Source organism: Bhargavaea cecembensis, from assembly GCF_000826125.2.
GTDB classification, from domain to species: Bacteria; Bacillota; Bacilli; order Bacillales_A; family Planococcaceae; genus Bhargavaea; species Bhargavaea cecembensis_B.
Genome location: NZ_LN651372.1, coordinates 486,094 through 542,605 on the forward strand (window position 1 = coordinate 486,094; position 56,512 = coordinate 542,605).

Below are 56,512 nucleotides of genomic sequence, written 5' to 3' on the forward strand. Positions count from 1 at the left end.
TTCGCAAACCCGGCGAGTCCGTGGCTGAGCACCGGGTTGAGATAAGTCATGAGAATAACCGGAATCCGGATGTCCTCGCCGAAACCGCGGACCGTTTCGATGACCTTTCCGAGCGTCGTGCCGGCTTCGAGCGCGCGGATGCCCGCCTGCTGGATGACCGGGCCGTCCGCCGCCGGATCGGAGAACGGGATGCCGAGCTCGACCGCGGTCGCCCCGGCCTCCTGAAGGAACCGGACGTCCTCTTCGAGCCGGCCGAGCCCGCCGTCTCCCGCCATGATGTACGGGACGAAGGCGCATCCGCCGTCTTGTTTGGCCTGTTCGATCGCGTTTGCCAGTCGCTCAACCATCATGGCGGCCGCCTCCTTCCAGTGCTTCCCTGACCGTCACGACGTCTTTGTCGCCTCGTCCCGACAGGCAGATGACGACGATTTCGTCCGGGTCCATCTTCCCGGCGAGCGCGGCCGCAAACGCGACGGCATGCGAGCTCTCGAGCGCCGGCAGAATGCCTTCCTTGCGTGAAAGGAGCTGCAGGGCCGACAGTGCCTCCCCGTCGGTCACCGACCCGTATGCAACCCGGCCGGTGTCGCGAAAGTGGGAGTGCTCGGGTCCCGCGCCCGGGTAGTCGAGTCCGGCCGAGATGGAGTGCGCCTCCAGGATCTGCCCGCCCTCGTCCTGCAGCAAGTACATATAAGCTCCGTGCAGGGCACCCGGACGTCCGCCGGTGAGCGCCGCCGCATGCTTTCCGGTTTCAATGCCGCTCCCCGCCGCCTCGACGCCGTACAGGGCGACTTCGCGGTCGTCGACGAACGGATGGAACATGCCGATCGAGTTGCTGCCGCCGCCGACGCAGGCGACGACCGCATCCGGCAGGCGCCCTTCCGCTTCGAGGATCTGGCGGCGTGTTTCGATGCCGATCACCCGCTGGAAGTCCCGCACGATCTCCGGGAACGGGTGGGGTCCGAGCGCAGATCCGATGATGTAATGGGTGTCGGAGACGTTCGCGACCCAGTGGCGGAGCGCTTCATTGACCGCGTCCTTCAGCGTGCCGGACCCTCCGTCCACCGAAACGACCGAGGCGCCGAGCAGTTCCATGCGGAAGACGTTCAGCTCCTGGCGCCGGATGTCTTCCCGTCCCATGAAGACGATGCAGTCAAGGCCGAGCAGCGCACAGGCCGTCGCGGTCGCAACGCCGTGCTGGCCGGCGCCGGTTTCCGCGATGATTTTCCGCTTGCCCATCCGCTTCGCGAGCAGCGCCTGGCCGAGCGCGTTGTTGATCTTGTGGGCGCCGGTGTGATTCAGGTCTTCGCGCTTCAGGTAGATCTTCGCGCCGCCCGCCGCCTCCGTGAGCCGACCCGCGAAATAAAGCGGCGTCTCGCGTCCGACGTAGTCTTTCAGGATCGATTCGAGTTCTTCAATGAACGCCGGGTCTTCCTTCGCCTCCCGGTAGGCCGTCTCCAGTTCCAGCAGTGCCGGCATGAGCGTCTCGGGGACGAACCGCCCGCCGTATTCGCCGTATCGTCCGTTCCCGTCCGGCGCGCTGTAAGAAGCTGCTGTTTCCGCCTTGTTCACCATCAGGCTCCTCCCCTTTCCTTAACTGTGCGGATGAACGCCCGGATGAGTTCCGGGTCTTTCCGCCTGTCCGTTTCCACGCCGCTCGAGACGTCGAGCGCAAACGGGCGTGTCCGGCGGATCGCTTCCGCCGCGTTTCCGGCATTCAGGCCGCCCGCGATGATCGTCCGCTCCCGCGGGATGCCGGCCCGGCCAAGCAGCGACCAGTCGAACACCCGCCCGCTGCCGCCCCGGAAACCGGTTCCCGGCGCGTCGAACAGCCAGTAGTCGACGTCATAGTCCACCGCCCGCTTCACATCATCCTCCGTGCGGACCGAGAATGCCTTGATCGACGGCAGGCCGATTCGGCGGATCTGATCCGGTGTTTCATCGCCGTGGTACTGGACGAGGTCGAGCGGGACGTTCCGGCAGATCGTCTTCACTTCCTCTTCTGCCGCGTTCACGAAAACCCCGACTTTCTTCACGCCGTCCGGGACGAGCTTCGCCAGTTCCGAAGCCCACGCCGGATCGATCTTCCGCCGGCTCGGGGCGAAGACGAATCCGACCGCATCGGCCCCCGCCGACACGGCCGCCTTCACGTGCTCGGCTTCCATGAGCCCGCAGATCTTCACCCCCGTCATGGTGTCACCCCCGGGCGTCCGGCTGAGCGGAACGCCTGCACCATCGTTTCCGGGTCGCCGCTCCGCATGAGCGCCTCCCCGACGAGGATTCCGTCCGCGCCCGCCCGTTCCGCTCTTGCGGCGTCTTCGGGCGAGGCGATCCCGCTTTCGCTGATGACGAAGCCGCCCTCCCGCTTGCCGGCGCGCGCCGCCAGTTCTTCCGTCCGGGCGAGATCGACCCGGAATGTCTTCAAGTCGCGATTGTTGATGCCGATGAACGGGGCGCCGAGTGCGAGTGCGCGGTCCATTTCCTGTGCGTCGTGGACTTCCAGGAGCACATCGAGGCCTGCGTCCGACGCATACCGGTACAGCTCGGCGAGCCGGCCTTCCGGCAAGGCGGCGGCGATCAGGAGGACGACCGACGCGCCCGCCTGGAGGGCCCGGTCGATCTGCAGTTCATCGATGATGAAGTCCTTGCAGAGGACCGGGATCCGGACCGCCTCCGCGACGGCTGCCAGGTCTTCGAGCGACCCCTTGAAAAATTTCTCTTCCGTCAGGACCGAGATGCAGGCCGCACCCGCACGCTCGTAGGCCGCCGCCTGCACGGCCGGGTCGGCTCCCCCGTTGATGAGCCCTTTTGAAGGCGAAGCCCGCTTCACTTCCGCGATGACGGCCAGGCCGTTCGCTTGTGCAAACATTTCCGCCAGGCGCGGCCGTTCCCGCCGGATCGCCGGGCATGCCGGCACTTCACTTCGCAGGGACTCGAGCCGCCTGCGCTTTTCTTCGAGAATCTCGTCCAGGATCGTCATCGCGCAATTGCCTCCTTTTCCGTCCGGCTGTGGAACGCCGCCACCGCCTCCAGCTTTTCCATCGCCTTGCCCGACAAGATCGTCTCGATCGCGAGCCTGACGCCTTCTCTCGCCGTATCCGCAACGCCTGCCGCAAACAGGCCGATTCCCGCGTTGAATGCGACAGTATCAAAATGAGGGCCTCTTTCCCCGTTGAGGAGTCTCCGGATGATCGCCGCGTTTTCCTCCCCGTCCCCGCCGCGGATGGCCTCGGGCGGTGCGGACGTCAGCCCGACGTCTTCCGCATCGAGCGTGAACGGAATGAGGTCGCCCTGATCGAGGAGCACGAAATCGTTCGGCCCGGCGAGCGACGCCTCATCCATCCCGCCGGCGCCGCAGACGACGATCGCCCGCTTGCGCCCCTGCATGCGGAGGACCGACGCATATGCCATCGTGAAATCGCTCCGGCTGATCCCGGTGAACTGGGTGACGAGCGNGCGCGCCGCCAGTTCTTCCGTCCGGGCGAGATCGACCCGGAATGTCTTCAAGTCGCGATTGTTGATGCCGATGAACGGGGCGCCGAGTGCGAGTGCGCGGTCCATTTCCTGTGCGTCGTGGACTTCCAGGAGCACATCGAGGCCTGCGTCCGACGCATACCGGTACAGCTCGGCGAGCCGGCCTTCCGGCAAGGCGGCGGCGATCAGGAGGACGACCGACGCGCCCGCCTGGAGGGCCCGGTCGATCTGCAGTTCATCGATGATGAAGTCCTTGCAGAGGACCGGGATCCGGACCGCCTCCGCGACGGCTGCCAGGTCTTCGAGCGACCCCTTGAAAAATTTCTCTTCCGTCAGGACCGAGATGCAGGCCGCACCCGCACGCTCGTAGGCCGCCGCCTGCACGGCCGGGTCGGCTCCCCCGTTGATGAGCCCTTTTGAAGGCGAAGCCCGCTTCACTTCCGCGATGACGGCCAGGCCGTTCGCTTGTGCAAACATTTCCGCCAGGCGCGGCCGTTCCCGCCGGATCGCCGGGCATGCCGGCACTTCACTTCGCAGGGACTCGAGCCGCCTGCGCTTTTCTTCGAGAATCTCGTCCAGGATCGTCATCGCGCAATTGCCTCCTTTTCCGTCCGGCTGTGGAACGCCGCCACCGCCTCCAGCTTTTCCATCGCCTTGCCCGACAAGATCGTCTCGATCGCGAGCCTGACGCCTTCTCTCGCCGTATCCGCAACGCCTGCCGCAAACAGGCCGATTCCCGCGTTGAATGCGACAGTATCAAAATGAGGGCCTCTTTCCCCGTTGAGGAGTCTCCGGATGATCGCCGCGTTTTCCTCCCCGTCCCCGCCGCGGATGGCCTCGGGCGGTGCGGACGTCAGCCCGACGTCTTCCGCATCGAGCGTGAACGGAATGAGGTCGCCCTGATCGAGGAGCACGAAATCGTTCGGCCCGGCGAGCGACGCCTCATCCATCCCGCCGGCGCCGCAGACGACGATCGCCCGCTTGCGCCCCTGCATGCGGAGGACCGACGCATATGCCATCGTGAAATCGCTCCGGCTGATCCCGGTGAACTGGGTGACGAGCGGCGCCGGGTTCGTGAGCGGCCCGGTCAGGTTGAAGATCGTCCGCCTGCCGAGCTGCCGGCGGATGCGGCCGATCCGCTTGAGCTTCGGATGGTACCCCGGGGCGAACAGGAACGCGATCCCTTCCCGGCGGAGCTGCTCGGCCGCCTCTTCCGCGTCCTGCCCGAGCCTGATGCCGAGCGCCTCCAGCACGTCCGAACTGCCCGCACGGCTCGAGATCTTCCGGTTGCCGTGCTTGGCGACCGGCACCCCCGCGGCCGCGAGGACGAACGACGAAGCCGTGCTGATGTTGAAGGAGCCGGAACCGTCGCCGCCCGTCCCGCAGTTGTCGGTATAGGGCGCTTCCGGGAAGTCCGGAACGAGCGCAAAGCTCCGGGCCACTTCGGCGAGCGCCGCCACTTCATAGGCCGTTTCTCCCTTGTCGGCAAGCGCGCCGAGAAACTCCGCGATCTCCCCTTCCGGCGTCCGCTCGTCGAACACAAACAGCGCCGCCTCCGTCATTTCCTCGTAGTTCAGATCCAGTCCGTTCCGCACTTTCTTCGTGAATTCTCTCATCTTTGCTCATCTCTCCTCTGCTATGCTCTTCGTCCCGGCAGCCTCTGCCGCCGGAACGTCTTTCCCGGGCGGGTTTGCCCGCTCCGGATCAATTGCGGCTCACTCGAAGTGGAAAGCGGCTCACTCGGGGTGGAAAGCGGCTCACTCGCGTAGAAAAGCGGCTCACTCGCCCCTAAAAGCCACCCATTCACACTTTCTGCCCCGTCACCTTCGGCCGGACATGAATCCTCCGGCCTGTTTCATCGCCCGGAACCGCTCCGCTTCTTCCAGGAATGCGGCGAGGAGTCGTTCTCCCTGCCCGGTGCCGACTGATTCCGGGTGGAACTGGAGTCCGTACACCGGATGCGATTCGTGCCGGACGGCCATGACGGCACCGTCTTCCATCGAAAAGGCATCCGCCCGGAGCGTGTCGGGCAGCCCTTCCCGGCCGAGCACCGCCGAGTGGCAGCACATCGCGCGGAACGGCTGCGGAATGTAGGCGAACAGCCCGCCGCGGTCATGCCGGACGGCGGATGCCTTTCCGTGGCGGATCGACCGGGTCCTCACAGCACCGTACGCCTCCCCGATGATCAGCTGGCCGAGCGAGATGCCGAGGATCGGGATATCCTTCCCGAACTCACGGACGATCCCGACCGATGCCGGCCAGTCATCCGGCGAGCCGGCGCCGGATGACAGGATGATCGCGGACGGGCCAAAGCGCTCGACCGAGGCCAAATCCGCCGTCCGGCCGTCCAGAATGCCAACTTCCTCCCCGAGCACGGCCAGCGCGCCTGCCAGGTTATGGGTGAATGAATCGTCGTGATCGATCAGCAGGATCATTTGACCACCTCCAGAAGTGAACGCGCCTTGTTCGCCGTTTCCAGGTACTCGGCTTCCGGCTGTGAATCAAACACGATGCCGGCACCCGCCCGGACGGATGCGACGCCGTCCCGGATGAAGAATGTCCGGATGGCGAGTGCCATGTCCATGTTGCCGTTGAAACCGATGAAACCGACCGAGCCGCCGTACAGGCCGCGGGGAGAGGGCTCAAGTTCGTCGATGAGCGCCATCGCCCGGCGCTTCGGCGCACCGGTGACCGTGCCCGCCGGCAGGCATGCCCGGATGGCGTCGAATGGATCGAAGCCTTTCCTCAGTATCCCTTCCACTTCGGAGACGAGGTGCATGACGTGCTCATACCGCACGATCTCCTGGTAGGCCGTGACGCTGACGGTTCCCGGTTCGGCCGCCGCTGCAATGTCGTTCCGGCCGAGATCGACGAGCATGTCGTGCTCGGCCAGCTCTTTCGGATCCCGGCGAAGGTCCGCTTCCAGCGCCCGGTCCTCGTCCGGGTCCGAGCCGCGCGGCCGGGTTCCGGCAATCGGATTCATTGAAAGCATGCCGTCCTTCACCTTCACGAGGCTTTCGGGGGATGTCCCGACGACGACCGTCTCCCCAAGATCGATAAAGTACATATACGGCGACGGGTTGCGCTTGCGCAGGCGCCGGTAGAGCGAGAACGGGTCGCCTTCGAATGCCGCCCGGAGTTCCCGCGACAGGACCGCCTGGTAAAGGGAGCCCCCGGCAATATGCCGCTTCACCTGCCGGACTGCCTGCTCGAATGCCGGCCGGTCCGTTTCGGATGCGAACTCTCCGAGCGAGAAGCCGCCGTCCTGCTGCTCTTCGCCTTCCAGGATCTCTTTTTCCAGCTGTCGTGCCTCCTGTTCCGCCCCATCGCCGAGATCCGTCTGCACGATGGACACCGTGCCGAGCAGATGATCGAACACGACCAGCCCGGCATACACATTCAGCAGCACGTCAGGCCCCGTCTTTTCATGCCGGCTGTCCAGGCCCGCCGCCCCGTAGCCGATCGCGCCGACCGCGCCGCCCGTGAACGGGAACTCCGCCGTCGCCGAGATTCTCGGCAGCAGCCGCTTCAGCAGCATGACCGGATCACCCTCGTGCCGGTAGGTTTTCCCGCTCCGGCAGTCGAGCTCTTCCAGCACGCCATCTTCGGCCCGGAACACCTTCGCCGGATTCTGCCCGATATATGAATACCGGCCGGATCCGTCACGGGCTCCGGAACTCTCCAGCAGGAACTTCCGCTTCCCCTTCAGGCGCCTGAACACCGACACCGGCGTCAGTCCGTCCCCTTCCAGCTTTCTCACCGTTACTCTCTGCTCCGCTGTTCTCAACTCTGCTCAACTCCTCTTTGAAATGACTGCCGATGTCCGGAAAATGAAAAATCCCCCGCAACAGGCACAGAAGTCCTGTTGCGGAGGACGGAATCAATTCCGCGTTGCCACCTCCGGTTGGGGTCATCGCCCCCGCTCGGCCATGTCCGGGAATCCGGGCATGCTCCCTTAACGCGGGAGGGACGTCCGCTGCGATTTAGAATCGCGGCGGCTCTCACAGGTCCATTCACATGCGGGGCGGGCCGGCTTCCACCAGCCGCCGGCTCTCTGGGTCCGCCCGGCGCATGCTACTCTTCCTGCTCTGCAATTTCTCGGCTATGCTCAACTCTTCTCAGCTTTTGATCCAAGGGCGATGCCGCTCCCGGCACCTCCTGCCCCTCACGGACGAAAAGTTGTTTCTCATCTTACAGTGTTTAGAAAATTAGGTCAACCTTTTTCAGAGAAAAACATAGAAGGCTTTTTCGGCCGCCCTGTCCATCCCCGTCCTTCAGTCTATTCAGCCGCCCGCCGCTGTTATTCCTGTCCGGCGATGGCTTCGGCGATTTCGTCCTGGATCGGCGTGACGGAGCCGGCCAGGTAATTGTTGAAGAGGATGGAGAAGATGTATTCCTCTCCGTCCGCTCCGGTCACATAGCCGGACAGGGTCGAGACGCCGGTGAGCGAGCCGGTCTTGGCACGGACGTTCCCGGCCGCCGGACCTTCCTGCATCCGGTTGCGCAGCGTGCCGCCGGTCATGCGGTCGGAATCTCCCGCAACCGGCAGGGAATCAAGGAACACCGGGAACCACGGCCCGGCCTGGACGGCGTACAGCAGATCGGACAGCTGCTTTGCGGTCACGAGGTTTTTATGGGACATGCCCGATCCGTCGCGGAAGCGCATCCCCGCCGTGTCCAGCCCGTATCCGGCCAGGACGTCCGACATGACGTTCAGCCCCGCGTCCCAGGACCCTTCGCCCGCCGACTGCTTGCCGATTTCCTTCACGAGCACTTCGGCGTGGCCGTTGTTGCTCAGCTTCATGAACGGGATGAACAGGTCACGGAGCGGCATTGACTGCTTGGAGGCGAGAGTCGCAGCGCCGTCCGGCACGATGCCCTTCTTCATCCCGCCTGCAATGGAAATGCCCTCGGCCTCGAGCGCCTTCCTGAACAGATCCAGCGCATAGAGGGACGGGTCCCAGACGGCAGTCCAGGAGCGGGAGGCCGTCGCGCCGGCCGGGATGGTGCCGGTGATGACGATCGTATCCGTCCCGTGGGCCCGCTCGATCGAGACGCTCTTCCTGCCGTCTTTTGCCACGGTTTTGGCCCGATTGTCGATCTTTACCGCATCGGTCGCCGGGTCGAGTGTCACCTTTGCCGGGTCGCCGGCGGTTTTGCCCGGATTCACGTTCACGATCACCGTGCCGGCATCGAAGTCGGTGTTCGGCGAGGCGGTGAGCGCAGAAACGGGAGCCCCCGTGTAATTCGACTCGTCGGACCAGTTCAGGTCTTCGGACAGCCGGATGTCGTCAAACCAGCTGGCATCGGCGATGAGGTCGCCCTTGATCTTCTTTACGCCTTTCGCCTTCACATCCTTGGCGAACCGCTCGAAGTCCTCCTTGAGAAGTGTCGGGTCCCCTTTGCCGCGCAGGTAGACGTCTCCGTGAAGAATGCCCCCGTTGTTCAGCCGCCCGTCATGGGAGACGTCGGTCGTGAACCGGTGGTCGGGTCCGAGAACCTCGAGTGCCGCGACGCCCGTCAGGATCTTCATGTTCGAGGCCGGATGGAGCAGCAGATCGTCGGTATGCGCGTAAACCGTTTCTCCGTCCGATGCCTTCGATACGTTCACCCCGATGGTCGCGCCTGCGAGACGGGGGTCGTTCAGGATTTCGTTCAGCGAATTGCCGAGCGCGGCATGCTCTTCTGTGGCGACGGCGGTATGCGGGCTTTCAACTGCAGCCGCAGGAACGAGCAGCAGGGCGGAGAGGGCAATGGCGGTGAACCATTTTTTCGGGGATGCCGGCATGGGTGTTCCTCCTTTGGTTTTTCATTCGTTTTGACCAGTTTAACAATGGAAGTCTGAATGTTCCATCATATGAAGGGCGCATTTTAGACTTGCCGATCCGGGAGGAAAGTCCCGGCCCGGTTGCCTGGCGACTAACGGTGGACAAAGAGGGTATATATGAAGCACAGTAGATAGAGATGGATTGGAGGCGAGGGAATTGGTGGTCAAGGAAAACCGGGAAGAATTGACGATCGCCCTCAACCGGACACTGAAAGAGGGTGACCGGGAAGGGTTTGTGAAGTTACTGAAGGATCTGCGTCCGTATGACCAGGCGATCCAGTACATGAAGATTCCGCGCAAGCTGCACCCAATCTTTGTGGATTGCATGGATTTGTCAATGCTGACGGAGATGCTTCCGTACTTGAAGGCGAAAAATCAGGTCGAGCTCATCCAGTCGCTCGATCCGGACAAGGCGATCCCGATTCTCGACATGATGCAAAATGATGATCTGGCCGCCATGCTGACGGATCTGAAGCCGGAGGAGATCGACCGGCTCACGAACATGATGGTCCGCGAAGAAGCGGAGAACGTCCGGAAGATCCTTGATTACCCGGCGGATTCTGCAGGCCGCTCGATGACGAACCGGTTCGTTTGGGTGCATGAGAACTACTCGGTGGCCAAGACAACCGAGAAGCTCCGGTATTATAGTGGTTATGCGACTTCCATGAACTATATATACGTCATCAATAATGACAAGCAGCTGATCGGCGTCGTCTCCTACCGGCAGCTGCTGCTCGCCGACCCGGATGCCAAGATCACGGACATCATGTCCCGGCGGGTTATTTCCGTGGACGCCTTCACCGATCAGGAAGACGTGGCCAAGCAGTTCGCCCGCTATGATTTCGTGTCGGTTCCCGTGACGGACGAGGACGGCGTGCTTGTCGGGATCATCACTTTCGATGATGTCATCGATATCATTGTCCGGGAAGCCGACGAGGACATTGAGATGCTCATGGCGAGCGGCAAGCAGATCGATTTTCACACGAAGCCGCTCACCGCCGCCTACAAGCGGCTTCCTTGGCTGATTTTGCTGCTCTTCATCGGACTTGTCTCAGGCAGCATCATCAGCGGCTTCGAAGCGACACTCGAACAGGTCGTGGCGCTTGCCTTCTTCATGCCGCTCATCGCCGGGATGACGGGGAACACCGGAACACAGTCGCTCGCGGTTGTCGTCCGCGGCCTCGCCTCCGACGACATCGACTTGAAGCAGTCGCTGAAACTGATCGTCCGGGAACTGATCGTCGGCGTCATCATCGGGATCACATGCGGTGCGCTCATCGCCGTGATTGCATTCATCTGGCAGGGCAGCTTCATGCTCGGCATCGTCGTCGGCTCCTCGCTCGTCCTGACGCTGATCATCGGGACGTTCGCCGGGACAATCATCCCGCTCATCCTGAGCCGGTTCAAGTTCGACCCGGCCGTTGCATCAGGTCCGCTCATCACGACGGTGAACGACATTCTTTCCTTGTTGATATATTTTGGGATCGCAACGGCTTTCCTGTCGAAGCTGACTTGATGCCATCCGGTGATCAAAAACAAAGCAGCCGGCCTCCGAGTGAGGTGCGGCTGCTTTATTTTTCATCGGCCTTTTGGTTTTCAACAATCTTTTCCAGCAAGGCCATGAGCCGGTCGTTGGTATCAGATGAGTGGTTCTGATCCAGCCGTCCGTTCAGCTCGTCTATCTGTTTTTGGATCTGCTGAAACCTTTTCTGCAACTGTTCGTCGGCAATCCGGTCTTCTTCGATCGCGATCGCTGCTCCGACAACTTCCAGCGTGCCCCCGATCACTTCCAGAATTGCGCCGACCAAGCCGATGGCTGCACCCCGGCTTATACCGCTGCCCCCTCCGTTCTCCTGACTCCTGTTATTCTGACCAAACCGAAATTGGCCAGTCTCCCGCATGGCTTCACTTCCCTGACACATGATCTTTCTGATCAGTATATGCCGGCATGCATGTAACGGGATCCAAGAGTCAGCGCTCGTATTGCACCTGCCAGTCCTCATCAGTCCGGATCAGTTCCGTGCCGCGCCAGCCGTCGGCGAGGAGCGCCTGCTGGCCGGCAATGTCTGCCATGGGGATGAGCTGCGACCGGGTCCGCGACTGTTCCGGTGCCGCGAGATCCTTCACGAATACATAACGGAGCTTGCCGCCGTATTTGTCTTTCAGCGCCGCCACCTCAAGTCCCTGGGAAAACTTATCTTTCAGGCTCGGGATGTTGCCGGGCATGACGGTCGCGCACACGTAGCGGAACCGGTTCCGGTCCACGCGGTCCATGAGGACGCCCGCCATCATCTTCTGAAGGCCGTTTCCGCGAAAGCGCGGCGAGACGGCGGAGATTTCCTGATAGATGACTTTCGGGATGTCTTCCTCCGGCACGCCCACATCCCGGCCGAGGCCCTCATGGTCATTGTCCGGGATGAGCATCGCCCGCCAGGCGATCATCTCCTCCCCGTCAAAAACGCCGATCATGTCCCCGTTCCCTTCGAGGATGAACAGGAATTCCTCCTCGCTGAGCGGCTGAAGACGGGCCGGATCCTCGAGTGCATCGATCACTTCCTCCTGCAGGTAAAGGATCTCCGGCAGACTCGTCCTGCCGAGCGGGCGCATCGTGACGCGGAGGCCGTTCGGCAATTTTCCTTCGAATAGTATTTCAGTCATCGCAATCCCTTCTTTCTTTTTCCCATCGTACTTTATAGAAACGGTTCTGAAAAGTACCCTTAGGACAACCAGACTGGTTCTCAGCGGCAGGCGGTGTCATCGATGATCAGAACTTCCGACTGAGCAACGATGAGGTTTATACCCGATGTTTCCGATGCTAAAGTTGAATGACAACAGACGGATGGAGTGAACTACAGTTGGACGATATGGTTGATAAGGAGACGCAGATCAGGGTGCTGCTTTATGGGGATGCACTGCGTTTTGCTTGTGAAACGCTGGGTGTGGACAACATGACAAAGCATCGGTATTCCGATGTTTTTACAGTTACCGCAGATGAAGTATGTAAATATACGCTGATTCACGGCATTCCGCGAAGCGAACGCACAGGCAAGCATTCCCTAGCTGAAGGATTTCATTATTATGATGAAGCCGGCAAGTGGGTTACCTTTTTTAGGGAGAGAGGCCACGTCTACAGCGAGAAAAACTTTGATGATGACGAACTTGGCAAAAGGTATATCGTTCGAACCTTGCTTCAATTGGCCGGCACCGGATTGTATTGAACGATTCCACAAATATTAACCCCGGACCTGTTTGGACGGTCCGGGGTTTTTGCTGTTCAGTTCAGTCAAGGCGTTTTGCCTGGACGATCAGCCGCTGGGCATCAGAGTGTCTGGGCCAGCAGGTGACAAGCGACATGAGCGCAAGCCCGTCCTGCCGGTCCAGCACACTCACTTCGTGGGGATCCACGATGAGGCTTCGGAAGACTTCATACGTGTAGGTGCCGGATGCCGTCTCGTAGGTGATCCGGTCACCGGGTTCGAGTTCGTCGATCCGGCTGAAATATTCTCCGAACACATGGGTCTGATGACCGGCGATGGCGAGGCTGCCGCCGTCCGTCGCCGGGTCGTCCAGACCAGAAATCGTACCGAGCGAGAGATCCAGATTTTCCGGAGTCGCCCCGTCCAAGACGGCGCGCCGGAGATCGATTTCGGGTATCTCGAGAATGCCTTTCACCCCGTCCTTCAGATGAGCCGATTCCCCGTCGGGAACCGGACTCGCCTCCTCCGGGCCATGCGCTTCCGCACGGATTGACTCAAACGAATCAATCAGGCGATCCTGCGCCTTCCGGTTCTCAAGGTGGCCTTCCCCGAGCCAGAACAGGAGGAGGATGCCGGCCAGGATGAACAGGCTTCCGAGCCGTTTGATCGATTTTCTCATCTCATCACCTTCTCAGCTCAGACAAATTTCCTCATCCCGATGCCTCCGCCGATCAGCGTGAGGGCGATCAGGAGCAACATCATGCTGTTCAGGAATCCGCCGGTTTTTGGCAGCGAAGCGCCGGTGATCATCCCGCTCATAGCAGGCGTTGGAGTCTTGCCGGATGCACCTGTATCGGACATACCGTTTCCAAAGCCTGATCCATTGCCGTTCGAACCGGTCATGTTGTTGCCCGGAACAAACCCGGTCGCTTCGTCCGTGCTATCGTTGTCGAACTCTTCACCTTCCACCGCGTCATTCCAGCCGTCATCCGGGTTGCCCGCGTTACCGTTCGGGCCTGTACCCTCTTCCGGATCTGTGCCTTCATCCGGATTTATGCCTTCGTCTGGGTTCGTGCCTTCATCCGGATTTTCACCTTCGCCCGGATCTGTGCCTTCGCCTGGGTTTGTGCCTTCACCCGAGTTTTCGCCTTCATCTGGGTTCGTGCCTTCATCCGGGTTTGCGCCTTCGCCTGGGTTTGTGCCTTCACCTGGGTTCGTGCCTTCGCCTGGGTTTTCGCCTTCGCCCGGATTTGTGCCTTCGCCCGGGTTTGTGCCTTCACCTGGGTCTGTGCCTTCGCCTGGGTTTGTGCCTTCATCCGGATTTTCGCCTTCACCTGGATTTGTGCCTTCGTCCGGGTCTGTGCCTTCACCCGGATTCGTGCCTTCGCCCGGGTTTTCGCCTTCACCCGGATTCGTGCCTTCGCCCGGGTTTTCGCCTTCACCTGGGTTTGTGCCTTCGCCCGGGTTTGTACCTTCATCCGGATTTTCGCCTTCACCTGGGTCTGTGCCTTCGCCCGGCGGTGTCACCGGGGGAGTGACGGCAGCCGGGTTGAATTGCTCCTTGACGAGAATGTCCACATTGACCGGGATGATTGGAAGATCGGGCAAGCGGAGGGAGACTCCGCTTTTTTTGATATACGTCCCCTCTTCCGTGGTCACTTCGTCTTTCGCCAGCACATCCAGGTCCACTTTCCCAAGCAGGTCGTTTATGATGTCTCCCTGCACAAGACCTGAAGAGCTGGACGTCGATTGTCCATCGGCCGCTTCGTGGCGGTCAATCACACCGACATGGGTCTGTTCGAGAATCGGCAGGTTCGATGCGTTCACTTCAACGATACCGCCGTCGAATGAAGAGCTGTCTTCCGTTTCGGACTTTTCGCCGCCGATTAAGTCAACTGCCACGTCATTCGGCAGCTTGTTGTCGAGATTGACGGATGCGACCGAACCTTTCTTCGATCCGTCCGCCGACTCGGACTGGCTCAGAACCCCGACTTCCACATCATCAAGGATTCCGCCGTCAAGTCCGATATTGATCAGCGAGCTGCTGCCGGATTCGCCGTCCTTCTCATGCTCAAGCAGACCGATGCGCACATTGCCGAGCAATGGGAGATTGTTCAGATTCAAACCGAGGCCGCCTTTTTGGGGATCTGCCGCTTCGTCGGCCGGTGCTTCTGAAGCCGCGTCTTCCTCTAGCGAAGCGGAAGAAGAACCGCCGGTCGAGACGTTCACCACGCCGGTTTCTTCTGACGCATCCGACTCGTCTTGAGCCGACTCTTCATAAAGAACATCCGCTTCCACGTCGCCGACCGGGCTGTCCTCGAGCGTTACGTTCGCCGCGCCGGATTTCTCCGAACTGCCGGATTCGTCCGCGGCTGACTCTTCGGACAGGACGTCGACCTGCGCGTCGCCGACCAGGCTGTCCTCAAGCGTCACGTTCGCCGCACCGGATTTCTCCGAACTGCCGGTTTCTTCCGCGGCCGACTCTTCGGACAGGACGTCGACCTGCGCGTCGCCGACCGGGCTGTCTTCGAGCGTCACGTTCGCTACGCCGGATTTCTCCGAGCTGCCGGTTTCGTCCGAAGACGATTGTTCATAAAGAACGTCCGCATTGAGATTGCCGACCGCACTGTCTGCCACATTCGCATTGACGACTGCGTTTCCTTCTTCCGTCTCTGACGGGACTTCCACGCTCACTGAGCCGAGGACGGGCGCGTCTTCCACTTTCACATCCGCGATTTTGGCCGTGTCTTCCTTGTCCGTGAGCACGTTTACGTCCAGTTCCAGAAGGTTTCCGTCGCTTTCCGCTCCGGTTGCTGCCGGTGCGAAAGTGAGTGCGAGGCAGAGCCCGAAGCTGGTGCCTGCGATTTTCATCCATTTTGTTTTCATGTTATTCTCTCCTTTTTTTAATTGATCAGATCAAGTTAAAAAAAGGAGTGGTTTTGGGAGGTTGTCCCGGTGGAGCGTTCGTCCATTGACTCTTTCTCAAGTGATTCTCCGCAAGCCAGGCCGCGCCGGAATCCGAAAGCCCGGCTGAAGGAGTTCCGATCACTCCTTGCAGCACATCGCCGCTTCCGCCGGCAGGAGAAGAACTTGCGGACTGGGCAGACTGTCCGCCGGCATTTGCCTGACTGACTGTCGTCGTGCCGACGGGGCTTCGGCCGTCAAGAAACGGGGCCGGGGCAGGTTCTTCCGTGTCGTTTGACTCCGTTGTTTCTCCATCAATACTGCGCGGCGTCGCCTTTTCGCTCCGCTCGTCTTCAGGGAGTCCGGTTGCCGCCGCGGCTGTTTCCGGTTCGGCGGCAAATGGGGCTTCCGCAGACTCCGGCCCTGATCCAGCCGGGCCGGCTGCCGATTCGGACTCCGGAGCTCCGGTTGACGGATCATCTGAAACATCCATCGGCCCTGCTGCCTGCTGCTGTTCTGATTCCGCTTCAGGCAGGACAGGCTTTGCCGACGGACGGTCCGCCTCCGGGGAAGGGGCCTCCGGTCCTGCCGGAGTCGGTCCCGGCTGTGGTGCCGGACGGTCCGTTTCCGGGTTCATGCCGCCGATTGACGGACTTTCGGGAGCCGGTGTTTTGTCAGCTGCCGGACGGTCAGGTTTGGTCACGGGAAGCATCGGCTTTTCTGCCGGTGTGTTCTTTTCCGGCACCCGTACGATCGGATCGGTCACTCCGGAAACGATCTCATCGACTGTTCCGGTCACCGTACCGACGGTTTCGTCCACTGTCCCGGTCACCGCCTCCGTCGTGCCGCCGACCGTTTCGGCCGTCTTGCCGAGCACAGTGTCGACGGTTCCGGTCAAGTTTCCGACGAGGCCGTCAACCGTTCCAGCCGCTTCCGAAACGACAGGCACGTCCTGGACGGCTCCGCTGACGGCACCGGTCGTCTGCCGGACGGTTTCCGTGACGCCTTTTGCCGTGTCCTGCACGAGGCCTACAGTGTCGTCCACTGCATTTTCTGCAACGGGCAGCGTATTTCCAACTACCTCATCGACAAGGCCGGTCGTGTTGTTCACGATCGCGGAAACCGGGCGGCTTTTGGCCGGGTTCCGGTAAGTTTCGGGATCGGTCACGGTCTCTACCGTATTTTCTGTAAAGTCTGCGACAGATCCGACCGTCTCCGTCACGCTTCCGGTCGCCCCGCTGACGGTATCCGTCACGGTGCCGGCTGTGTTGCTGACCGTGTCATCGGCCAGTTCCAGTGCCGCTCCGGCCGTCTTGTCGACTGCTTCAACCGCGTTGGATACGACTGGCACGTCTTTTGCGGCTTCGTTTACGGCACCCGTCGTCTCGCGCACCGTCTCCGTTGCGCCTTTTGCCGTGTCCGCCACGAGACCCGCCGTATCACCGACTGCATTTTCCGCAGCCGGCAGCGTGTTGTCGACGGTTTCCTTGACGAGGCCGGTCGTGTTGTTCACGATGCTTGACACCGGCTTGCTCTCTGACGGATTTTTATATGTTTCCGGGTCGGCGACCGTCTTCACCGTGTTTTCCGTGAAGTCGGCGACAGATCCGACGGTGTCGGCCACGCCCTTGACCGTCCCTTCCACGGTGGATCCGACAGTCTCCAGTGTACCGCCGACCGTATCGCCCGCGAGATCCGTGACACCTTTGACCGTATCTCCGACTGCTCCGAGGACGCCGCCGACGAGGCCCTGCCTCTTCTCCGCAGTTCCGTCACCGTCACCGTCTTCGGCGGCCAGGGCAACGCCTGCCGGCAGGGCGGCAATCAGCATCCCGAAAAGAAAGGCGCCGGTCACAAATCGCTTCATCTGTTCACCCCCTCTCAATATGTATTCTGGTTCAGCTTTTCTCTTCCCCGAATCTGTCGGCAATAACAAAAAAATCAGAGGAAAGAGTCTCCTTTCCCCTGAAACAGGCATTTGATCCTATTTTAACTTAAACCACTTTTGCGCCGAGTGTATTCGAGAAGTGACCAAGGGCCCACTCGTGTCCTGCCGGGTTGAAGCTCGCCACGGCATTTTTGTGGATGACGATGGCAAAGCCTTTATTGTACGCGTCAACAGCGGTATGAAGCACGCAAATATCCGTACAGACCCCAACCAGATGAATCTCCGTAATGCTCCGCTCCCTCAGCTTGATTTCCAGATCTGTTCCCGCAAACGCACTGTACCGGGTCTTGTTCATGTAATGGACGTTCGGGTCCTCCCGGTGCGCTTCGAAAACTTTGCGGAGGTCTCCGTACAGCTCCATGCCCGGCGTCCCGGCGAGGTTATGGGGAGGGAACAGCTTGTTCTCCGGATGAAAGGAGTCCCCTTCCTCGTGCCGGTCGATGGCAAACACGACGTAGTCTCCTGCGGCAATGAATTCCTCCGTCAGCCTGACGATCTCCCCTTCGATTGCCCGGCCCGGCTCCCCGCATGTGAGCTTGCCGTCCTCCGCGACGAAATCAACCGTATAATCCACATTGATCAGCGCTTTTTTCATCTTCCGATCCCTCCGTGTCTTTATCATCTCCCATTATACCAATGAGTCTGTCACGTGTCTTTACACTTTTGCCTTGCCATGAAAAAAGGCCCGGCTCCCACCATGGGAAATCGGGTCCTTCCACGGTCAGCGCACGGCTGCCGTGTTCTTTTCAAGTTTCATCGTACCGTTTTGGGCAAGATTTTGGTGCCAGGAGAAGGCTTTTTCCAGAACGTGCGGGGTCTGCCCGCCGCGCTCGAGCGCTTCCTGGTAATACGCCCACAGCTGTTCCTTATAGTCCGGATGTGCACAGTTCTCGATGATGAGCGGCACACGCTCGCGCGGCGCGAGTCCGCGGAGATCCGCATAGCCCTGCTCGGTCACGACGACATCGACATCATGCTCGGTGTGATCGATATGCGTGGCGAACGGCACGATGCTCGAGATGTTGCCGCCTTTCGCCGTTGATTTCGTGACGAAGATCGCCAGGCGCGCGTTGCGGGCGAAGTCGCCGGAACCGCCGATCCCGTTCATCATCTTCATTCCGGAGACGTGCGTCGAGTTGACGTTTCCGTAAATGTCGAATTCAAGCGCCGTGTTGACCGAGATGAGGCCGAGTCTGCGGATGATTTCCGGATGGTTCGAGATTTCCTGAGGACGCATGATCAGTTTATCGCGATACTGTTCAAAGCTGCCGAACACTTTCTTCATCTTCTCGTCTGACAGCGTGATCGAGCAGCATGAAGCAAAGTCGACCTTGCCCGCATCGATCAGGTCGAACACTGCATCCTGGAGCACTTCCGAGTACACCTCGAGATGCTCGAACTCGGAATCAATCATGCCGTGCAGGACGGCGTTCGCCACGCTGCCGATCCCCGACTGGAGCGGTGCGAGCGTTTCGTCGAAGCGGCCCGCTTTGATTTCATTGCGCAGGAAGTCGAGCAGGTGGCCCGCCATGACCTGGGTCTCGTCATCCGGCTGGACGATCGTCGACGGGGAGTCCTCCTGTTCCGTGAAGACGATGCCGCGGATCTTCTCCGGGTCGACCTGGATGCCGGCCGTGCCGATCCGGTCTCTTGCCGTCGTCAGCGGAATCGGACCGCGCTCGCCCTGTCTGCCCGTGTCGTAGATATCATGGACCCCTTCAAGGAGCGGGGTCTGCGCCATGTTGATCTCGACGATGATGTTGTCCGCGTGCATGGCGAACAGGGAAGAGTTGCCGACGGACGTGGTCGGGATGATCATGCCGTCTTCCTTCACGGCGATCGCCTCGACGATCGCAAAATCGATCGGTCCCATGACGCCTGCCCGGACCAGTTCGGCCGTATGGGAAAGATGCTGGTCAACGAAGAACATGTCCCCGTTGTTGATGCTCTTTCGCATCGTCGGATCCGCCTGGAACGGGAGGCGCTTGTGAACGATCCCCGCTTCCGCGAACAAGGCGTCGATGTCGGAGCCGAGGGAGGCGCCGGTGAACACGTTCACTTTAAATTCTTCTTCCTTCGCCCGTTCGACAAGCGCAAACGGAACCGCTTTCACGTCGCCTGCGCGGGTGAAGCCGCTCAGGCCGAGCGTCATGCCGTCTTCAATCCAGGAAGCGGCCTGTTCAGGAGAAACGACACGGCTTTGCAGAGACTGGTTCTGAATCCGATCATTTTGTACTGTCATATGAAATCAACCTCTTCTGAATATAGTTTTGGGTAATAACGTTGCAAGTCTAAATTCTCTTGCTATCATTATTCCCTAAAACGCTTTCATGAGAGAGGATTTCGGACAGGAAAGCCGGTTTCATGGCCGGGACACAGAAAAGTTTGTCTAAAACCGTACAATTTCAGAAGCCTAGGATCTTCCTGAAATAGCTTGAGTATGACTGGCTCACCGGCACCCGCTCGCCCGAGTCCATCTCCAGCAGGAATGTTGAGTGGGAATCGGGAAAGATTTCCCGGATATGATGGACGTTGACGATGAATGATCGGTGGCAGCGGACGAACATGTCCCTCGGGAGAATGTATTCGAACTCCTGCAGGGTGTTTTTGTGCGTGCCCGTCACTTTGCCGGCGATGACATGGGTCTTCCGCTCCTTCACTTCGAAATACTCCACATCCGGGAACGGGACCGGCTTCCATCCATCTTCCGTCCGGATCGTTACAACTGATTTCCCTTCCGTATAGGTCGGATAAATCGCCAGGACGCACCCTTCGAGTTCGCCGTCCCGGTGGAACGGGACCGCCATCCCGTGATACGGCACGCCAAAGACGGACCGGTCGATGAACTCGGATGATTTCTGCCCGGATGAGAGCGCCTGGTGGGCGATCGTGCCTTCTTTCACCGGATCGCCTGGCCGGATCTTCAGGTCGACCCGCTTGCTCGGACGGTAGTAGACGTACTGTTCCCTGTCGGTCACGGCGATCGAGACTTCGTCCGAGAACAGCTCGCCCATGACGTCCAGCAGTTCCTTTTCCGTGAATGGCTCCATTAGAAAACACCTGCTTTCGGATTCCTTTTCTTCATTATACAATGAATGCCGGCTCGGACGGCCACCCGGTCAACACTCGCCCAGAGCCGGGTTCCAGATCGCCGAATAAAAAGAAAGCACCGCCTGGACGGTGCTCCGTGTGCGGCCGGCTCATTCATGGAAGGAGTCGGGAATCGCATCAAATTTCCGGCGATGATACAGAAGCGGATCTTTCCGGTGATTATCAATCTCTTTCACTTCACCGATGATGATGCGGTGATCCCCTCCGCCGATCGTCGAATGCGTGTCACAGTGGAGAACGCCCGTAGCCCCTTCAATGATCGGCACTCCGTCAGCGGACATTTCCCACTCGCAGTTTTCAAACCGGTCGATGCCCCGGCTTGCAAAGAGGGCGCAAAGCTCGCCCTGATCCCCTGCCAGCACGTGGACGGCGAACTTTTTTGCATTCGTGAAAATATCATAAAGCGATACCCGCTTGTCGATTGACCAGAGGATGAGCGTCGGGTCCAGCGACACCGATGCGAACGAATTCACCGTCATGCCGACCGGTGTTCCGTCCGGAGCGGTCGTCGTGATGACCGTCACCCCTGTCGGATAATTCCCCATCACTTCTTTGAAGTGGGCGATTTTTTGATCGTCCATCATTAATTTCACCTCATTTCCCCCTCATATACGGAAGGGCTGCTCCATAAGAGAGCCCTTTTCTATTCAGATAGAGCGCATGATTGCATCCCAACTATATCAGAACAATCACACGTTTTTCGACCTGTTTGCTCAATGTCCTTTTTCACGTGGAACAATCCGCTATTTTCCAGATTGAAAAGCGTTCGTTCGGATTGTTTTCCGACAATCCCGGAATCGGCAGGTCGAGCGCGTGGACGAACGGCGTGTGATGTTCCATGAAGCTGAGGTAATCGAGCGTCGGGTAATACAGAAGCACGGAAACGGGCCTCGGACGTTCTTCCGCGGACTGCAGAATCCGGCTGATCGTCTTGGCGAACAGGCTGACGGAAAACGGATTGAAATAAAAGAACACCGTGTCCAGCCCCTTGACGCGGTAGTCTTCCGCCCTGCAGTTCAGGAAAGAGACCGAGCCTTTCAGCCGGGTCTTCTTCTTTATCATATACGCGTCCCGGTTCCCAAGTGACTGGAGATAGAGCGAGCCGTCCATCTCGATGCCCGTCACCGATGCCCCGGTCCGGTGGTTCAGGTAAAATGCCACCCGTCCCTTGCCGCTCCCGTAGTCGACGATTCCGTCCCTCCGGCCGATCGGGCAGTTGTCGAGCAATGCATCGAGCGCTTCGTAGGGCGTCGCCTCATACCGGTTGTCGTGGATCGACCGGACGCCCCAGTCCTGCACGCCCGCCGTCCGGATGCCGAGCAGGCGGTCCATGTCGTGTTCATTCATCAGAAACCCCTCCGGTTAATGAAAGATCCTCCGCGCAAAAAAAGGCCGGATGACTTCATTGTAGCGCAATGAACGGATGGAAGCCGTATGGGGGCCGTACGGCTTCCATCAAAAAAGCACCCGCCTCCCGGCCGCAGCCGGGTGAATGGGTGCTTTCTGTGTGTGGGTTTTTCAGGTCCGGCGAACCGGGGAGGTTCAACGCCTCAGCGGATGCTTCCGTAGAAGATCTGGCCGCCGTCGAGGTCGATCACTTTCAGCATGTTCGTGCGTTTGATGAAGATTGATTTAAATTCGCCGTGGCCATTTGCGCCTTTGAGGACGATGACGCGTTTGTTGTAGTTGTCTTCTGCGATGGCCGGCGTGAGGCCGTCGAGGCTCACGACGGAAGCGAGCTTATGATATTCAGGAAGCGAGGAAATGCCGTCCGTTGCTGGTGTGTCCGGCTTTACGACATCCTGATCCGGTGCTTGCGGAGTTTCGGCCTTCAGTGCTCCGTAGTAGAGCTGTCCGCCACGGAAGTCGATCACTTTGACGGTGTTTTGCTTTTTCATGAAGATCGATTTGTACTGCGGCTGTCCGTATGCGTTCGTGTACTGGACCGTCCGTTTGTAGCTGCTGTTTTCCACGATGCGGCCGTTCAGGTCTTGGCCGATCACCGATGTGACTGTCGCATATTCGGCAAGGTCTTTGACCGATTGGCCGAACGAGAAGTTGTTGTAGGCGTTGTGGTAGTTCGAGTGGGAAGAGTACGCTGCCGGTGCGGCCGCCTCGGCCTTGTCTGCGTGGAAGGTGCCTGCTGCGCCTGCCCCTGCGGATGCGATCATGGCGATGCTCATTGCGGCTGTGATTACTTTTTTCATGTAAATCCTCTCCTTCGTTGTTTGGGATGCTTATAATTTAACCCCGGCAAATGAGAGGGTGATGAGAGCGCCATGAGAGTTGGCAAAGAAAATCCTTGCCGATTTTTAAGGAAATAAATACCACGACAAAGTTTAGGTGACACCCTAATAGGGAAGGGAATCCGTTTTACTTTGCCGTCCATTATTATTTCCGTGCGTCTTTTGTGCGGAAGCTGCCGGGAGCGTTCGACATGAAATGCGATATTCTGCATATTAATCGTATCATTATACATGAAAACCCTTTCAAACTCGTCTGAAAATACTTTTAACCGAGGAATTCAAGGATTGTGCTTTATAATTATTCACATACCACATTCCGGAAAGAAGGTTATATCAGATGGACGGACTCCTCGGTTACATCCCGATCGCCATGATGATGGTCGTCATGCCCGGCGCGGACACAATCCTGCTCGTGCGCAACACACTCAGCCACGGGACGAAGGCCGGGCGCTATTCCACGCTCGGAATGGCGACGGGTCTCCTGTTCTGGACGCTGATCGCCGTGCTCGGACTTGCCGTCGTCATTGCGAAGTCGGTCGTGCTCTTCAACGTCATCAAGTACCTCGGGGCCGCCTATCTGATCTTTCTCGGCATCAAGAGCCTGTTCTCGAAAAGCTTCTTCTCGATGGACACGGTGAATGAAACGGCCGGCGATGAGTCCAAAAAAGGCAGCGCCCACAAGGAATCTTACTGCCAGGGCATGCTGAGCAATATCTTCAATCCGAAGACCGTTCTCCTCTATGTGACGATCATGCCGCAGTTTCTCGACCTCGGCGGCAACGTCAACGAACAGCTCATCATTCTCGGACTGATCTTGACGGGACTCGCGGTCGGCTGGTTCTTCCTGCTCGTCTTTATCATGGACCATGCCAAACGCTGGCTGAACAACACCCGCTTCCAAAACATCTTCCAAAAATCCGCCGGTGCCCTGCTCGTCGGATTCGGGATCAAGACGGCGCTTTGATCGTCAAATAAAACGCGGTGCATGCTTAAGAACCTTCTGCATGCGCCGCGTTTCCGTATATGGGCAGTTTTCAAGATATCTTCATAAATGATAAAATGGGAGTCAGAACGTTCAGACATCCATGGGGGATGGTTGTTTGGAATTTGGTATAGCGGATTTTCTCATGATTTTGTGCGTCGCCCTGATCAACGGCACATTGGCCATGATCTTGTTCATGATGTTCTACCGCCGGAAAAGACGGACCGGCCTGATTGTATTGTCGGCCTTTGGTGTATATGGGCTGTATCAACTGGCTCGTCTGTATGCCTTGTCTCCTTTGCTCGGTACCTGCGTGCTATTCATTTATTTAGCCCTTTTGTTCTTCGCCTTCCAAACTCTCAAGAGAAAAAATGCCAAAGGACTTTCCGGCCATGCATGAGCTGCTTTCTGAGATCGGCCGCTTCCGGGAATGGGCCAAAGCGACAGCAGGTCCGTTTGGGGAATGGGAGTTTTATTATCCAGACTGGGCGCGCATTTACCGGGAAGCGGAAAAGGCGCTCAAGCAGATGCCCGCGGGCAGCCTGGATTCTTCTTTGGCGGAAGAATGGCTCTACATTCTGGCGAGGGACAACGAGGGGGAAAACATTCTGGATCTGCTCGTGGAAAACCCGGCCCACCTCCTCTTCCTTGCCGGACAGGCGGTTGAGTTTCCCGATCCGGATGCCCGCGGGCAAATCGCCCACGGCCTCGGCGAGGTGGATGGAGATCCCCAAGAAATCCGGCGTCTGCTCGATCTGTTCATGAACGATCCGGATGAGTATGTGAGGAGAAGGGCCTCGTTTGCCTCTATTAAGAAAGGGTTCATCAAATAAAGGCTTGCGGAAACCGTCAGCGGTTCCTGCAAGCCTTTTCTCATTTCAGACGAGTTCCGCCTGTTTTTCGGTGAGTTCGATTTCAAATCCGAGGTCTTCGAGCATCCGGAAGTCACTGTTGTCCTCCTGGCCCTCGGTCGTGAGGTAGTCGCCGACGAAGATGCTGTTGGCGGCGTACAGGCCGAGCGGCTGGAGCGAGCGGAGGTTCACTTCGCGCCCGCCCGAAATCCGGATTTCCTTCGTCGGGTTAATGTAGCGGAACAGCGCTAGCACTTTCAGGCAGTAGCGCGGGTTCAGCTCGTTCGTCCCTTCGAGTTTTGTACCGTCGATGGCATGGAGGAAGTTCACGGGAATCGAGTCCGCGTCGAGCACGCGCAGCGAGCGGGCGATGTCGATCACGTCCTCCTTCGTCTCCTTCATGCCGACGATGGCGCCGGAGCACGGGGACAGGCCATTGCGCTTTGCCGTTTCCACCGTGCCCACCCGGTCGTCGTATGTATGTGACGTCGTGATGAAGTCATGATGGCGCTCGGACGTGTTCAGGTTGTGGTTGTACCGGTCGACGCCGGCCGCCTTCAGCTTCGCCGCCTGCTCTTCCTTCAGGATGCCGAGGCAGGCGCACACTTTCAGGCCGTATTTTTCCTTGATCTCCTCGACGGCTTCGCTCACGACGCGGACGTCTTTCGTCGTCGGGCCGCGGCCGCTTGCAACGATGCAGTATGTGCCGATTTTGTTTTCGTGGGCACGTCTTGCGCCTTCGAGGATCTGTTCTTTCGTGATGAACGGATACTTGTCGATCGGCGCTGTGGAATCGCGGGACTGCGCACAGTAGCCGCAGTTTTCCGGGCAGTAGCCGCTTTTCGCATTGATGATCATGTTGAGCTTCACTTTCCGGCCGAAGTAATGCCGGCGGATGGTAAACGCCCCGTCGAGGAGCGGAAGCAGCTCGTCGTCGTCCGACTCGAGGACCGCCATCGCCTCCGCGTCCGTCAGTTCCTTTCCTTCGATCACTTCCTGTGCAAGTGCCTGCCAGTTCATCTCGATCATCCTTTCGTTTGTATGGTCGGGAGCAGTTTCAGGACTCTCTGCATCCTGTGGGCGAAAAAGCCCGCCAGGACGGCCAGCGCGATGTCTTTCGGGAGCGGCGGCAGCATCCAGATCCAGGCGAGTTCATAGGAGAAGCCGTCCGGCGCCCCCGCCCACAGCATGTACGCCGCGTACATCCAGTTTGTGCCGAACAGGTAGTTGATCGCCGTCGCGACAAGTGCCGCGATGACGAACGCGATGACCGACCGGCGGCGCTCGATGATCTTGCCCGCCGCCCATGCGGCGAAAATGAACGACACGATGAACCCGAACGTCGGAGACACGAGTGACGAAGCCCCGCCGCTGAAACGGGCGAACACCGGCGCTCCGGCAAGCCCGATGAGCATGTAGACCGCACAGGCCGCCGCCCCTTTCCGGCTGCCGAGCATCAGGCCCGCCAGGACGGCGAAGAAAGTCTGAAGCGTGATCGGCACGCCTCCAAACACGAGGAACGGGGCAAATGATGTGATGTTGGCGCCGATCATCATGAGCGTGGCGAACAGCGCACAGTGGACCATGTCGATCGCCTGCCACCTCGGATAGGACCGTGAGACTGTTTCCATGGAAATTTCCCTCTCTCTCTAAATGGGTAAACTAAAATAAATAAAGTGTTAACAATGAAAATCTTAATAAAGCCGAATCCTTGTGTCAACACTATTTTATTAAACAGTTAACCCATTTTCTCATTCCGCCGTGTACAGCCGGGGGCGGATCCGATAAGATAAAAGCAGGTGATGGCATATGAAAATGAAGATCTATCAAGACGACAGCCGGATGATGGCCGGGATGACGATGAAAGACGCAGCACGTCCGGAAGAGAACCATATGGGTCTCCATTCGTGCAAAAGGACGGAGGACGTGCTGGAAAACCGCCGGGCCCTGGCGGACAAACTCGGTGCTCCGCTCGACACGTTCGTCTTCGGCCGTCAGACACACAGCGCCAACTTTCGCCGGGTCTCAAAGGAAGATGCAGGCAGCGGCGCAGACGGCGCACGGGACGCGTTTCCCAATACCGATGCGCTTTACACGACCGAGCCGGGCATCGTGCTCTGCACCCTGACCGCCGACTGCGTGCCGGTGCTGTTCTGGAATGAACGAGACGGCGTCATCGGCGTGATCCATTCAGGCTGGCAGGGGACTGTGAAGGAAATCACGCCGAAGCTGTTCGACCGCTTGGCGGAGGAAGGATTCGACCCGCGGAACTTCCGGGTGCAGATCGGCGCCGCGCTCAGCCAGGAGAAATTCGAGGTCGACCGGGACGTCTTTGATCGGTTCCAGGCGCTCGGTTACGCAGACGACTTCATCCGCTTTAACGAAGAGACCGGCAAGTGGCATATCGACAACCAGAAGACGGTCGAACGGCAGCTGATCCGGGCCGGTGTTCCCGCGGAGCGGATCTCGGCAGACCGGACGTGCACGTTCGAAAGCCCCGACGGCTTCTCGTACCGCGAGGACAAGAAGGCAGGGCGACATTTGAGCTTTATTCAGATGAAAAATTGAAAAGCGAACGGGGCCGGCGGTGACCGGTTCCGTTCGCTTTATTTACTTCCAGATGGTGTCCAGCTTGTCCGAATAAAAGCGGATCGCCTGCCCATAACTGCGGATCCCCCCGTCCGACGTCGTGTCCGCGAGGTTGCGGAGCAGCAGCTCCATCGCGCGGGCATGCTCCCCGAGATTGTAGAGCGTCATCGCCCGGAACACCTGCAAGGCACGGTCTTCCGGAAAAACTTCCGCTCCCCTGTTGAAGACGGCGGCGGATTTCTCATAGTCACCGAGCGACCGGTACGTGCTTCCGAGACCGAGCAGCGCGCGCTTCAAATCCTCATCCGGCAGTCCGGCCGCAATCGCCCGTTCATAATAAGGGACCGCGGCCGCTTCTTGCCCGAGCACGTCGAAGCTCCACGCGCACTGGAAGTTGATCCGGGCGTCATCCGGATGTTGCTCCGCCAGACGGACAAGCTGTTCATTGGACTCGTTCAGCCGGCCTTCCGACCTCAGCCGGACCGCTTGTTCCAGTTCCTTCTCCATGTTCTCCCGCCTTTCCGTAATCCTGTCAGCCGATGACGACCGGGTCTCCTTTGCCCTGCAGAACCGACAGAATGCTGAGCGCCGCAAGATAGCTCGTTTTCGGATTGGCCGGCATCGGTGTATTCTCGATCGTCAGTTCCATCTTGCCGAAGTCGCCGCTTGCCCGGATTTGGTGGGTGTTCCGGTCTGCATCCGGATCCGCGATCACCCGAACTCTCGTTTTTTCGGTCCCGATCCCGGCGATCGACAGCACGAGCGCGACGTTGACGTTTTTCGGGAACTTGCCGATCGCTTCCCCGGACGGTCCGTCGAACAGCACCGTCTCTTCCGTGATTCCTTCCAGGCCGAGCGAAGCGGGTGATTTTCTCGTCGTGATGCTGACTTCCTTCAGCCCCTGCATGGAGTTCGCCGATTTCAGAAGATCCAGTCCGCCGATCGCGCCGGACGGAAGATGGACGAGGCAGCCGTTCGCCCGGGCGGCCTGCCGCACCTCCTCCAGGAAAGCCGCATCCTTGAATGCCCCGATGCTGCCGATGATGATGTCTTTTTTGCTTTCCAGCACGGCTTTCACATTATCCACGGCAACGTCGAGCGTCGCCGCCTCGACAATAATATCCAGCGGCTCGCGCAGGAATGCACCAAGATCCGTAAAAAAACCGATTCCATACTCTTCCGCAAGCCCTTCCCCCACTTTCCGGTTCCGTCCGAACACCGCGGTGATTTTCCCGTCGGCCTGTCTTCCATTATTGATGCTGTCCAGCAAGTACTGTGCAATATTCCCCGTTCCCATCACACCGATTTTCATTGGTTCCCGCCCCTTTCCGCTCCGGTTCCCGACCGTTCTTGAAAAGCCACCCACTCACCCGCCGGGAGCCGTCTCCCTTCAGCGTATCAACCGCGGAAACCGCTTGCAAGCCGCTCCCCTCCCGTTTAGTCTTCCTTGAAAAAGGAAGAGACAGAGTAGAACCTCACCAAGAACAGGAGGAACTCAGATGGAAGAGAAACTGCAAGGGACGAACCGGTCTTATTGGCGGGCGAGCTCGGAGGGTGCCGGCTATCCGAAGCTTCCGGAAGATGCCGAAGCGGATGTCGCGGTAGTCGGCGGAGGCATTTCGGGCGTGCTGGCCGCTTATTTTCTTGCCAAGAAAGGAAAGTCGGTCGTCTTGATCGAAGCGCGTGAAATGGGGGCCGGGACGACCGGCGGGACAACCGGGAAGCTGACCGCCCAGCATCAGCTCGTCTATGATGAACTGATCCAACAGGACGGCGAGCATGTGGCGAAGCAGTATTACGAGGCGAACGAGGACGGGCGCCGGCTCATCGGCTCGATCGCCCGCGAACACGGGATCGACTGTGATTTCAAAGAGGCGGATGCCTATGTCCTCTCCCGCTCGGAAGACGGGATGGACGCCTTGGAGAAGGAGGCGGAGGCGTACCGCCGGCTCGGCATTCCGGGTAGCCTGTCGGATTCGCTTCCTAAAGGGTTTGAGACCGGGAAGGCGCTCGTCATGGAGGATCAGGCGGAGTTTCACTCGATGAAGTTCCTGCACGGCGTCCTGCGGGAACTGGAAGCGATGGGCGTGCAGCTTTACGAGCAGACGAGGTACATGAGTTCCAGGCGGGACGGGGACCGGCTGGTCATCGAGACCGATGCGTCTCATGCGGTTATATGCAAACAGATTGTGCTCGCCACTTTGTTCCCCGTCGAGGATCCCGAGTCGTTTTACTCGGATACGCTGAAGCCGTTCACTTCCCATCTGACGGCCTTCACGGGCGGCCGGGCGTTCGGTGACGGCATGTTTATCAGCGCGGATGCGCCGGCCAGGACGTTCCGGGAGACTCCGTCCGGGGACGGCGGGCCGGTGTGGATCATCGGAGGCGAGACCCATCCGACCGGAGACGGTTCGTCAATCGCCGGACGCTATGAGAAAATCCGTGAATTTGCCGAAGAGGCGTTCGGCCTGACGGACATGAACGATTACTGGTCGGAGCATGACCTCGTATCGCCGGACAGGCGGCCATATATCGGCCCGCTTGAAAAAGGCGGCAGTTCCATCTATGTCATGACCGGCTACGGCAAATGGGGGCTCGCCGCTTCGGCAACAGGCGCCCGACTGATCACCGATCTGATCATGGGGGCCGAGAACCCGTATGAGGAATTGTTCAATCCGCACCGCAGTCTGCCCGGCAACGAACAGGAAAGCCGGCTGGAGCAGGAGGAGGAACAGGTCAGCAAGCCGGAGAAGGAGGCTGTGGCCGCCACGGACGAAGAACTCAGACCAGGCGAGGCCCGGCGGACCGAAGAAGACGGAACGCCGGTCGGCATTTATAAGGATGAAGACGGCAATACGCACCGCCTGGATCTCACCTGCACGCACCTCGGCTGTGAAGTGGCCTGGAATGACGGCGATCAAACATGGGACTGCCCGTGCCACGGCTCGGTCTTCGACAGCACAGGCAATGTCCTCATGGGGCCGGCGAAGAAACCGCTGAAAAAATTGGATTCGTGAGCCGGAAGGCGGCAGGCAGCTGCAGATTTCTTTGCGGCTGCCTGTTTTTCATGCGAGCTTCTCAATCTTTCCATTTGCCTCTCCTTTTCATTTCGATATACTAAAGAATAGGCTTTTTTAACGCTCCAGAAAACGGAAAGAAGAGGTTCCCCATGAAACACATCTTCCCCGCCCTTCAGTGGGCGTTGTTCATATTGATGAGCAGTGTCGTCATCCCCGTCACGATCGCGGCTTCCTTCGGCCTGGATCCGGGCGGAACGGTGGAGTTCGTCCAGCGCTCGCTGTTCGTGCTCGGCGTGGCAGGACTGCTCCAGACGTTCTTCGGCCACCGGCTGCCGATCCAGGAAGGGCCGGCCGGTCTCTGGTGGGGCGTGTTCTCGCTCTACGCCGGCCTCGGAACGGTGCTGTTCGGCTCTCATTCCGAAACGCTCCGGGTGCTTGAATTCGCCTTCATCCTGAGCGGGTTGATCTTCATCCTGCTCAGCGTGTTCGGGCTCGTCGAGAAGCTGTCGAAGCTGTTCACCCCGGCCGTCACGGGGATTTACCTCATTCTCATGGTCGTGCAGCTGAGCAGTTCATTCCTGAAAGGGATGTTCGGGCTCAGCGGAGAGCATCCGGTCGTCAACCCGGAGATCCTGCTGCTGTCGGCGCTGATCATCATCTTCTCCTATGCGTTCCGCCGGGTCCCGAAAGTCGGCCACTACTCGGTCCTCGCGAGCATCGTCTTCGGCTGGGCGGCGTTCGCCGTGCTCGGACTCGCCGATCGGCCGATGCACGCGGCCCACTTGTTCAAGCTCCCTGCGCTGTTCGCGTTCGGACTGCCTCGGATCGAGGCGGAGCTCGTGTTCATGGTACTGTTCATCACGCTGCTCCTGCTCGCCAACATGCTCGCCACGGTGAAAGTTGTACAAGGGGTGCTCGAGCGCCAGGGAATCCCCGTCGAGCATTCCCGGATGCGGCAGACCGGCATCGTGTCGGGCATCAACCAGCTCCTCGCCGGTTCGTTCTCGGCGATCGGGCCGGTGCCGATTTCGGGCTCTGCCGGATTCATTTCCACGACCCGCATCACCGGGCGCCTGCCGTTCATCATCGGCTCGCTCGTCATCATCGGCATCAGCCTGTTCCCTCCGTTCACGGCGTTCGTCTCGGCGATTCCGGTAGCGGTCGGCTATGCCGCCGTCTTTCCGGTGTTTGCCAGCACGATCAGCCTCGCCTTCCAGGAGTTCGAGTCGCTCGAGGACAAGTCAAACCTGTTCCAGGTGGCAGGAATCTCGCTGTTCGCCGGCATCGGCACGATGTTCATTCCGACCGAGGCCTTTTCCTCGATGTCGCCCGTGCTCACCTCCATCCTGAGCAACGGCCTCGTCTTCGGCGCGATCATCGCCGTCGTGGCGGAGCGGATTCTCATGAACCGGTCGGGCAAAGCCGGGGAAACAGAAAAGGAAAAGGCGGTCCGCGAGGCGCATCACCGCGCATAAAGGCAGGAACGGCCGGAAGGGATCAGCGTGATCCCGCCCGCCGTCCTGCTTTTTTCGGATGGTCCGCTGACGAAACTTTCTGTATGATGGTCTGTATAAAGCCCAGACAAAGGAGTCCGTTCCATGAAAAACCGCAACCGCCAGTCCGGGCTCAGCTTCAATATGAGGATGATCGGGCTCATCAGCCTGCTCGTCATCATCATCTGCCTCGCATTCGGACTGTTCCTCCGTCACTTCCTCTCACAAAGCATCGAAGACCAGGTCGGAAAGCGGGCGCTCAACCTGGCACAGAGCGTGGCGCTCATCCCCGAGCTCCGGGCGGCATTCAGCCTCGACGACCCGGCGTCCGCCATCCAGAGCATCGTGGAACCGATCCGCGAGGAAACCGGCGCCGAATTCATCGTCGTCGGCAACCGGGAAGGCGTCCGGTACGCCCATCCCGACCCGGCCAAGATCGGCAAACAGATGGTCGGCGGTGACAACGACCGGGCGCTGCAGTCCGGCGAATCCTATGTATCCAAAAAAGAAGGCTCGCTCGGCCTGTCCGTCCGCGGCAAAGTGCCCGTCTACTCGGACGGCCGGGTGGTCGGCGTCGTGTCCGTCGGTTTCCTGAACGAAGATATTCAGCAGATCGCCAGAAACGAAGACCGGGCCATCTGGCTGACGCTCGCGTTTATCGCGCTGGCCGGCCTGACCGGCGCCTTCGTCATTTCCCGTTACATCAAATCCCTCCTCCACGACATGGAGCCAGAAGAGATCTCCCGTCTATACGCACAAAAAGAGGCGATCCTTCAATCGACACGGGAGGGGATCATCGCCGTCGACGGGGAAGGGAAGATCACCGCGGTCAACTCGGCCGCCGACGAAATCCTGGCGGAAGAACCGGCAGACGGAAAAGTCCATGCCGGCGGCAGGCCGGTCCGTGAATTCCTGCCGGCTGTCGGCGATCTTGCGGAAACCCTCCGCGACCGAGAAATGCTGCTCGGCCGGCAGGTTGTCCTCGTGAGCCAGGTTCCGATGGCGGGCGGGGAGTCCGGAGCGGTCATCACGTTCCGAAAAAAGAGCGACATCCAGAAAATAACGGAAGAGTTGTCCAGGATCCGCCAGTATGCCGACGTCCAGCGGGCGCAGACCCATGAGCACTCCAACAAGCTGCACGTCATTCTCGGTCTCCTCGTCCACGGCCAGACGGACGAAGCCATCCGGTTCATCAAGAAAGAGGAAAACATCCGCGGCAGCCGGCTTGAGTTCCTTTCCCGGAACGTGGCCGATCCGCTCATCCACGCGCTGCTTCAGGGAAAGTTCGCGCAGGCCCGGGAACTCGGGATCGAGCTGGCCATCGATCCGTACAGCCGGCTCACCCACGAACTGACCGAGGACGGACAGGATGCCCTCCTGACCGCGCTCGGCAACGTGATCGAGAACGCCTTCGACGCCGTCAAAGCCAACAGGGACGGGGAGCGCACCGTCTCTGTCTACTTCACGGACATCGGGGAGGACCTGCTGTTTGAGGTCGAGGATTCCGGAAGCGGCATCCGGGAAGAGGACCTCCCCCGCCTGTTCGATGCCGGATTCTCCACGAAGAAAGGCGATTACCGGGGCACCGGGCTTGCGCTGGCAAGAGAAGCCGTACAGAAGGCCGGCGGAGAGATCCTCACCGAAGAAGGGGAATCGGGCGGCGCCTGTTTCATCATCAGCATTCCGAAAAATCCGGAGGGACGCAAATGAGCAAGGAATATACCGTATTGATCATAGAAGATGATTTCAGGGTGGCGGAAGTGAACCGCAAGTACGTGGAGCAGGTCGACGGGTTCCGGGTGTCCGGCACGGCGCGCAGCGGCAAGGAGGCGCTCGGGCTTCTCGGGAAGACCGTTCCTGACCTCATCCTGCTCGACTTCTACATTCCCGACGTGGAAGGGCCCGGTCTGTTCCGCGAGATCCGCAGCCGGTTCCCGGAAGCGGATCTCATCGCGGTGACTGCGGCAAAAGAGGCGGAAACGGTGCGGGAGCTGCTCAGGGGCGGGATTTTCGACTTGATCATCAAGCCGTTCGACGGCGAGCGCTTCGAGCAGACACTGAGAAATTACAGGCATTACCGGGAACGCCTCGGAGGAAACGGCGAACTCAGCCAGGAAGAGATCGACCTTCTGACGGGCCACCGGGAACGCAGCGAACCGGCTGCGGCCGGGCTGCCGAAAGGGATCGACCCCATCACGCTGAATGAAATCAACCGCCTGTTCCGGGAAGAACAGACGGACGGGATCACCGCAGCCGAACTGAGCAAGCGCATCGGCACGAGCCGCTCCACGGCCCGCCGGTACTTGGAATATCTTGTGTCCGCCGGCCTGCTGACGACCAAGTCGATCTACGGGACCGTCGGACGCCCTGAACGGAAATACCTTCCAAAGTGAAACTTATGAACTTTATACGTCTTATGCGGAATATCCGATTTATCGATACAACATTCATTTCCTCCTCGTTTATGTGTTATTTTCAGCCTATTGAAAACGCATACAACCACAGGAGGTTTTTATTATGAGTCTTAGTCTTATCGGCTTTCTGATCATTCTCGTGATCGTCGCGCTGCTCATCAGCGGCCGGGTGACGCCGATCGTCGCCATGGTGCTGCCGCCGATCATCGGTGCGCTCATCGCCGGATTCGCATTCGCCGAAATCGGCGATTTCTTCAATGACGGCGTGAAGTCCGTCATTTCGGTCGCCGTCATGTTCATCTTCGCCATCATCTTCTTCGGCATCTTGCAGGATGTCGGCCTGTTCGAGCCGCTCATCAACAAGATGGTCGCCTTCTCCCGCGGGAATGTCATCATCGTCAGCCTCGTGACGGTCCTGATCGCCATGGTCGCCCATCTGGACGGGTCCGGGGCGTCGACTTTCCTGATCACGGTTCCGGCCCTGCTTCCGGTGTACAAGCGGCTCAAGATGAATCCGTACCTCCTGCTGCTGCTCGTCGGCGGAGCCGCCAGCATCATGAACATGCTGCCATGGGCCGGCCCGCTCGGACGCGTCGCCTCCGTGCTGGAAATGGACGTCACTGAGTTGTGGCGCCCGCTCATCCCGGTCCAGCTCATCGGCATTGTCATCATGATTATCATCGCCGTCCTGCTCGGACTCCGGGAACAGCGCCGGATCACGAAGGCATACGGATCGCTTGAAGCGGCCGCGGCGATCGATGTCCCCGCGGATGATCCGTTCTCGGGCGGCGTGGAAACCGACTCGGAAGCCCGGTCGCTGGCACGTCCGAAGCTGATCTGGTTCAACGCAGTTCTCGCGGTCGCCGTCATCGGCCTGCTCGTCTGGGGAATCGTCCCCGCCGGACTCGCCTTCATGATCGGGGTCAGCATCGCGCTTCCCGTCAACTACCCGAAAGTCAACGACCAGATGGCACGCATCCGGGCGCATGCACCGAGCGCACTCACGATGGCGTCCATCATCCTGGCGGCCGGCCTGTTCCTCGGCATCCTGAACGGCACCGGCATGCTCGATGCGATCGCCGGAGATGTGGTCACCGTCATGCCTGGAGCCATTGCCCCGTATCTGCATATCATCATCGGCGTGCTCGGCCTGCCGTTTGATCTGATTCTCAGCACCGACGCCTACTACTTCGGCCTGTTCCCGGTCGTCGAGCAGATCGCCGCCGGCTTCGGGATCGATTCTCTGTCGACCGCCTACTCGATGATCGTCGGGAACATCGTCGGCACATTCGTCTCCCCGCTCGCGCCGGGCGTCTGGCTCGCTCTCGGCCTGTCGGGGCTCGAAATGGGCAAGCATCTGCGCTACTCGTTCTTCTGGATGTGGGGCATCGCCCTCATCCTGCTGTTCGCCTCTGTATTGATCGGCGTCATTGCCGTCTGAAAGCACGAAAAACTCCTCCGGAACGGATATCCGGAGGAGTTTTTCATTTTCGTTTATTTTCCATTCTGCACGGAAGCCGTTTCGGCTTTGACATTTCCCTTTTCCCCGGGGGATGCCGCCGGCTTTCCGGCGCTCATCGCCGAGACAAGCGGGATTGCCCGCAGGAAGACGGCGACGATGATGGCGACGACCATGATGATCGCCCCGGCCAGGAACGTCGTCGTCAGGGCATCGCTGAACACCTCGCGCACCGAGGCAACAAGCTGTTCGGCGACCGGTCTCAGATCGGCCGGCATGCCGCCGATCATTTCGTCGAGGCGGGGCTGGTCAAGCAGATTTTCCGGATTCATGAGCGATCCGAACTGCTTTGCCTGTTCAGGCGGCAGCTCTGCCATCCCGCCGGCACCGCCCGAAGCGAATGATTCCTGCATTTTTGAAGCCATCCTGGAACTCATGACCGCGCCGAGGATCCCGATGCCCATCGTGTTGCCGAGCGAGCGGAACAGCTGGGACGATGCGGACGCGACGCCGAGTTCGCGGAAGCTGACCGCGTTTTGGACCGTCAGGGAAAAGACCGGCATGCTTGCCCCGAGCCCGATTCCGATGATGCACAGATAGCTGACGAGCACGTAGACAGGCGTGGCCGGGCCAATCGAAGACAAGAGGAAGATGCCGAGTGCCGTGATGCTCAGTCCCATAATGGCGAGGCCTTTGTATTTCCCTGTTTTCGTCATGAAGTTGCCGGCGAACGTCGTGGCGAACACCATGACGATCGACATCGGCATCATGATATAGCCCGATCCGCTCGGGGAAATTCCCTTGACGCCCTGAATGAAGAACGGCGCATAGATCATGACGCCCATCATGCCCATCCCGAGCAGGAAACCGGCGATGTTGGAAACCGTGACGATGTCATTTTTGAACAGCGAGAGCGGCAGCACCGGCGTCTTCACCTTCGACTCGACGAAGACGAAGACTGCGAGCGCGACCGCGGTCAGGCCGAACAGCCCGAGGATCTGCCAGGACGACCAGGCGTATTTGCCCGGGCCTTCCCCCGCCAGGCTGAAGGCGAGGAGAAGCGACACGATGGTGACCGTCAGGAAAAGCGAACCGATATAGTCAATCGATTCCCCTTCGCGCTTCGCGGTTTTCGGGAACAGCTTGAAAATCATCGCGAACGCCACGATTCCGAGCGGCAGGAACACCCAGAACACCCAGTGCCAGTCGAAATGGTCGACGAGGAATCCGCCCATGAGCGGTCCGAGCACACTGGAGATGCCGAAAATACCGCTCATCAAGCCGGTCCAGCGCGCCCGCTCCCTCGGCAGATACAGGTCGCCGACCGCGGTGAATGCCGTCGACATGATCATCCCGCCGCCGATGCCGGTGATGCCCCGGAAGATGATGAGCTGAAAGATGTCCGCGGACAGGCCCGACAAGAAGGCGCCGACCATGAAGATCCCGATTCCTCCAAGCAGGAACGGCTTCCGTCCGTAAATGTCCGACAGCTTGCCGACGAGGATCGTCGCAACCGCCATCGTGAGCAGGTAGGTCGTGATCACCCAAGTATAATAGTCCATGCCGCCGAGACTGGCGATGATGCGCGGCATCGCCACTCCGATGATCGTCTGGTTGATCGCCGAGAAGAACATCGCGACCATGATGGCGATCATGATCGTCACTTTCTGTTTCTCCGTTAAATGATGGTTTATCCGTTTTCCCCCTCGTCTTTCATCGCCCGGAGTGCGTGCCGGGCTTCGTCGAACACATCAACGAATTTCTCCAGGTCCTCTCCTTCCAGATGGCCGAATACTTGCTTCATCGCAGCGTGGCCCTGCTCCCGCAGTCCTTTGAGCACATGCCGTCCTTCATCGGTCAGTTCCAGGTAGACGACCCGCCGGTCTTCCGCGTCCCGCGTCCTGGTAACAAATCCGCGCTCCAGCAATTTATCCGAAGCACTCGTCACCGCCCCGCCCGTCAGCTGCAGCGACTCGGCGAGCCGGGACATGCGCACCCGCCCTTCCTTTTCGAGCAAGGAGACGAGATAAGCCTGCGAACCCGGCAGTTCCGATGCAAAGACACGGGCCCATAGATTCCCCATTCCCCTCGTCACTTCCCAGTACAGCTCTTCGAACCGGGTGAAACGATCCCGTTCATCATTCATGTCAGGCCCTCCTTTTCTTCATCGCATAAATAGTTTAATCGTTGAATCATTTAATCAGTATAAGGAGTGGCTGCCGGAATGTCAATCGTGTTGTTTTGGAGGAATAGAGGGAATCGAAGAAACCTCTCCCCGGGCGAATCTGGGGAGAGGTTGTTGGATTGACTGATTCAGCTGGTTGTCCGGACCATCGTTCCCTTAGACAGAGACGGCCGCCCGCCGAGCCAGGAGACATTCACCGGCATGCCGAAAAAGGCGGAGAGCTGCGGGCCGCTGATCAGGTCGGCGGTATTTCCGGCTGCGAACACGCTGCCCTCTTTCAAAAGAAGGGTTTTATTGAATTCGGGGAGGATCTCTTCAACGTGATGGGTCACGTACAGGATGGTCGGTCCGTCCGGCCGCCGGGCGATGCGGGCGACCGACTCGAGCAGTTCTTCGCGTGCAATGAAATCCAGGCCGTTCGTCGGCTCGTCGAGGATCAGGAGCGCCGGGTCGGCCATGAGCGCGCGGCCGATGAGGACCCGCTGCTTCTCCCCCTGCGAGAGTGTGCCGAAATTCCGGTTGGCGTATTCCAGGCAGCCGAGTTCCTTCAGGATGTCCACGCCTTTCCGGTCGGTTTCGGCATTCGTTTCCTCATACAGGCCGATTGACGCGAACGCGCCGCTCAGCACGACTTCATAGGCATTCTCGTCCGGCCGGATCTTCTGGCCGACCGACGAAGAGACGAAGCCGATCTGCTTTCTCAGCCGCTCCGCGAGGTACGTCTTGCCGAATTCCAATCCGAGCACGCGGACCGTTCCTTCGGTCGGGAACAGGTAGGCATTGATGAGCTCAAGCAGCGACGTCTTCCCCGAGCCGTTCAGCCCGTACAGCACCCAGTGATCCCCTTTTTCCACCCGCCAGTCGATCTCTTTCAGCACCCACCGGCCGTCCCGCTTTCGGGACACGTTCTCCATCTCCAGAATCATCGCGTTCCCCTTCTCACTTTTCTGACTTTCACCGATTGTACACCAAGCCCCGCGAATACGAAAAGCCCTCCCGGCACGGGAAGGCCATTCTTAACATTCAAAGCGATTTGCTTAACATTCGGGACGTCTTTCTTAACATACAGACCGTTTTGCTTAACATTCGCCGTTCCGCCGTCAATTCAAGTGATAATGTTCGCCCTTCGTCAGGTAGAGGATGCTTTCCGCCATGTTCGTCGTGTGGTCGCCGACGCGCTCGAGGTCACGGCAGATGAAGGCGAGCTGGGTGATCTGGTTGATCCGGCGGGGCGTGACGGTCATGAGCTGCATGAGCTCGCGGATCTGTTCGCCGTACATCCGGTCGACCCGGTCGTCGACTTCGGCGAGCTCGAGTGCGAGTTTCGGGTTTTCCAGGTCGTAGGCTTCGAAGGCATGCCGGAGCATCTCCTGCACGATGGCCGCCATTTTGGGGATGTCGACGATCGGCTTGATGAGCGGTTCTGTGCCGATCCGGATCGTGCACTTGGCGATGTTCACCGCAAGGTCCCCGATCCGCTCGACGTCCGTCGAGATCTTCAGCGCCGTGATGATGCGCCGGAGATCGGTCGCGACGGGCTGCTGGTGGGCGATGAGCTGGATGACCCGGTTGTTGATCTCCTCGTCCATTCGGTTGATCTCCCCGTCGCCGTCGATGACGACCTGGGCGAGCAGCTGGTTCTGCTCCCTTAGGGCGATCATCGAATCGTCGAGCGCCCGTCCGGCGAGATCCGTCATGCGGAGCAGTGTCTGCTTCAATGCCTGGAGTTCCTGATCGAATGTTTTTCTCACACTCTTCATCTCTCTCATCTGACGCCCTCCTCAGCCGAATCGGCCTGAAATATAGTCTTCCGTCCGCCGGTCGTCCGGGTTGGAGAAGATGCGGTCCGTCTCGCCGGATTCGACGACTTCCCCGTTCAGGAAGAACGCGGTCCTGTCGGAGATCCGGGCGGCCTGCTGCATGTTGTGCGTGACGATGACGATCGAGTAGCCGGCCCGCAGTTCCTGGACGAGCTCTTCCACTTTCAGCGTGGAGATCGGATCAAGCGCGGACGTCGGTTCATCCATGAGGATCACATCCGGTTCGATGGCGAGCGCGCGGGCGATGCAGATCCGCTGCTGCTGTCCGCCCGAGAGCGAGTAGGCGTTCGTCCCGAGACGGTCCTTCACTTCTTCCCAGATGGCTGCGCCCCGGAGGCTTTTCTCGACGATCTCATCGAGGATCTTCCGGTTCCGGATGCCGTGGATGCGCGGACCGTAGGCGATATTGTCATAGATCGACTTCGGGAACGGATTCGGTTTCTGGAACACCATCCCAACCTTCGTCCGGAGTTCCTCGACCGGAAATCCGCGCCCGAAGATGTCCCGGCCCCTGTACTGGATTTCGCCGGAAATCCTCACCCCGTCGGTGAGCTCCACCATCCGGTTGAGCGTTTTCAGATAGGTCGACTTGCCGCAGCCGGACGGTCCGATGATCGCGGTCACTTCATTTTCCCGGATCGGGAGGTCGATGTTCTTCAGCGCATGGCGGGTGCCGTACCAGAGGTTGAGCCCCTTCGCATCAAACACGGGCGGCGCGGAAGCCGCACCGATTGCCGGATGCCGCTCTGCAGGCCTCAATCCCGCCCGCTCGCGGGTCCGTTCCATCACTTGCACCATTTTCGTTTCCTCCTAATCGTCAATAGCGTTTCTGGAATCTGTTCCGGATGAGCACGGCGACGGAATTCATGAGCAGCAGCAGTCCCAATAGAACGATGATGCCGGCGGCCGCGATTCCTTGGAAGTCCGGCTGCGGCCGCTTCGCCCAGTCATAGATCTGCATCGGCAGGGCCGTGAAGGTGTCCATCACGCCAGCAGGCAGGAACTGGATGATGACCGGCACGCCGATCACGATGAGCGGCGCCGTCTCGCCGATCGCCCGGGACAGCGCCAGGATGCTTCCTGTCAGGATGCCCGGGACAGCTCCCGGCAGCACGACCCGCAGGATCGTCTGCCACTTGGTCGCCCCCATTGCGTACGAGGCTTCGCGCACATCGCGCGGCACTGCGCGGATCGCTTCCTGAGAGGCGACGATGATGACCGGCAGGATGAGCAGGCTCATCGTGAATCCGGCGGCGAGGATGCTGTTGCCGAGGGCGAGCGTCCGGACGAAGATCGTCAGGCCGAGAAGTCCGAACACGACGGACGGGACGCCGGCGAGGTTGGAGATGTTCATCCGGATGAAATCGGTGATCCGGTTCTTCCTCGCATACTCTTCCAGGTAGACAGCTGTGCCGACGCCGAGGAACATCGACAGCGGAGCGACGACCCCCATCAGCCAGAGCGTGCCGGTGATCGCCGCCCGGATGCCCGCCTTTTCCGGAATCCGGGAAGCGAAGTTCTCAAAGAAAGCGGGCGACAGATGGCCGAGGCCCTGCGACAGGATCCGGTAGAACAGGATGCCGAGCACGAGCAGAGCGAGCAGCGTCGCGCCGAGGAACAGGATGCGGAAGACGGCATTGACCGCTTTCCTCACGCCGATCCGCCCCGTGACGGCCTCCCGGTCGACAAGTGCCCGGGCAGGCGGCCTTTCGGTGATTCTCATCTCAGTAAGCCTCCCTGAAGCGTTTCGTGATGCGGTGGGCGGCCCAGTTCATGAGCAGCGTGAACAGGAACAGCGTGAATCCGACCGCATAGATCGAGTAGTAGATCGGCGTGCCGTAGCCGGCGTCGCCCGTCGAGACCTGGACGATGTAGGCGGTCATCGTCTGGATCGAGTCCGTCAAGTCGAGATCGAGCCTCGGCGTCGACCCGCCGGCAAGCGACACGATCATCGTCTCCCCGATCGCCCGGGACGCGGCGAGCACGACCGAGGCGAGGATGCCGGACAAGGCGGCCGGAAGCACGACCTTTATCGCCACTTCCAGCCGGGTCGCCCCCATCGCGAGCGCCCCTTCCCGGATCGGGTTCGGGACTGCGGACATCGCTTCTTCCGAAAGCGAGGCGATCATCGGAATGATCATGATTCCGACGACGATGCCGGGGCTCAGCGCATTGAAGATCTTCAGGTCCGGAATCACAGACTGGAGAAGAGGCGTCACGAACGTCAGCGCGAAAAATCCGTAGACGATCGTCGGAACGCCGGCCAGCACTTCAAGGACCGGCTTGATCAATTTCCTTGTCCGCTCCGACGCATATTCGCTCAAATAAATGGCTGCAGACAGCCCGATCGGCACTGCGGTCGCGACGGCGATGAGCGTCACCTTCAGCGTCCCGGCGATCAGCGGCAGGATGCCGAACTGTGCGTCCTTGTTGGAGAACGGCATCCACTCCGTCCCGGCCACGAACGACCAGAACGGCACTTTCGAAAAGAACGTCACCGTCTCCGTGATCAGCGTGGCGACAATTCCGACGGTGGTCAGCACGGACACTGCGGCGATCAGGAACAGGACGACCGGAACCGCGCGTTCCGCCGCCTGTTTTCGTTTGCTTCCCGAAGACTGTGCAATCATCTCCCGTACAGAGGACCGTTTCGTCGCTGCCGGATTTCCCATCATTGAACCTCCTGTTCCCGCGGCCGGTTATTTGGTGAATTCCGCGAGTTTCGCTTTGCCTTCTTCATATTGCTCTTCCGGAAGGGAGACATAGCCGACCGATTCAGCCAGGTCGCCTGCATGGTCGAGAACATAGCCGAAGAAGTCCCGCGTCGCCGCATCTTCCGAGAGTGCCTGGTTGCTCACATATGTGAAGAGCGGACGGGACAGCGGGGCGTATTCGCCGGATTCGATCGTGTCGCTGTCCGGCTCGACTCCTTCAACCGATACGGCCTTCACCGTGCCTTCATTGGCCACGTAGTACGCATAGCCGAAGAAGCCGATCGCGTTCTTGTCCGCCTGCACGCCCTGGACGAGCACATTGTCATCTTCCGAGAGCATCGCGTCCTTCACCATGTTCTCTTCTTCAAGGATCACTTCATTGAAGTAGTCATACGTTCCGGAATCGGTACCCGGCGCGTAGAAGACGATTTTCTCATCCGGCCACTCCGGGTTGATGTCGGACCATTTCTTTTCCGTTCCGTCCTCCACCCAGATTTTCTTTAGGTCTTCGACGGTGAGGTCCGTCGCCCAGTCGTTTTCGGGATTCACCACGACCGTGAGTCCGTCATAGGCGAGCAACAACTCCGTATAATCAATGCCCGCTTCCTCGAGCTTCTGCTTTTCCTCGTCCTTGATCGGGCGGGAGGCGTTTGAGAACTGCGTTTCCCCGGCACTGAACTTCTCGAAGCCGCCGCCGGTTCCCGATACCCCGACCGTGACCCGGACATCCGTGCCTGTTGCGGAATACTCCTCGACGAGCGCCTCCATGATCGGCGCGACCGTACTGGAGCCGTCTCCCGCCACCGTGCCTTCGACCGGCGCTTCATCTGAAGAAGATTCCGCGGCAGTGCCCGTCTCTGCAGAAGCCCCGCCCTCCGCCGTATTTCCGCCGCATGCCCCGAGCAGCAGAGCCGACCCGACCGCCGTCAAACCGAGATAGTATTTCCAGCTTTTCATGAGTTCGTTCCCCCTGGGATTCGTATTGTTTGCAGTTCCAACTTTAACTGCGGCATGTTGAGAGAGAATGAACAACGTGTAAAAGGATTGTAAATACGAAGAGTTGGGAATTAACAGCAGTTTGGTAGAAGGGAGGGAGCCGGCTGTGATAAGGTTGGAATGTATGCGTTTTCACTTAACGGAAGGGGGAAATTTCGGTGAAAAACTTCGGCAATCAAGTTCAGTTCACGGTCTACCAGCAACTGGAGGAGAACATCATCCCGGTTTCGTATGAGAAGCTGGAGGCCAAGGCGAAGGAGGAACTGGACGCCAAGCCTTACGACTACGTGGCGGCCTCCGCCGGCATCGAAGACACCGCAAAGGAGAACAACCTCGCGTTCAGGAAATGGAAGATCGTGCCCCGGATGCTCCGCGACACATCGGAACGGGATCTCAGCATCGAACTGTTCGGCCGGAAACTGAACGTGCCGATCCTGCTTGCGCCGATCGGAGTCCAGTCGATCGTCCACCCGCAGGGCGAGCTGGCATCGGCACGCGCCGCCGCCTCGATGGGCGTCCCGTTCGTGGCGAGCACGGCATCCACGTTCAGCCTCGAGAAGATCTCGGCCGAAACAGAAGGCGCCGAAAAGTGGTTCCAGCTTTATTGGAGCGCCGACCATGAACTCGCCGGAAGCATGGTAGAGCGGGCGGAGGCGACCGGCTACGGGGCGATCGTCGTTACGCTCGACACCCCGATGATGGGCTGGCGCGAAAAGGATATTCATCACGCCTACCTGCCGTTCCTCGAAGCGAAAGGGATCGGCAATTATCTCGAGGACCCGGTGTTCTGCTCAAGGCTTGAACGTTCGCCTCAGGAAGACATCCGCTCCGCGATCATGCACTGGGCGAAGGTGTTCGGAAACCCGTCACTCACATGGCGCGACCTCGAGTTCCTCCGCTCCCGGACAAGGCTGCCGATCCTCCTGAAAGGCGTCTTGCACCCAGATGACGCCAAACTCGCCCTCGACAGCGGCATCGACGGCCTCATCGTCAGCAATCACGGCGGGCGCCAGGTGGACGGGGCCATCACGGCGATCGACGCGCTTCCGGACATCGTCGACACCGTCCAGGGGGACATCCCCGTGCTCATGGACAGCGGCATCCGGCGCGGCGCCGACATCGTGAAAGCCATCGCCCTCGGTGCAAACGCCGTCCTCCTCGGCCGCCCGTACATGTACGGTCTCGCCCTCGCCGGCGAAGACGGCGTCCGCCAGGTGCTCCGCAACCTCATCGCCGACTTCGACCTGACAATGGCCCTGTCCGGGAACCGGTCGGTGTCGGAGTTGGGGCGGGGGTTGCTGAAGAGGTTGTGAACCTCGAAAAAGGATCTGCTAACTCGGGAAGAGAAAAGACGAGATTGCGCCGGGGAACCAGGCTGCATTCTCGTCTCTTTTGGATGGAGCGAAATTCAGGCCGCTTTCCTTGGGATCTCTATAAAAGCAATGCTTCTGAGGATAAAGATAACGCTCGCTCTGATAAAAGCAACGCTTCGCCGGATAAAGATAACGCTATTGCGGATAAAGGCAACGCTTCGCTCTGGTGAGGGGACGGATGGCTGTAAGGCGATTCAGAACGCGGCCGTCCAGCCGCCGTCTGCCACGATGACCGTCCCGTTCACAAAGCTGGAGTCATCCGAGGCGAGGAACAGGGCAACTGACCCGGATGATTTCATCCAAACTGAACCTTTTCAACTGCCAGTCCGCTGTATATGATTTTACCATTCAAAAAATTACAGCAGGGAAGGTATCCATCATGCAGAAAGCTCAAAGCATCCCGTCTTCTCCACGGGTGAAGACGCTCGACCTCATCATCTCCGCCATGCTCGTTGCCCTTGTCTTCGTGGCAACCATTTTCCTGAACATCAAGCTGCCGATCACCGCAAACGGCGGGCTTGTCCATCTCGGCACGGCGATGCTGTTCATCTCGTCCATGCTGTTCGGACCGAAGAAGGGTGCCATCGCCGGTGCGGTCGGAATGGGACTGTTCGATCTCATTTCAGGATGGACTTTGTGGGCGCCGTTCACTCTCCTCACACGCGGGCTCCAGGGATACATCGTCGGCAAGATCGCCTGGTCGGGCGGCCGAAAAGGCAGCAGTCCGGTGTTCAACCTGATCGCCGCCGTCGTGTCTGTTCCGTTCATGCTGGGCGGCTATTATCTTTGCGAAGGCATCCTGTTCAGCAACTGGATCATCCCGGCGGCCTCGATCCCGGGGAATATCACCCAAAACGTCGTCGGCCTCATCGTCGCGATCCCAGTCTGCATTGCCCTGAAGAAAACGCCGCTGTTCAAGTGAAAACAGGCGCTCCGGAGAGCAGGCGAAAACCGCACTCCGGAACGCCTTTTTGATTAAATTGCAACATAGGGCACCGATTTAAAGTATGGAGGCCGGAATTACAATATGGAGCTCCGATTTAAAATATAGAACCTAGAATTACAATATGGACCTCTGATTTAAAATATGGAAGCCGGATTTACAATATGGAACACCGATTTAAAATATAGAACCTAAAATTACAATATGGAACTCCGATTTAAAGTATGGAACCTAGAATTGCAATATGGAGCTCCGATTTAAAATATGGAACCTAGAATTACAATATGGAGCTCCGATTTAAAATATAGAACTTAGAATTGCAATATGGAGCTCCGATTTAAAGTATGGAACCTAAAATTACAATATGGAGCTCCGATTTAAAATATGGAACTTAGAATTACAATATGGAGCTCCGATTTAAAATATGGAGCTTAAAATTCCAACATGGAGCTTCAATTTGAAATATGGAACTGCCCTTGGCTGCTTGCATCGCAGAATCCGCCCACTAAATCACCCTCAATCACTAAAAAAAGGAGAAAGGCCCCCAAAACGGGCCTTTCTCCTTTTACTTTTAATTAATTATGCACGGCTTCGTCGTTTTTCTTGTTGAGTTCAAGCGACTCGGAGGTGGCGGCGAAGATTTCGCGGAAGAGGTCCGGGTTGTCGGCGAGCGAAATGCCGTAGGACGGAACCATTTCCTTGATCTTCGGCTCCCACTCTTCCATGCGTTCAGGGAAGCACTTGTTGAAGATTTCGAGCATGACGTGAACGGCCGTGGAGGCACCCGGCGATGCGCCGAGGAGGGCCGCGACCGATCCGTTGGCGCCGGTGACGATTTCCGTGCCGAATTGGAGCGTGCCCTTGCCACCGGCTTCGGTGTCCTTAATGACCTGGACGCGCTGGCCTGCAACGACGACGCTCCAGTCTTCGAGCTTCGCGGTCGGGATGAATTCGCGCATCTCTTCAACGCGTTTTTCATTCGACAGCATGAGCTGTTCGACCAGGTACTTCGTGAGCTTCATTTCCTTCGCGCCCGCCGCGAGCATCGTGAAGACGTTGTTCGGCTTCACGGACGTGATGAGGTCCATGTAGGAGCCCGTCTTCAGGAACTTCGGCGAGAAGCCCGCAAACGGACCGAACAGGAGCGATTTCTTGCCGTCGATAAAGCGGGTGTCGAGGTGAGGCACCGACATCGGCGGAGCGCCGACCTTCGCCTTGCCGTATACTTTGGCGTTATGCTCCTCGATCACATTCGGATCGTTGCAGACGAGGAACAGGCCGCTGACCGGGAATCCGCCGATATGCTTCGACTCCGGAATGCCGGTCTTCTGGAGCAGGTGGAGACTTCCGCCGCCGGCTCCGATGAACACGAACTTCGCCGTATGTGTTTCGAGCCTGTTGCCGTCGAGGTCCCGGACCTTCACTTCCCAGGAACCTTCAGGCGTCTGCTTCAGGTCATCGACGGAGTGGCGGTAGTTCAGCTCCACTCCCTCGTTTTCCAAGTGGTCAAACAGAATCCTCGTAAGAGCGCCGAAGTTGACGTCCGTTCCGGAATCAATCTTCGTTGCCGCAATCGGCTCGTCCGGATTCCGGCCTTCCATCATGAGGGGAATCCATTGCTTGAGCTGCTCCGGATCTTCGGAGAACTCCATGCCTTCAAAGAGCGGATGATCTTTCAGGACCTCATGGCGCTTCTTCAGGAAGTTGATATCATCCCGGCCCTCGACAAAGCTCATGTGGGGGAGGGGCATGATGAACTCATGCGGGTTCTGGATCAGGTTCCGGTCGACCAAGTACGACCAGAACTGGCGGGACAGCTGGAACTGCTCGTTGACCTTGACGGCCTTTGTGATGTCGAGCGTGCCGTCCGCCTTTTCAGGTGTATAGTTCAGTTCGCACAGGGCGGAGTGGCCCGTGCCCGCGTTGTTCCATTCATTCGAGCTTTCTACGCCCGGCTCCGCCAGCTTCTCGAACACTTTGATTTCCCATTCGGGTGCCAGTTCCTTCAGCATCGAACCCAGCGTGGCACTCATGATTCCTGCACCGATTAAGATCACATCTGTCTTCTTGTTTATGCTGCTCATGACAACCTTCCTTATCCCTTATATTTGCAAAAGAGTGTATCCAACTGTTTCGGTGCCAGAACTTGAGACACCACCGAAAAAACATTCCATCCTATATTATAACAAGCCGGTGCCGAGAATGATTGATTTTTGTCTGAAATAGCGATATTAGAATTATATCCTGTTTTCAGCAGGCAAAAAAGCGAGAAGTCTTTCCTGCTGTTCCCATTATAGAGCCTGGTAAACAGCCTGTCCTGTCATCAAACAGAACCGGCAATCTTGACAGGAACGGGTCCAGAATAGAAAAAGCAATGCCGCCGGAGAATTCCGGACCCGGCATTGCTCGGCATTGGATTTATCGTCACTTATGATACGGCTCATGCTTCAGGATTTTGAACGCCCGGTACACCTGCTCGAGCAGGATCAGCTTCATGAGCTGATGGGGGAAGGTCATGCGTGAAAAGCTCAGCTGCTCATCGGCACGGCGCAATACATCCTCTTGAAGGCCGAGCGAGCCGCCGATCACAAAGACGATTTTGCTTTTCCCGTAGGTCATGAGAGACTCCAGCCGATCAGCCAGCTCTTCGGAGGATTTCTGCTTCCCGTTGATCGTCAGTGCGATCACATGGGCATCCGGCGGGAGTTTCGACAAAATCCGTTCCGCTTCCTTCTTCTTCACCATTTCCATCTCGGCCCCGCTCAGCTGCTCGGGCGCTTTTTCGTCCGCTACTTCCACCAAATCGATTTTAGTATACGGCCGCAACCGTTTTTCGTACTCCTCGATGCCTGATTTCAGATATTTTTCCTTGAGCTTTCCGACTGTCACAATTGTAATACTCACAGCTTGTCCACCTTCATGTTTAAGGTTATTCACAGCATTTATGCACATATCCACAGGAGTAAACAACATATGGTGTCCGACTATGCGTTCGCCACAACATATATAGCGGGCTGTGAACAATACTCGCAAGGTGTGGATAACTCTTCTCCTCCGGGGATTTCCTCCATCACCGGAAAGCTCTCCGTCCGGGCGGTGACTTCGTCCAAAGCCCGGTATATATGGGTTTCACAGCTGTTGACCTTCAAGGTTTCCATCTTGTCATGCCTCCTTTTTCGATATAAAGTTATGAACATTCACACTGACTTATCCACAATGTGCATATTGCAACGATCAAACTGAAAAGAATGGGCAGCCGGTCGACTTATCCCCCGGTCTGCCCTTTGTGGATATTAATATTTGTAACATTCGATGAAAAGTTCAGTCTATTAGTTGCAGAATGCTACAATGTCAGTTCGACTTCCTCATGTTTGCCGTTCCGGTAGAGCCCGACCTTCATCTTGTCGCCCGGCTTCTTTTCATTATACAAGTGTTTGCGGAGTTCGATCATATCCGCCACATTTTTTCCGTCCAGCTCCGTAATGACATCGAAGCGCTGCAGGCCGGCCTTGGCTGCAGGCGATCCCTGCGAGATCTCATCCACAACGACTCCTGCGGTCACGTCTTCGGGCAGTTTCAATGTTTCCCTCTGATGAACGGCCGGAACATCGATCAAGTCGATCAGCGTGACCCCCATCTGTGCCCGGCGGACTTCCCCGTGCTCTTCCAGATCTTTGATGATCGGCTCCGCCGAGTTGATCGGGATGGCCAGACCGATCCCTTCCACCGTCTCTTCCGATATTTTCATCGAGTTGATGCCGACAAGCTGGCCGGCGAGGTTGACGAGCGCACCGCCGGAGTTGCCCGGATTGATCGCCGCATCGGTCTGGAGGACCTCGGCGTTCCAGTCCACCCGGTTATCGCCGTTCAGGTCAATCGGAATCGAGCGGTTCGTTCCGGAAATGACGCCCACTGTGACCGAGCCCGAGAATCCGAGGCCGAGCGGATTGCCGATTGCAATCACGGTCTCCCCGCGCTTCAGGGCGTCGGAATCGCCGAATTCGATGACGTCCTTCACATCCGCATCATCCATCTCAACGACGGCGAGGTCTGTCCAGATGTCTGTGCCGAGCAGTTTCCCCTCGGCCTTTGTCCCGTCGTCCAGCGTGATTTCAAGCTGGGTCGCTTTTTCGACGACGTGATTGTTCGTCACGAGATAGGCCTTGCCGTCCTTCTTCTTGTAGATGACCCCGGAACCCACTCCGACCGGCACCGGCTCCGTCGCATTGTTCGTCCAGTAATCACCGGACGTCTGGAGGTTCGTCACCCCGACGACCGCAGATGATGTCTCTTCCACCGCTTCGGTGATTCCGGTGTTGATATCCATCGAGACGGACTTTGTTTTCTTGCCGGAGGCCGCGGTTTCGGTGGCCTCGGCCTGCTTGCCGTCCGCCTCTTCGTTGCTATCCGGCCCATCGGCCGTGCTGTCCGGCATAAGGCAGCCCTGCAGCAGCATGGCCGTCAGGACGGCGCCCGCCGCTCCTGTCATCCGCCGCACATTTCCATTCGGTTTCTGCATCGCAATCCTTCCTTCCATTGGTCTGACTGCCATTAGATTACCCGAATCGGCCGGTTCGAACACAACGGACCGGGAGCAAAACAGGCCGGGCGCCGGAAAAGGAAGCGCAGTACCGAAAAAAAGCCCGCCCCCGCGAAAGGGACAGGCCTCATTCTCAGACCGGGACGAGCTCGGTCGGCTGTTCGGCATCCGTATCAAACAGATTGACGAATTCCCCGACCCGGATTCCGCATGTCTCTAATGTCTGGGCGACGCTCAGCCTCGCCAGGTCCTTCATATTGTTGTCTTTCGAAAGGTGGGAAAGATAGATGCTCGTCTCTTTCTGCCCCACGACCTCGCTCATCGCGACCGCCGCGTCCTCGTTGGACACGTGGCCGACATCGCTCAGGATCCTGCGCTTGATGTTCCATGGATACCGGCCCATCTGAAGCATGCTGACGTCATGGTTGCTTTCGAATACGTAGGCATCCGCTCCGCTGATCCAGCCCTTCATGCGGTCACTGACGTAGCCGGTGTCCGTGATGAGGACGAGCTTGCGGCCGCCTTCGTGGAAAATATAGAACATCGGGTCCGCCGCATCATGGGAGACGGCAAACGACTGGATATCGAAGCTGCCGATCGTCTTCACCGTCTCCATGTCGAAGATGAATTTCTGGTCCGTCGGAATCTCACCGACGAGGCCGTCCATCGCCTTCCACGTCTTTTCATTGGCATAGACCGGCACGCCGTACTTCCGTGCCGCCACGCCAAGTCCCCGAATATGGTCGCTATGTTCATGGGTGACGAAAATGCCGTCAATCTTCTTCATATCGCGTCCGGCCTGGCCGAGAAGCTTTTCGAGCTTCCGGTTGCTCAGGCCCGCGTCGACGAGAAAGGCATGTTCGTCGTTCTCGATGTAAATGGAATTGCCCGTGCTGCCACTGGCCAATACACTGAAACGCATGTCCGGCCTGCCTCCTAACCGTCTTCCCCGCTGATCTGCTCAGGAAGCTTATCCAGGATCTTACCGTCGACTGCGTTGACAAAGTAGTCTTCGGTAGCCCCGTCATTCAATTTTACATGAATATGCCAGGTCGGGGCAAACACTTGCGTCTGGGTGAGCATCACAAGCGGAGAATAGCCCATCTCGACCTTCGTAATCTCGGAATCCGTTTTCAGCATCCCTTTGGAATAAAGGGCATTGATCGCCTGGATCGGCGGGAACAGGTCCTTCTCCTCGTTGGACGGGACGAGCTCGTCCATCATCTTCTGGACATAATCCGTCACTTCCAGATCCTCGTTCCAGTTCACGACGAGCGTCGAATTGGCATTGAAGTAGATCGGGTAGGGCCCGATCTGCTGAAAGAAAACGGCTTCCCTTTTTTTCTCGTTGGATTTCCAGAGCGTATAAGACGTCCCGCCCTTCACATGCTTCCCGAGGAATTCCGAGAAATCGAGGGAGTCGCCTTCACCTTTGATACTCACCGGTTTCTTGAGTTCGGCTTCCACGACGCTGCCGTCCTCCAGGAGCCGGATTTCCTGGTCGTTCAGATCCTTCTGGAGCTCTGGGCCGAATATCCGGCCCTCTCCGGAAACGTAGGAGGCATTGGCAATCTCGGGAAGCTTCTGGTAGGTGATGCCGTCGTTCTTCAGACGATCTTCGATCTTCGTCTCGCCGAGCACTTCCAGCCGCTGGAGCTCCGTGAAGCGGTTTACGTAGAGTGAATAGAGGAAGACGTTCAGGACGGCGAACACGATGATGAAAATCGTCTTCGTCTTACTCCAGTCCATTCGCCGCACCCCCCTCTTCCGGCTTCACTTGCTTCCACGTGCCATTCTCCTTGTAATACCAGGCGGGCTCGAGCAGGTACAGGTTCGCCTGCTCGCCCTGCCGCATCGTATAACCCTGCATGATTTCGCCGATTTCCGAGAAGTCATCACCTTTTTTGGCGCGGAGCCATTCCGCCGCATCGGTCCCGGCCTCCAGGATGCTCTGACCCTTGCCCGGAAACGGTCCGTCCAACGAGTAATACGGGCGCATGTACCGGAAAATCCGCCCGTCCCCCCATACTTGGGTGATGTGTGTCCAGGTTGTATTGCTGAACACCGGATAACCGCGCAGCTGGAGACGGAACTCGACCTGTCTTTTGATCGGATCCATTGCGGCGAATACGAAATCATTCGTCCAGCCGCCGTGCTGGTTGATGAAGTCGAGACTCCCCAGCAGCAACTCAGACGGAATCGACACTTCCTTGTTCTCGGCGTTCGTATGTGGATAGACGTACGAGAGCGTCTTCATGCAAGTGTCGACCGACATGATGGCGGCGTTGTCCGAATACTCTTCCCTGCATGATCCGCCCTGCTCGCGTTTCACCGTATTTTTGTCCCCGAACAATGCACGCCGGAACTGGGAGGGGCTCACTTCTTCCATCAGGTAGTTGAGCTCGTCAACCGATGCCGGTTCGTCCGGAAGGTAAAGCGAACGGGCGCCCTGCCGCTTCACTACGGCATAAGAAGGAAATGTTTCTGCCCGGGTCAAGAATTCATTCAATTTCGCCTGCTCGACGCCACGGGCCATGGCCGTGAACATCCGGCCGCCTTCTCCTCCGGCAAAATGAACCGCGATGCGCCCCGATGCATCCGGCTTTTCGATGATGATGCGCTCAAATGACGATTCGTTGGACACCGAATCGGTGAACTTGAACAGATTGTCGATGACGCCGAACGGAATCGGAGCCGGGAAGAACAGGACGAGCCTTCCCGGCTTGCCGACGATTTCGTTCAGGTCGGCGGCCGTCACTTCCGGATCGGAGAGAGTCAGGTCCTGGAAGGTCCATGTTTTCACATTATCCACGAACTCCCCGAGCACTTTCTGGTCGGTCGTCCCCTTTAGCCCTTCTTCCGAATTGGCCAAAAGCTTGTACGGCTTGATGATGTCTTCGATTTTTCTCTTGTCCGCAATGGAGACGTCCGCGGTCGGCGCTTTTTCAATCGGCTCGTAGTTGGGCTTGTACGTCCAGATCGAGAACGTCAGCGTGACGCTCAGGACGATCAGAAGGATCAGCACGGCCGATTTGACTTGTTCGACGTATTTCAATCCCACTCACCTGCCTCTTCCAGCTCGAACGGCAGGGTGAAGAAGACCGTCGTCCCTCTGCCTTCCTCGCTCTCGGCCCATATATCCCCGCCGTGCGCATTGATCATTTCCTTGGCGATGGCAAGTCCCAGGCCCGTGCCGCCCATCGCGCGGGAGCGGGCCTTGTCGGCGCGGTAGAACCGCTCGAAGATCCGCTTGACGTTCGCTTCCGGGATGCCCATCCCGTCATCGGAGACGGACACCTTCAGACGTTCTTCTTCCACGAGGACGGAAAACTGGACATTCCCGCCGTCCGGTGAGTATTTCAGGGCATTCGAAATGATGTTGTCGATGACCTGCGTCATTTTATCCATGTCGATTTCCGTGTAAAGCGGCCCCGGCGGAATCAGCCGGATGAACTGGACATCCTTCGACTTCATCAGTTCGAACCGGTCGATGATCCGGTGGAAGAACTTCACGAAGTCGACGATATCGATATTGAGTTCATATTCGCGGCTGTCCATGCGGGACAACTGCAGAAGGTCGGAAACGAGCCGGATCATCCGCTCCGTCTCGGTCTGTGTCACATGCAGGAAGGAAGGGGCGATCTCCTCATCCTTCCACGCTCCGTCCGCAAGCGCCTCGAGATAGCTTCTCATCGACGTGAGCGGGGTCCGGAGTTCATGGGAGACGTTGGAGACGAACTCCCGCCGCTCGATCTCGATTTTCTCCTGCTCGGTGATGTCGTGAAGCACGACGATCAGGCCGTTCACAAATCCGGTCTCTTTCTGGATGACCGAGAAGTTCGCCCGGAGGATGTACGGCTGATCGTCTGTGCTGAAGTCTATCGTCACCGGCTCTTTCTGATCGACCAGATCCTCGAATGTATACTCTTGTTCCAGGCCGAGCACAGCGGGGGCCGGCCGGTTCAGCACATGCTCCCTCGGAACGCCGAGCATGCCGAGCGCCGTATCATTGATCAGGATGATGCGGCCTTTCCGGTCGGTCGAAATCACTCCGTCCGTCATGTTCGAAAGGACGGACGCCAGTTTGCGGCGCTCGGACTCGGTGGAAGACTGGGCTTCCTGGAGACCCGTCGTCAGGTGGTTGAACGCCTTCGCCAGTTCCCCGATCTCATCCTGACCGTACACCCTGACCTTCCGGGCGAAGTTCCCTTTCGCCATGGCTGTCGCCTGCTTCGTCATGTCGGCGATCGGCCGGGTGATCGTCTGGGCGATCAGGATCCCGAGGACGATCGTGATGCCGAGGGAGAATGCCGTCCCGCCGGCCAGAATCTGGTTGATCTCATTGATCTGGCCGAATACCTTTTCGATGTTTGATTGAATGTAAAGGGAGGCGATCACTTCGCCGTCTGCAATGATCGGCTCCGCGAGCACCCATACGCGCTTGTTCGTCTTGTCGAGCACCGTGTTCTCGAATTCAGATTCTGCATTGATCGAGTTCCGGATCAGGTCAACGTTCGTCCGCTGCCCGACGAGCGTCTGGTTATCAAGCTCTGAAGTGGCGAGGATCCGGTATTTCGAGTCGATGACCCGCACTTCATTGATGTCATCGGAAGAAAAGCCCGACAGCACCGTCCGCAGGCTTTGTTCAAGCGTCGGGTCTTCCTCGGTCCGCTGTCTCAGCATTTCTTCCCTCACGCTGAATTCAAGCAGGTTCACCCGGTCTATGATGGAATTCTTGAAATTGTCATTGAGCGTCTGCTCCAGTTCCTTCGCGAAGTAGATGCCGATGATCTGCATGGCGATGAGAATGAGCAGGACGTATATAATGACGAACTTCACATGGATGGACCTGAAAAAACCGACTTTCTGCATCCTGGTTACTCCTGTTCAGGATTGCGCAAATAGTACCCCACTCCGCGGCGCGTCACGATCCAGGCCGGATGGCTCGGGTTGTCCTCGATCTTTTCGCGCAGCCGCCTGATGGTGACGTCGACTGTCCGCACATCTCCGAAATAGTCATAGCCCCAAACGGTCTGGAGCAGGTGTTCACGGGTCATCACCTGGCCGATATGCTTCGCCAGGTAATGAAGCAGTTCGAACTCGCGGTGGGTGAGCTCGATCTGGTCCCCCCGCTTGAGGACGAGGTAGGCATCCGGCTGGATCGTCAGGCTGCCGACGACGATATCGTTCGACGTTTCGCCTTCCTCTTCCGCCGGAGCGGCCTGATGCCGCCGCATGTTCGCCTTCACGCGGGCAATGAGTTCCCGTGTGCTGAACGGCTTCGTCACATAGTCGTCCGCACCGAGCTCAAGTCCGAGCACCTTGTCGATCTCCGAGTCTTTCGCCGTCAGCATGATGATCGGAAAATCGTATTTTTTTCTCAGTTCGCGACACACTTCCATGCCGTCCTTTTTCGGCAGCATAATATCAAGAAGAACGAGATCCGGCTGGACTTCTTCCGCCTTCTCGATCGCTTCTTCCCCGTCATAGGCCGTGACAACTGTATAGCCTTCTTTTTTAAGATTGAATTGGAGAATGTCCGCAATCGGTTTTTCATCGTCCACTACAAGAATCGTCTTATTCATGTAATTTTACTTCCCTTCTCCACATGGGATCGTTCTACGAATCCTTTATTCTTCCTATGCTATCATGACTTGCCCTGTTCCGCACCTGCCCGCCGTCACGAAGAAGACAGGGAAATATCCCCGCTGTTTATTTCCCGGGCAATATTCATCATTTCCCGCCTTATTTCCCGGTATTTCTGCATGGAAGAGCGGGATTTCCCGACAGGAACTGCGGAGTGATTAGAGAGGGTTGCAGAGAGGGGATTGCAGTTTCGAGTCTGTGCTGTGTCTTTTTGTGGAGATCATTAACGTTTCGGCTAAGTAAATTAACGTTTTGCCTTAGCAAATTAACGTTTCAACTTAGCAAATTAACGTTTCACCTTAGCAAATTAACGTCTCAGCTTAGCAAATTAACGTTTCACCTTAGATACACAACGTTTCAGCCCAGATAAACAACGTTCCGCTTCAGATACGCAACGTTTCGCCCCTCAAGAGAAAAGCACCCGTCTCTCTTCGAGAGACCGGGTGCTTCTTCGGTGCGCCGTTCATTGGCTGACGACGCTCAGTGGATTGATGAGGGCTCCGTTTTTCCTCACTTCGAAGTGAAGGTGCAGGCCGGTGGAGTGGCCGGTGGATCCCATGACGCCGATCTGGGTGCCCTGGGCGAGTTTCTGGCCCGGTTTGACATTGATTGAAGCGAGATGGGCATAGAGGGTCGTGTACCCGTTGCCGTGGTCGATCTCGATCCGGTTGCCGAATCCGCCGAGCGGCCCTGCGGCTTTCACGGTTCCGCCGTCTGCGGCCTGGATCGAGCGCCCGGATGGCCGGGCGATGTCGATGCCGTTGTGCTGGCGTCCCCATCGCG

56 protein-coding genes and 1 pseudogene (1 of these 57 cut by a window edge) are annotated in these 56,512 nt (G+C 58.5%); 14 read left to right on the forward strand and 43 right to left on the reverse strand.

Going from position 1 to position 56,512, the window contains the following annotated elements; all coding sequences use genetic code 11:
* The 9 genes from trpA to dacB all read right to left on the reverse strand — a co-directional run.
* Positions 1-350: tryptophan synthase subunit alpha (gene trpA / locus BN1189_RS05320; RefSeq protein WP_040226260.1), on the reverse strand; the 350-nt coding region annotated here is incomplete at its 3' end.
* Positions 340-1,572: a tryptophan synthase subunit beta gene (gene trpB, locus BN1189_RS05325; RefSeq protein ID WP_040226262.1), complete on the reverse strand. Its 1,233-nt coding sequence runs from the start codon at positions 1,570-1,572 to the stop codon at positions 340-342. The genes trpA and trpB, both read right to left, overlap by 11 nt.
* Positions 1,572-2,189: a phosphoribosylanthranilate isomerase gene (locus BN1189_RS05330; RefSeq protein WP_040226263.1), complete on the reverse strand. Its 618-nt coding sequence runs from the start codon at positions 2,187-2,189 to the stop codon at positions 1,572-1,574. The genes trpB and BN1189_RS05330 overlap by 1 nt, the downstream gene beginning before the upstream one ends.
* On the reverse strand, positions 2,186-2,977 hold the full coding sequence (trpC, locus tag BN1189_RS05335) for an indole-3-glycerol phosphate synthase TrpC (RefSeq protein ID WP_040226265.1): 792 nt from the start codon (positions 2,975-2,977) through the stop codon (positions 2,186-2,188). The genes BN1189_RS05330 and trpC overlap by 4 nt, the downstream gene beginning before the upstream one ends.
* Positions 2,974-4,059 carry a hypothetical protein gene (locus tag BN1189_RS05340; RefSeq protein ID WP_082194150.1) on the reverse strand — a complete coding sequence of 362 codons (1,086 nt, stop codon included), beginning with the start codon at positions 4,057-4,059 and terminating at the stop codon, positions 2,974-2,976. The genes trpC and BN1189_RS05340 overlap by 4 nt, the downstream gene beginning before the upstream one ends.
* Positions 4,056-5,087: an anthranilate phosphoribosyltransferase gene (gene trpD, locus BN1189_RS05345; protein ID WP_040226267.1), complete on the reverse strand. Its 1,032-nt coding sequence runs from the start codon at positions 5,085-5,087 to the stop codon at positions 4,056-4,058. Before trpD ends, BN1189_RS05340 begins: the two co-directional genes overlap by 4 nt.
* A 204-nt stretch (positions 5,088-5,291) precedes the next feature.
* The gene (locus tag BN1189_RS05350) at positions 5,292-5,906 is read right to left on the reverse strand and encodes an anthranilate synthase component II (RefSeq protein WP_040226270.1); all 615 of its coding nucleotides are present in this window, start codon (positions 5,904-5,906) and stop codon (positions 5,292-5,294) included.
* Positions 5,903-7,258 (reverse strand): anthranilate synthase component I family protein, encoded by a 1,356-nt coding sequence (locus BN1189_RS05355; protein WP_040226271.1) that lies wholly within the window; start codon positions 7,256-7,258, stop codon positions 5,903-5,905. Before BN1189_RS05355 ends, BN1189_RS05350 begins: the two co-directional genes overlap by 4 nt.
* Before the next feature lie 513 nt (positions 7,259-7,771).
* Positions 7,772-9,259: a D-alanyl-D-alanine carboxypeptidase/D-alanyl-D-alanine endopeptidase gene (gene dacB / locus BN1189_RS05360; RefSeq protein ID WP_040226273.1), complete on the reverse strand. Its 1,488-nt coding sequence runs from the start codon at positions 9,257-9,259 to the stop codon at positions 7,772-7,774.
* A gap of 196 nt (positions 9,260-9,455) precedes the next feature.
* Between dacB and mgtE the strand changes: the two genes are divergently transcribed.
* Positions 9,456-10,814, forward strand: coding sequence for a magnesium transporter (gene mgtE / locus BN1189_RS05365; RefSeq protein WP_040226275.1), 1,359 nt, complete (start codon positions 9,456-9,458; stop codon positions 10,812-10,814).
* Positions 10,815-10,869: 55 nt separating this feature from the next.
* On the opposite strand, the gene BN1189_RS05370 is transcribed toward mgtE, so the two are convergent.
* A complete protein-coding gene (locus BN1189_RS05370; protein WP_143242246.1) occupies positions 10,870-11,199 on the reverse strand; it encodes a hypothetical protein in 330 nt (109 codons plus the stop codon).
* Positions 11,200-11,269: 70 nt separating this feature from the next.
* A complete protein-coding gene (locus BN1189_RS05375; protein ID WP_040226279.1) occupies positions 11,270-11,956 on the reverse strand; it encodes a benzoate transporter in 687 nt (228 codons plus the stop codon).
* Between the two features lie 197 nt (positions 11,957-12,153).
* Here BN1189_RS05375 and BN1189_RS05380 point away from each other — a divergent pair, with 197 nt between their 5' ends.
* Positions 12,154-12,516, forward strand: coding sequence for a hypothetical protein (locus BN1189_RS05380; RefSeq protein WP_040226281.1), 363 nt, complete (start codon positions 12,154-12,156; stop codon positions 12,514-12,516).
* A gap of 61 nt (positions 12,517-12,577) precedes the next feature.
* Here BN1189_RS05380 and BN1189_RS05385 read toward each other — a convergent pair whose 3' ends face one another.
* From BN1189_RS05385 to BN1189_RS05425, 9 genes are all read right to left on the reverse strand, one after another.
* On the reverse strand, positions 12,578-13,174 hold the full coding sequence (locus BN1189_RS05385) for a class D sortase (protein WP_052455657.1): 597 nt from the start codon (positions 13,172-13,174) through the stop codon (positions 12,578-12,580).
* Positions 13,175-13,191: 17 nt separating this feature from the next.
* Positions 13,192-15,381: a hypothetical protein gene (locus BN1189_RS16255; RefSeq protein ID WP_052455658.1), complete on the reverse strand. Its 2,190-nt coding sequence runs from the start codon at positions 15,379-15,381 to the stop codon at positions 13,192-13,194.
* A gap of 25 nt (positions 15,382-15,406) precedes the next feature.
* Positions 15,407-17,266 (reverse strand): hypothetical protein, encoded by a 1,860-nt coding sequence (locus BN1189_RS05395; protein ID WP_040226283.1) that lies wholly within the window; start codon positions 17,264-17,266, stop codon positions 15,407-15,409.
* A 127-nt stretch (positions 17,267-17,393) separates the two neighbouring features.
* Positions 17,394-17,942, reverse strand: a complete 549-nt coding sequence (locus BN1189_RS05400) for a cysteine hydrolase family protein (protein WP_040226286.1) — start codon at positions 17,940-17,942, stop codon at positions 17,394-17,396.
* A 126-nt stretch (positions 17,943-18,068) separates the two neighbouring features.
* The gene (locus BN1189_RS05405; protein WP_040226288.1) at positions 18,069-19,589 is read right to left on the reverse strand and encodes an acetyl-CoA hydrolase/transferase family protein; all 1,521 of its coding nucleotides are present in this window, start codon (positions 19,587-19,589) and stop codon (positions 18,069-18,071) included.
* 163 nt (positions 19,590-19,752) lie between these two features.
* On the reverse strand, positions 19,753-20,397 hold the full coding sequence (locus BN1189_RS05410; RefSeq protein ID WP_040226290.1) for a LytTR family DNA-binding domain-containing protein: 645 nt from the start codon (positions 20,395-20,397) through the stop codon (positions 19,753-19,755).
* A 150-nt stretch (positions 20,398-20,547) separates the two neighbouring features.
* Complete coding sequence (locus BN1189_RS05415) at positions 20,548-21,039, reverse strand: flavin reductase family protein (RefSeq protein WP_040226427.1); 492 nt, start codon at positions 21,037-21,039, stop codon at positions 20,548-20,550.
* A gap of 145 nt (positions 21,040-21,184) precedes the next feature.
* Positions 21,185-21,805: a class I SAM-dependent methyltransferase gene (locus tag BN1189_RS05420; RefSeq protein WP_040226292.1), complete on the reverse strand. Its 621-nt coding sequence runs from the start codon at positions 21,803-21,805 to the stop codon at positions 21,185-21,187.
* Between the two features lie 203 nt (positions 21,806-22,008).
* Positions 22,009-22,665, reverse strand: a complete 657-nt coding sequence (locus BN1189_RS05425; protein ID WP_052455659.1) for a hypothetical protein — start codon at positions 22,663-22,665, stop codon at positions 22,009-22,011.
* 376 nt (positions 22,666-23,041) lie between these two features.
* On the opposite strand from BN1189_RS05425, the gene BN1189_RS05430 reads away from it, so the two are divergent.
* From BN1189_RS05430 to BN1189_RS05440, 3 genes are all read left to right on the forward strand, one after another.
* Positions 23,042-23,668, forward strand: coding sequence for a LysE family transporter (locus BN1189_RS05430; RefSeq protein WP_040226294.1), 627 nt, complete (start codon positions 23,042-23,044; stop codon positions 23,666-23,668).
* Positions 23,669-23,804: 136 nt separating this feature from the next.
* Positions 23,805-24,086, forward strand: a complete 282-nt coding sequence (locus BN1189_RS05435; protein ID WP_040226297.1) for a hypothetical protein — start codon at positions 23,805-23,807, stop codon at positions 24,084-24,086.
* A complete protein-coding gene (locus BN1189_RS05440) occupies positions 24,079-24,519 on the forward strand; it encodes a HEAT repeat domain-containing protein (RefSeq protein WP_040226299.1) in 441 nt (146 codons plus the stop codon). The genes BN1189_RS05435 and BN1189_RS05440 overlap by 8 nt, the downstream gene beginning before the upstream one ends.
* Before the next feature lie 45 nt (positions 24,520-24,564).
* On the opposite strand, the gene bioB is transcribed toward BN1189_RS05440, so the two are convergent.
* Positions 24,565-25,557: a biotin synthase BioB gene (gene bioB / locus BN1189_RS05445; protein ID WP_040226432.1), complete on the reverse strand. Its 993-nt coding sequence runs from the start codon at positions 25,555-25,557 to the stop codon at positions 24,565-24,567.
* 5 nt (positions 25,558-25,562) lie between these two features.
* The gene (locus BN1189_RS05450) at positions 25,563-26,168 is read right to left on the reverse strand and encodes a biotin transporter BioY (protein ID WP_040226302.1); all 606 of its coding nucleotides are present in this window, start codon (positions 26,166-26,168) and stop codon (positions 25,563-25,565) included.
* A gap of 178 nt (positions 26,169-26,346) precedes the next feature.
* On the opposite strand from BN1189_RS05450, the gene pgeF reads away from it, so the two are divergent.
* On the forward strand, positions 26,347-27,105 hold the full coding sequence (pgeF, locus tag BN1189_RS05455) for a peptidoglycan editing factor PgeF (protein WP_040226304.1): 759 nt from the start codon (positions 26,347-26,349) through the stop codon (positions 27,103-27,105).
* A gap of 42 nt (positions 27,106-27,147) precedes the next feature.
* Here pgeF and BN1189_RS05460 read toward each other — a convergent pair whose 3' ends face one another.
* The gene (locus BN1189_RS05460) at positions 27,148-27,633 is read right to left on the reverse strand and encodes a tetratricopeptide repeat protein (protein ID WP_040226307.1); all 486 of its coding nucleotides are present in this window, start codon (positions 27,631-27,633) and stop codon (positions 27,148-27,150) included.
* Positions 27,634-27,658: 25 nt separating this feature from the next.
* A complete protein-coding gene (gene nadX / locus BN1189_RS05465; RefSeq protein WP_040226309.1) occupies positions 27,659-28,438 on the reverse strand; it encodes an aspartate dehydrogenase in 780 nt (259 codons plus the stop codon).
* A gap of 187 nt (positions 28,439-28,625) precedes the next feature.
* Between nadX and BN1189_RS05470 the strand changes: the two genes are divergently transcribed.
* The 5 genes from BN1189_RS05470 (at position 28,626) to BN1189_RS05490 (ending at position 35,494) form a co-directional block, all read left to right on the forward strand.
* Positions 28,626-30,143: an FAD-dependent oxidoreductase gene (locus BN1189_RS05470; RefSeq protein ID WP_040226310.1), complete on the forward strand. Its 1,518-nt coding sequence runs from the start codon at positions 28,626-28,628 to the stop codon at positions 30,141-30,143.
* Positions 30,144-30,295: 152 nt separating this feature from the next.
* Positions 30,296-31,621, forward strand: coding sequence for a purine/pyrimidine permease (locus BN1189_RS05475; RefSeq protein ID WP_040226312.1), 1,326 nt, complete (start codon positions 30,296-30,298; stop codon positions 31,619-31,621).
* A gap of 123 nt (positions 31,622-31,744) precedes the next feature.
* Positions 31,745-33,349 carry an ATP-binding protein gene (locus BN1189_RS05480; protein ID WP_040226313.1) on the forward strand — a complete coding sequence of 535 codons (1,605 nt, stop codon included), beginning with the start codon at positions 31,745-31,747 and terminating at the stop codon, positions 33,347-33,349.
* Entirely contained in the window at positions 33,346-34,032 is a 687-nt protein-coding gene (locus BN1189_RS05485) for a response regulator (protein ID WP_040226314.1), read from the forward strand. Before BN1189_RS05480 ends, BN1189_RS05485 begins: the two co-directional genes overlap by 4 nt.
* A gap of 124 nt (positions 34,033-34,156) precedes the next feature.
* The gene (locus tag BN1189_RS05490; protein ID WP_040226317.1) at positions 34,157-35,494 is read left to right on the forward strand and encodes a CitMHS family transporter; all 1,338 of its coding nucleotides are present in this window, start codon (positions 34,157-34,159) and stop codon (positions 35,492-35,494) included.
* A 53-nt stretch (positions 35,495-35,547) separates the two neighbouring features.
* Here the strand turns inward: BN1189_RS05490 and BN1189_RS05495 are convergent, their stop codons facing one another.
* The 8 genes from BN1189_RS05495 to BN1189_RS05530 form a co-directional block, all read right to left on the reverse strand.
* On the reverse strand, positions 35,548-37,167 hold the full coding sequence (locus BN1189_RS05495; protein WP_052455660.1) for an MFS transporter: 1,620 nt from the start codon (positions 37,165-37,167) through the stop codon (positions 35,548-35,550).
* Between the two features lie 35 nt (positions 37,168-37,202).
* Positions 37,203-37,658 (reverse strand): MarR family winged helix-turn-helix transcriptional regulator, encoded by a 456-nt coding sequence (locus tag BN1189_RS05500; RefSeq protein ID WP_052455661.1) that lies wholly within the window; start codon positions 37,656-37,658, stop codon positions 37,203-37,205.
* A 167-nt stretch (positions 37,659-37,825) separates the two neighbouring features.
* On the reverse strand, positions 37,826-38,623 hold the full coding sequence (locus tag BN1189_RS05505) for an ABC transporter ATP-binding protein (protein ID WP_040226322.1): 798 nt from the start codon (positions 38,621-38,623) through the stop codon (positions 37,826-37,828).
* 174 nt (positions 38,624-38,797) lie between these two features.
* Positions 38,798-39,466, reverse strand: coding sequence for a phosphate signaling complex protein PhoU (gene phoU, locus BN1189_RS05510; RefSeq protein WP_257125379.1), 669 nt, complete (start codon positions 39,464-39,466; stop codon positions 38,798-38,800).
* A gap of 12 nt (positions 39,467-39,478) precedes the next feature.
* Entirely contained in the window at positions 39,479-40,315 is an 837-nt protein-coding gene (pstB, locus tag BN1189_RS05515; RefSeq protein WP_040226325.1) for a phosphate ABC transporter ATP-binding protein PstB, read from the reverse strand.
* A 19-nt stretch (positions 40,316-40,334) separates the two neighbouring features.
* A complete protein-coding gene (gene pstA / locus BN1189_RS05520) occupies positions 40,335-41,240 on the reverse strand; it encodes a phosphate ABC transporter permease PstA (RefSeq protein ID WP_052455662.1) in 906 nt (301 codons plus the stop codon).
* Between the two features lies 1 nt (position 41,241).
* Entirely contained in the window at positions 41,242-42,189 is a 948-nt protein-coding gene (pstC, locus tag BN1189_RS05525; RefSeq protein WP_040226326.1) for a phosphate ABC transporter permease subunit PstC, read from the reverse strand.
* Positions 42,190-42,216: 27 nt separating this feature from the next.
* Complete coding sequence (locus BN1189_RS05530; protein ID WP_040226328.1) at positions 42,217-43,188, reverse strand: PstS family phosphate ABC transporter substrate-binding protein; 972 nt, start codon at positions 43,186-43,188, stop codon at positions 42,217-42,219.
* A 197-nt stretch (positions 43,189-43,385) separates the two neighbouring features.
* On the opposite strand from BN1189_RS05530, the gene BN1189_RS05535 reads away from it, so the two are divergent.
* Both BN1189_RS05535 and BN1189_RS15805 read left to right on the forward strand, forming a co-directional pair.
* Positions 43,386-44,540 (forward strand): lactate 2-monooxygenase, encoded by a 1,155-nt coding sequence (locus BN1189_RS05535; protein ID WP_040226331.1) that lies wholly within the window; start codon positions 43,386-43,388, stop codon positions 44,538-44,540.
* Positions 44,537-44,770 carry a hypothetical protein gene (locus BN1189_RS15805; RefSeq protein WP_143242247.1) on the forward strand — a complete coding sequence of 78 codons (234 nt, stop codon included), beginning with the start codon at positions 44,537-44,539 and terminating at the stop codon, positions 44,768-44,770. Before BN1189_RS05535 ends, BN1189_RS15805 begins: the two co-directional genes overlap by 4 nt.
* Positions 44,771-44,794: 24 nt before the next feature.
* On the opposite strand, the pseudogene BN1189_RS05540 reads toward BN1189_RS15805, so the two are convergent.
* A pseudogene (locus BN1189_RS05540) lies at positions 44,795-44,881 on the reverse strand (SDR family oxidoreductase); the annotation flags it as partial.
* Between the two features lie 98 nt (positions 44,882-44,979).
* Here BN1189_RS05540 and BN1189_RS05545 point away from each other — a divergent pair.
* Positions 44,980-45,522: an ECF transporter S component gene (locus BN1189_RS05545; protein WP_040226333.1), complete on the forward strand. Its 543-nt coding sequence runs from the start codon at positions 44,980-44,982 to the stop codon at positions 45,520-45,522.
* 596 nt (positions 45,523-46,118) lie between these two features.
* Here BN1189_RS05545 and BN1189_RS05550 read toward each other — a convergent pair.
* The 10 genes from BN1189_RS05550 to BN1189_RS05595 form a co-directional block, all read right to left on the reverse strand.
* A complete protein-coding gene (locus BN1189_RS05550) occupies positions 46,119-47,627 on the reverse strand; it encodes a malate:quinone oxidoreductase (RefSeq protein ID WP_040226335.1) in 1,509 nt (502 codons plus the stop codon).
* Positions 47,628-47,967: 340 nt separating this feature from the next.
* The gene (gene rlmH / locus BN1189_RS05555) at positions 47,968-48,447 is read right to left on the reverse strand and encodes a 23S rRNA (pseudouridine(1915)-N(3))-methyltransferase RlmH (RefSeq protein WP_040226337.1); all 480 of its coding nucleotides are present in this window, start codon (positions 48,445-48,447) and stop codon (positions 47,968-47,970) included.
* An 80-nt stretch (positions 48,448-48,527) separates the two neighbouring features.
* Entirely contained in the window at positions 48,528-48,740 is a 213-nt protein-coding gene (locus BN1189_RS05560) for a CxxH/CxxC protein (RefSeq protein ID WP_306610697.1), read from the reverse strand.
* Positions 48,741-48,886: 146 nt separating this feature from the next.
* On the reverse strand, positions 48,887-50,062 hold the full coding sequence (locus BN1189_RS05565) for a S1C family serine protease (RefSeq protein ID WP_052455663.1): 1,176 nt from the start codon (positions 50,060-50,062) through the stop codon (positions 48,887-48,889).
* 154 nt (positions 50,063-50,216) lie between these two features.
* Entirely contained in the window at positions 50,217-51,005 is a 789-nt protein-coding gene (locus BN1189_RS05570) for an MBL fold metallo-hydrolase (protein ID WP_040226340.1), read from the reverse strand.
* A gap of 14 nt (positions 51,006-51,019) precedes the next feature.
* Positions 51,020-51,832 (reverse strand): two-component system regulatory protein YycI, encoded by an 813-nt coding sequence (locus BN1189_RS05575; protein WP_040226341.1) that lies wholly within the window; start codon positions 51,830-51,832, stop codon positions 51,020-51,022.
* Positions 51,819-53,144: a YycH family regulatory protein gene (locus tag BN1189_RS05580; RefSeq protein WP_040226342.1), complete on the reverse strand. Its 1,326-nt coding sequence runs from the start codon at positions 53,142-53,144 to the stop codon at positions 51,819-51,821. The genes BN1189_RS05575 and BN1189_RS05580 overlap by 14 nt, the downstream gene beginning before the upstream one ends.
* Positions 53,135-54,955 carry a cell wall metabolism sensor histidine kinase WalK gene (walK, locus tag BN1189_RS05585; protein WP_040226345.1) on the reverse strand — a complete coding sequence of 607 codons (1,821 nt, stop codon included), beginning with the start codon at positions 54,953-54,955 and terminating at the stop codon, positions 53,135-53,137. Before walK ends, BN1189_RS05580 begins: the two co-directional genes overlap by 10 nt.
* A gap of 5 nt (positions 54,956-54,960) precedes the next feature.
* Positions 54,961-55,668 (reverse strand): response regulator YycF, encoded by a 708-nt coding sequence (gene yycF / locus BN1189_RS05590; protein ID WP_040226348.1) that lies wholly within the window; start codon positions 55,666-55,668, stop codon positions 54,961-54,963.
* 524 nt (positions 55,669-56,192) lie between these two features.
* On the reverse strand, positions 56,193-56,512 hold the 3' portion of the coding sequence (locus BN1189_RS05595) for a M23 family metallopeptidase (protein ID WP_040226349.1). 1,147 nt of this gene lie beyond the right edge of the window; 320 of the gene's 1,467 nt are visible here — the last part of the coding sequence; its start codon lies beyond the right edge, outside the window; its stop codon occupies positions 56,193-56,195.

What these genes read in the sequence shown, in the direction of transcription:
- trpB (WP_040226262.1), bottom strand. Translation starts at nt 1,572, where the DNA reads ATGGTGAACAAGGCGGAAACAGCAGCTTCTTACAGCGCGCCGGACGGG.
- BN1189_RS05330 (WP_040226263.1), bottom strand. Translation starts at nt 2,189, where the DNA reads ATGACGGGGGTGAAGATCTGCGGGCTCATGGAAGCCGAGCACGTGAAG.
- trpC (WP_040226265.1), bottom strand. Translation starts at nt 2,977, where the DNA reads ATGACGATCCTGGACGAGATTCTCGAAGAAAAGCGCAGGCGGCTCGAG.
- trpD (WP_040226267.1), bottom strand. Translation starts at nt 5,087, where the DNA reads ATGAGAGAATTCACGAAGAAAGTGCGGAACGGACTGGATCTGAACTAC.
- BN1189_RS05350 (WP_040226270.1), bottom strand. Translation starts at nt 5,906, where the DNA reads ATGATCCTGCTGATCGATCACGACGATTCATTCACCCATAACCTGGCA.
- dacB (WP_040226273.1), bottom strand. Translation starts at nt 9,259, where the DNA reads ATGCCGGCATCCCCGAAAAAATGGTTCACCGCCATTGCCCTCTCCGCC.
- BN1189_RS05370 (WP_143242246.1), bottom strand. Translation starts at nt 11,199, where the DNA reads ATGCGGGAGACTGGCCAATTTCGGTTTGGTCAGAATAACAGGAGTCAG.
- BN1189_RS05375 (WP_040226279.1), bottom strand. Translation starts at nt 11,956, where the DNA reads ATGACTGAAATACTATTCGAAGGAAAATTGCCGAACGGCCTCCGCGTC.
- BN1189_RS05385 (WP_052455657.1), bottom strand. Translation starts at nt 13,174, where the DNA reads ATGAGAAAATCGATCAAACGGCTCGGAAGCCTGTTCATCCTGGCCGGC.
- BN1189_RS16255 (WP_052455658.1), bottom strand. Translation starts at nt 15,381, where the DNA reads ATGAAAACAAAATGGATGAAAATCGCAGGCACCAGCTTCGGGCTCTGC.
- BN1189_RS05395 (WP_040226283.1), bottom strand. Translation starts at nt 17,266, where the DNA reads ATGAAGCGATTTGTGACCGGCGCCTTTCTTTTCGGGATGCTGATTGCC.
- BN1189_RS05400 (WP_040226286.1), bottom strand. Translation starts at nt 17,942, where the DNA reads ATGAAAAAAGCGCTGATCAATGTGGATTATACGGTTGATTTCGTCGCG.
- BN1189_RS05405 (WP_040226288.1), bottom strand. Translation starts at nt 19,589, where the DNA reads ATGACAGTACAAAATGATCGGATTCAGAACCAGTCTCTGCAAAGCCGT.
- BN1189_RS05410 (WP_040226290.1), bottom strand. Translation starts at nt 20,397, where the DNA reads ATGGAGCCATTCACGGAAAAGGAACTGCTGGACGTCATGGGCGAGCTG.
- BN1189_RS05415 (WP_040226427.1), bottom strand. Translation starts at nt 21,039, where the DNA reads ATGGACGATCAAAAAATCGCCCACTTCAAAGAAGTGATGGGGAATTAT.
- BN1189_RS05420 (WP_040226292.1), bottom strand. Translation starts at nt 21,805, where the DNA reads ATGAATGAACACGACATGGACCGCCTGCTCGGCATCCGGACGGCGGGC.
- BN1189_RS05425 (WP_052455659.1), bottom strand. Translation starts at nt 22,665, where the DNA reads ATGAAAAAAGTAATCACAGCCGCAATGAGCATCGCCATGATCGCATCC.
- BN1189_RS05430 (WP_040226294.1), top strand. Translation starts at nt 23,042, where the DNA reads ATGGACGGACTCCTCGGTTACATCCCGATCGCCATGATGATGGTCGTC.
- BN1189_RS05440 (WP_040226299.1), top strand. Translation starts at nt 24,079, where the DNA reads ATGCATGAGCTGCTTTCTGAGATCGGCCGCTTCCGGGAATGGGCCAAA.
- bioB (WP_040226432.1), bottom strand. Translation starts at nt 25,557, where the DNA reads ATGAACTGGCAGGCACTTGCACAGGAAGTGATCGAAGGAAAGGAACTG.
- BN1189_RS05450 (WP_040226302.1), bottom strand. Translation starts at nt 26,168, where the DNA reads ATGGAAACAGTCTCACGGTCCTATCCGAGGTGGCAGGCGATCGACATG.
- pgeF (WP_040226304.1), top strand. Translation starts at nt 26,347, where the DNA reads ATGAAAATGAAGATCTATCAAGACGACAGCCGGATGATGGCCGGGATG.
- BN1189_RS05460 (WP_040226307.1), bottom strand. Translation starts at nt 27,633, where the DNA reads ATGGAGAAGGAACTGGAACAAGCGGTCCGGCTGAGGTCGGAAGGCCGG.
- nadX (WP_040226309.1), bottom strand. Translation starts at nt 28,438, where the DNA reads ATGAAAATCGGTGTGATGGGAACGGGGAATATTGCACAGTACTTGCTG.
- BN1189_RS05470 (WP_040226310.1), top strand. Translation starts at nt 28,626, where the DNA reads ATGGAAGAGAAACTGCAAGGGACGAACCGGTCTTATTGGCGGGCGAGC.
- BN1189_RS05475 (WP_040226312.1), top strand. Translation starts at nt 30,296, where the DNA reads ATGAAACACATCTTCCCCGCCCTTCAGTGGGCGTTGTTCATATTGATG.
- BN1189_RS05480 (WP_040226313.1), top strand. Translation starts at nt 31,745, where the DNA reads ATGAAAAACCGCAACCGCCAGTCCGGGCTCAGCTTCAATATGAGGATG.
- BN1189_RS05485 (WP_040226314.1), top strand. Translation starts at nt 33,346, where the DNA reads ATGAGCAAGGAATATACCGTATTGATCATAGAAGATGATTTCAGGGTG.
- BN1189_RS05490 (WP_040226317.1), top strand. Translation starts at nt 34,157, where the DNA reads ATGAGTCTTAGTCTTATCGGCTTTCTGATCATTCTCGTGATCGTCGCG.
- BN1189_RS05495 (WP_052455660.1), bottom strand. Translation starts at nt 37,167, where the DNA reads ATGATCGCCATCATGGTCGCGATGTTCTTCTCGGCGATCAACCAGACG.
- BN1189_RS05500 (WP_052455661.1), bottom strand. Translation starts at nt 37,658, where the DNA reads ATGAATGATGAACGGGATCGTTTCACCCGGTTCGAAGAGCTGTACTGG.
- BN1189_RS05505 (WP_040226322.1), bottom strand. Translation starts at nt 38,623, where the DNA reads ATGATTCTGGAGATGGAGAACGTGTCCCGAAAGCGGGACGGCCGGTGG.
- phoU (WP_257125379.1), bottom strand. Translation starts at nt 39,466, where the DNA reads ATGAGAGAGATGAAGAGTGTGAGAAAAACATTCGATCAGGAACTCCAG.
- pstB (WP_040226325.1), bottom strand. Translation starts at nt 40,315, where the DNA reads ATGGTGCAAGTGATGGAACGGACCCGCGAGCGGGCGGGATTGAGGCCT.
- pstA (WP_052455662.1), bottom strand. Translation starts at nt 41,240, where the DNA reads ATGAGAATCACCGAAAGGCCGCCTGCCCGGGCACTTGTCGACCGGGAG.
- pstC (WP_040226326.1), bottom strand. Translation starts at nt 42,189, where the DNA reads ATGGGAAATCCGGCAGCGACGAAACGGTCCTCTGTACGGGAGATGATT.
- BN1189_RS05530 (WP_040226328.1), bottom strand. Translation starts at nt 43,188, where the DNA reads ATGAAAAGCTGGAAATACTATCTCGGTTTGACGGCGGTCGGGTCGGCT.
- BN1189_RS05545 (WP_040226333.1), top strand. Translation starts at nt 44,980, where the DNA reads ATGCAGAAAGCTCAAAGCATCCCGTCTTCTCCACGGGTGAAGACGCTC.
- BN1189_RS05550 (WP_040226335.1), bottom strand. Translation starts at nt 47,627, where the DNA reads ATGAGCAGCATAAACAAGAAGACAGATGTGATCTTAATCGGTGCAGGA.
- BN1189_RS05560 (WP_306610697.1), bottom strand. Translation starts at nt 48,740, where the DNA reads ATGTTCATAACTTTATATCGAAAAAGGAGGCATGACAAGATGGAAACC.
- BN1189_RS05565 (WP_052455663.1), bottom strand. Translation starts at nt 50,062, where the DNA reads ATGCAGAAACCGAATGGAAATGTGCGGCGGATGACAGGAGCGGCGGGC.
- BN1189_RS05570 (WP_040226340.1), bottom strand. Translation starts at nt 51,005, where the DNA reads ATGCGTTTCAGTGTATTGGCCAGTGGCAGCACGGGCAATTCCATTTAC.
- BN1189_RS05575 (WP_040226341.1), bottom strand. Translation starts at nt 51,832, where the DNA reads ATGGACTGGAGTAAGACGAAGACGATTTTCATCATCGTGTTCGCCGTC.
- walK (WP_040226345.1), bottom strand. Translation starts at nt 54,955, where the DNA reads ATGCAGAAAGTCGGTTTTTTCAGGTCCATCCATGTGAAGTTCGTCATT.
- yycF (WP_040226348.1), bottom strand. Translation starts at nt 55,668, where the DNA reads ATGAATAAGACGATTCTTGTAGTGGACGATGAAAAACCGATTGCGGAC.